The sequence below is a fragment of the Nitratireductor kimnyeongensis genome, from assembly GCF_019891395.1.
Classification (GTDB): Bacteria; Pseudomonadota; Alphaproteobacteria; order Rhizobiales; family Rhizobiaceae; genus Nitratireductor; species Nitratireductor kimnyeongensis.
Genome location: NZ_CP078143.1, coordinates 3,474,660 through 3,530,536 on the forward strand (window position 1 = coordinate 3,474,660; position 55,877 = coordinate 3,530,536).

Consider the following 55,877-nt stretch of genomic DNA (forward strand, 5'->3'; position numbering starts at 1 on the left):
GATCGCAGCCATACCGGGTTCGCAGGAGTTGGGCGAGATCGGACGGGCGCAGTGGCTGCAGGCGCTGGCCTGCGGCGTGGCACCGACCGTGGACATGAACCCGGTGCTGATCAAGCCGGAGAGCGATATGGGGGCGCAGCTCGTGGTGCAGGGGCGTTCACACGGGTCGGCCCGGGCGCGTGACTATCAGCGCAGCAAGGGCGCGCTCATGGCGCCCGTGATGGACTCCTTCGCACGGCTGCGCGAGGAAGCCGAGCTGGTGATCGTTGAGGGGGCGGGATCGCCGGCCGAGATCAATCTGCGCGCACGCGACATCGCCAATATGGGGTTTGCCACAAACGCGGATGTGCCTGTCGTGCTGGTGGGCGATATCGACCGGGGTGGCGTGATCGCGGCGCTGGCAGGCACGCATCTGATTCTCGACGAAGCCGACCGGCGCATGATCGTCGGCTATGTCGTGAACAAGTTTCGCGGAGATCTTACCCTGTTCGATGACGGGCTCGCCGCCATTCACCGCTTCACGGGCTGGCCTTCATTCGGTGTCGTGCCTTGGCTCGCTGAAGCGCACCGCCTTCCGCCGGAGGATTCGGTTTCACTCGCGCGCCGTGTCAGCCCGGTGCCGGCAAAGCTCAGGGTCGCGGTGCCCATGCTGTCGCGCATCGCCAATTTCGACGATCTCGATCCGCTTTCGGCAGAGCCGGAGGTGGAGGTGGTGTTCGTGCCGCCCGGCGAGCGATTGCCGCGCGATGCCGGACTGATCGTGCTGCCGGGATCGAAATCGACCATCGGCGATCTTGCCTTTCTGCGCCGCCAGGGCTGGGACGAGGATATCAAGGCGCACCGGCAACGCGGCGGGCATATCGTGGGGCTGTGTGGCGGTTACCAGATGCTGGGCCGCCACGTGTCGGATCCCGAGGGATTAGAGGGGGCGGCGGGCAGTGTCGAGGGGCTCGGGCTGCTCGATGTGGAAACGGTCATGCAACCGCAGAAGGCACTGCGCGAGATTGAGGCCGTCTCATGCATCTATCAGACGCCGATCAGCGGCTATGAAATTCACATCGGCCGGACATCCGGGGCCGACTGCACCCGCCCCGTCGCGATGATCGGCGACAGGGCGGAAGGGGCGATGAGCGAGGATGGCCAGGTTTTTGGAACCTATCTGCACGGGCTATTCAGCTCCGACCCGTTTCGGTCCCGCTTTCTGAAGGAGTTCGGCATAATAACGGGCACGACGAATTATCGTTTGCAGGTCGAAACGGCTCTCGACGACATCGCGCAGAGACTGGAGGATCATCTTGATTGCGATGCCTTGTTGGCTGCCGCTCGCTAAAGCTATTCTGCGCCCGGATTTTCATGCGCCTTGGGCCAATAGGTGCCAAAACACCAGACATTGCCCTCCGGGTCAGCGCAGATGAAATCACGGCTGCCATAGTCCGTATCGCGGAGGTTCTGGAGAATGGTCGCACCCGCATGCTTCGCCTTGGCAAACACCATGTCCGCATCGTCCACCGCCACATATGTGGATTTCCCTCCCGCCTGGCCAGCGGCTCCGACAAGATCACCATAGGGGTCATCGACCGCTTCGCCGACCATGATCATGGAGGACCCGAGAGCAAGCTCGGCGTGGACAATACGGCCTTTGTGCTCGTGGCTGGCGTGAACGCGGAAGCCGAACGCCTTCGTAAGCCAATCGATCATTGAGACCGCGTCACGGTAGCGAAAAGTGGGATAGATGCGTGGCGGCTCAGTTGAGACGAACTGGTTCATTATGCTCTCCGGTTGTTTGCACGAGATAGCTTGGCACCGGCCCGCAGTTCCGTCTTGAAGAAATGTAACCGCCCGATCAGCTTGTCCGGCGCTTCCACCCGGATGGGGTCTCTCCGGAAAAGGCCAAGAAGTCGCGGCTCATATGGGCTTGATCGGCGAACCCGCATTCCAGCGCGATCTCGGCCCAGGATTGCTGACTGATCATGGCAAGCCGGCGTACGTGGTGGAAACGCACCATGCGTGCATAGGTTTTGGGGGCAATGCCGATACTCTGGCGAAATATATTGTTGAGATGCTTTCGGCTGCAATCGAACTCGGCAGCAATCGTGCTGATGGGCGTGGTTCCATGGCTTGCCGCGATGCGATTAAGGGCCATAGTGGATTTTCGCTCGGCTGCCGGCCGTTCAAGCAAGCGACGATAAACAAATGTTTCGACGAGATCGAGACGACGCTCCCAATCGGCTTCTTCCCCCAGGCGCTCGCGCAGGTGTCGTGCGACCGGACCGAGGATATCGTCGAGCGGGATCATGCGCGCGGCGAGTTCGCTCATTGGAATGCCGAAAAACCGGGATGCACCCATCGGAGTGAAATCGATCTGCACACAGGCGCACTTGCCGCGAGATTCAATAATCGCGGGCCCTGCAAAAAGACCGGAAGTGAAGCAACTGAACCGCTCATGCCGCTCCGGCACCCTGCCCAGCGCGATCGCAAAAGAGGATGAGAAACTGATGATAACCGGAATGGCCAGAGAGGCTGCCTCAATCTGGCGAAAAGACCCTTGCTTTCTTTCTGCATAGCCTGTGAAGCCAAGCACGGTATCTGAAAATGCCGGCTGCGGACGACGGCGGCGCAGGAAAAAAGAGTCCGGATCCGGCGGGAGAGACCCTGTCGCCGTCGTCAGACACGGAAGTCCTGAACCATCGTACATGCGAGCACGATACTGCCGCCCGCCGCATCTGGAAAGATGGTCAGATGCCTTTCATCAGAGTGCCACCGGCAAGAAGAATAAAAGCCAGACTCATGATCCAGAATGATGGAATCGGCACGAAGGAAAGGAGATTCAGGGCCGCGAGAAGCGCAATGATGGCAATCACGAGGCTAAGAAGAAAGACGAGTTTTGAAGGTGCGTTCAGTGTCATGGGTATCCCCAGTCAGGTTTCAGCAGGGGAAGGTTAAAGCTCGGCGCAACTTATAGGCCAATATATCGCAAGAGCGGGTTGTTGCCCTCCATCAAAAGTCTTGCCGCCAATGCGAGACAGGCAAGGACGAGCAGGGGTTTGATAATTCGCGCGCCCTTCTTCATCGCGAAAGCAGCTCCGATCCGCGCTCCCGCAATCTGCGCCACCCCCATGATCAACCCGATCTTCCAGGCAATGGCACCGACAGCGGCGAATGCCGCAAAGCCACCGACATTGGATGCGAAGTTGAGAAACTTGGTGTGAGCCGTCGCCTTGAGCATGCCCTGACCGGCGAGGCCGACAAAGGCGAGCATGAAAAAGGAGCCCGTGCCGGGACCAAAAGCTCCATCATAAAAGCCAAGAAGCGGCACAATGGTAAAACCAAAAACGAAAGGTGTGATGCGCCGGGCGCGGTCGAGGTCGTTCAAATTCGGTTTGAACGAAAAATAAAGCGCGACCGCGATCAGGAGAATGGGAAGCATGCCGGAAAGCAGGTCCGTCGGCATGATCGTGGCGGCCAGCGCACCCGCAATTGACGCGAGAAAGGACAGGAAACCTGGCAGCAACTGCCCGCGAACATTGACATGCCCGGCCCTTGCATAGGTAAAGGTTGCCATGGCGCTCCCGAACATGCCTTGCAATTTGTTGGTGCCGAGAGCCAGAACCGGCGGGAAGCCAGCGAGCAGCAGGGCGGGAATCGTAACGAGCCCACCGCCACCAGCTATGGCGTCCATAAAGCCGGCAAAAAACGCCGCGAGGGTCAGCAGTAGGATAATTTCGAGACTTGCTTCAAGCATGATCAGGGAGTAGCCAGCAGTGAGGGAAGCTTGTTGCATCACAACCGGATGCGCTCCGCAAGGCGGTTTCGACAGTTGTACAGGAAGCTTCGTCCTGTGGCGCAATTGATGAGGTTCGACCATCTTGGTGACACTTGGCCGACATACCGGGAAAGCCGGAATTTGAATTTTTCCCTGGAGCAAACCTTGGCGCTTTTTTAAGGGCCATCGACCGTTGCGGACCGGGGTTTCGATGTTTTTGCGCGGAACGGGAAGCTCGCAAACATGTCTTGTTCTCTGAGCCAGATTCAAGGTCGCGGTGGGAGGTGAAAACCATGTCAGCCGCTTTAAATGCGATGGCTGCCGAGGTGCTTCTGCTCTTACGGCTTGCATTGACAGATGATCCATTAGGCAAGCGTGAAAAGACCGTGTTGAGCCGGATCGCATCCTGCCTCCTTCATCTTTCTCCCAATGAAACCTCCGATATCCTGGTCTCGCTGGAAGATCTGTCGACGGATCGGGATTTAATGCAGGCGCGGGCCGGTCTGCGCCAAGGTAGCCATGAAAGACGCATCATTCTTGCAGAGACCATGTTTGAACTAGCGCAACGTGATCCGGAACTTGCCCCGCGTGCAGACAGACTGACGGCACGAGTATGCGATGTGTTGGGGCTCGGTGCAGATGAAGTGGCGCATCTGTCGGGCTAGTGAGCTCGTTTTGATGCCCAAGAGCTTGGCCGGTCTGCCGAACTTCTTGCGATGCCGGGCGTGACCAGGTCGGCACGGGAATGGTCTTGAAAATTTGGGGTCCGCACCTGCATTGAATGGGGCAAAAGGGCGCTCCCAAAACGGCAGCCGCTCTTTCAGATATGAGCAGTCTTTCACCGCATCGACAAAACGTCAGCCTTGCGCATTTTCCCGGGCAAGGCGGGCCGTGATCGCGCGCTCCAGATCCGGTGCGGCGGAGACTAGGGCCTTCGCTGCTTCCGATCCCGGTCTTGCCAGCACATCAGCCGTTGGCCCGCGCTCCACGATCCGGCCCTCATCCATGACCATGACCTCGTCGGTTATGGCGCGGGCAACCGTGAGATCATGGGTGATAAAAAGATAGGTGAGATCGAGGCGTTGATTCAAATCCGCAAAGAGATCAATGACCTGGGCGCGGATCGACACGTCGAGCGCGGAAACCGGCTCATCAGCCACGATGAGTTTGGGACGGGTGATGATGGCGCGAGCGATGGAGATGCGCTGGCGCTGGCCGCCGGAAAATTCATGCGGGTATTTGTGCATGTCCGCGGGATCGAGGCCCACGGAGCGAAGCGCTTCGGCCACCTGCTCGCGCCGTTCGGTGGCTGAAGGTTTTCGATCAAGCAGATGCAGGGGTTCGGCCACCAGCCGCTCCACCTGATGGCGCGGATTGAAGGAGCCGTAGGGATCCTGAAACACCACCTGCATGTTGCGGCGGGCCTGGCGCAGCTCGTGCTCGCTCTTGCCTGAGAGGGGCTCTCCATCGAGGCGGATCTCACCGGCTGTCGGGCGATCAAGCGCAAGGATCATACGGGCCAGCGTGGATTTTCCGCAGCCAGAACGCCCCACAAGAGCGACGGCATGCCCTGGCAGAAGGGAAAAACTGACATTGTCGACGGCGCGGAAGGGCTCCGGCTTCCCGAAAAGCCCTCTGCGACGTCCGGGATAATCGCGCGTGACGTTGGAAACGGTAAGGAGGGGGACACGCTCCTTGTTTCCGGTTTCCTCGTTTCCGGTGTCCTCGGGCGGACGGGCGCGGGCCGGCACATGGGTTGAGGCTTCCGCCAACTGGCGCGTATAGGGGTGGTTGCGTTCGCTCAGAATCCGTGCCGTGGGGCCACTCTCCATCACTTCGCCGTGACGCATCACGCTCACGCGATCGGCCATCTCGGCGACAACGGCCAGATCGTGCGAGATGAGCAAGAGCCCCATGCGACTTTCTTCCACCAGGTCGCGCAGAAGGTCGAGGATCTGCGCTTGAAGCACCACGTCGAGCGCGGTGGTGGGCTCGTCGGCGATCAGGAGCTTGGGCTTGAGCGCGCAGGCAATGGCGATGACGACGCGCTGGCGCTGACCGCCGGACAGTTCGTGTGGAAAGCGCGAGAGCGGGAACCTGGCCTCGGGCAGGCCGACACGATCGAGAATGGCGCGGGCGCGCGCTTCGGCATCCGGGCGACTGGCTCCCGTGTGCCAGCGAATGCCTTCGGCCACCTGCTCACCGATGGTCTTGACCGGATTGAGCGCGGTCATGGGCTCCTGAAAAACCATGCCGAGATCGTCGCCACGAAGCCGGCACATCGCCTCTTCGGGCGCTGCCAGAATGTCGATCCCGTCAAACGTGACGCGGCCCTTCGCGTGGGCGAGCTCAGGCAGGAGCTGCATGACGGAGAGCGCGGTCATGGATTTTCCCGAGCCCGATTCGCCGACCAGCCCCAGAACCTCGCCGGGACGAATTTCCAGATCGATATCCTTCAGAACCGGATGGCCGGCGATGGTGAGCGACAGGTTTTCGATTTCCAGAAGGTTCATCGCTCGCGCCTCAGTCGCGGATCGAGCAGGTCGCGCAGACCATCGCCCAGAAGGTTGAGACCGAGGACCGTGATGACGATGGCCAGGCCCGGGAAAATGGCAAGATGCGGGGCGATCATCATGCGGGTCTGTGCCTCGAAGAGCATGCGGCCCCATGACGGCATCGGCGGCTGGGCACCAAGGCCGAGATAGGAGAGGCCTGCTTCGGCCAGAATGCCGAGCGCAAACTGGATGGTTCCCTGCACGAGCAGCAGTGCCACGATGTTTGGCAGAATATGCTCGATGGTGATGAGCGCCTTGCTCTTGCCGGCGGCGCGGGCGGCCAGAATGTATTCTCGCGGCCATATCGAGAGTGCGCCGGCGCGCGCCACACGGGCAAAGACCGGCACGTTGAAAATGCCGATGGCGATGATGGCGTTGATCGCTCCGGGGCCGAAAATGGCGGTGATCATGATGGCGGATAGAAGCGCGGGGAAGGCGAAAACGAGATCGTTGAAACGCATCAGGAGTTCGTCGATCACGCCACCACGGGCTGCAGCCCATGTGCCAAGGGGCACGCCGATCCCCATGCCGATGCCGACGGCGACGATGGCAACGGCGATGGAATTGCGCGCGCCGATCATGATCATGGAAAGAATGTCGCGACCGAGGTGATCGGTGCCGAGCGGATGGGCAAGCGACAGGCCCTTCATACGGTCGGCCACGACAAGATGGGTGATGTCGTAGGGTGTCCAAACGAAGGACAGGAGCGCCACGGCGGCGATGAGGACCGTGATGACGACGCCGATCACGAAAGAGCGGTTGGCAAACGCCATTTGCAGGAAATGAGGCTCTGGCGCGGCTTCCGGAGGAGGCGTGTCGAGAGTCATCGGCGCGTTCTCAGGCGTGGGTCGACAATGGCGTAGCCGATGTCGACCAGAATGTTGACGGCGATGACCGTGGCGACGAGCAGCATCACCACGCCCTCGACCACAATGAGATCGCGCTGGGTGATGGCCTGGAAAATCAGGCGTCCGAGACCGGGCAGATAAAACACATTCTCGATGATGATGGTGCCGGCCAGCAGAAAGGCGAATTGCAGGCCGAGAATGGTGAGAACCGGAATGAGCGCGTTGCGCAGCGCGTGGTGCCACAGGACAATGCGGCGCGGCATGCCCTTGGCGCGCGCGGTGCGGATATAGTCTTCGCCGAGCACTTCGAGCATAGCGGATCGGGTGACACGGGCAAGGATGGCAGCCTGGGGAAGGGCGAGCGCGATGGCCGGCAGGAAAAGCGCCCTGAATCCGGTCCACAGCCCAGCATCCCAACCGGGAAAGCCACCAGCCGGAACGAGACGCAGCCAGACGGCGAAGACATAGACCAGAAGCAGTGCAAACCAGAAATTGGGGATGGCAACGCCGATCTGCGCTGCCCCCATGCTGATCGTATCGGCTGGCTTGCCGCGCCGGGATGCGGCGAATATGCCGACCGGCAGGGCAATTGCCGTGGACAGGAAGAGCGAGATGATTGCCAGCGGCAGTGAAACCATGACGCGCTCGCCGATCAATTCGAGCACGGGCGTGGAGTAGGTGTAGGAATTGCCGAAATCACCAAGCGCCATGCCGGCTAACCAGCTGAAATAGCGCAGGAGCACCGGCTGATTGAGCCCCATATCCTCACGCAGGGCAGCCAGCGCTTCGGGTTCCGCATTCATGCCGAGCATCAAGAGGGCGGGATCGCCCGGGACAATTTCAAGAACCAGAAACACCACGGCCGATGCCACAACGAGAGTGACGAGGCCGATGGCGATGCGCTTTGCGAGAAAGGCGAGCATGGTCAGGACCGGACGTCGCGCGGCCTGTATCGGCCGCGCAAATCCTTTCAGCCTTTAATCAGACCATTTCACCTGTGTGAGGTCGTTGGCCTGAATGGGCGAATTTTCCCACATGCCTTCGAGTTTCGCATCCCAGACACCGATCTTCGGAAGCTGGAACATGTAACCGTTGACCGCGTCCTCGGCGATGATTTTCTGGGCTGTCTGATAAAGCTCGATGCGCTTTTCCGGATCCGCCGTCGCATCCAGAGCGTTCATGACTTCCTTGAATGCAGGATTCTTGTAATTGAAGTAGTAGTCGTCGCGCGCATAGATGTTGATGTCGTTCGGCTCCGTGTGGGAGACGATGGTGAGGTCGTAGTCCTTGTTCTTGAAGACCTGCTCCAGCCATTGGGCCCACTCTACAGGGATGATTTCCAGATCGATTCCGACCTGGCGCAGCTGCGAGGCGACCACCTGACCACCATCGCGCGCATAGGCCGGCGGCGGGAGTTTGAGGGTTGCCTTGAAACCGTCGGGATAGCCGGCTTCGGCAAGGAGGGCCTTCGCCTTCGCGGGATCGTAAGGATAGGTGCCGGTCAGATCCACATAGGCTTCGTTTGCCGGTGAGAAATGCGAGCCGATGGGCGTGCCGTAGCCTGAACCATTGCCGGCGATGAGTTCCTCGCGGTTGAGCGCATGGGCGATGGCCTGCCGCACCTTGATGTTGCTGAAGGGTTCCCGGCCGTTGTTGGTGGAGAGGATCGTTTCGCCCTCGGTCACACCGATCGCGACCACAAAACGCGGGTCGCTTTCGATCTGGATGAGCGCATCGCCGGCGGGCATCTGCGGGAAAGCCTGCACATCGCCCGATAAGAGAGCCGGGATCGCAGCTGCGGCATCGGGTACGACGCGGAATTCTGCTTTCTCAAGGGCGACGGGCTCGCCCCAGTAATCCGGATTCTTGACTAGAGTGACGGACGATCCCTTGGCCCATTTGTCGAACTTGAAGGGGCCGGTGCCGATGGGTTTTTCCTTGTTCGTTTCCGCGGATTCGGGCGCAACGACGACCGCATCGCCCCAGCCTAGATTGTAAAGGAACGAGCCCTGGGGAGAAGACAAGGTCACCTGAATGGTGGACGGGTCGATCACCTCGACCGTGTCGATGGCAGCAAAGAGCTGCTTTTGCGCGTTGGTCGAATCTTCCGCACGAGCCCGGTCCAGTGTGAACTTCACGTCTTCGGCATCGAACGTGGTGCCATCGTGGAAGGTGACGCCGGAGCGCAGCTTGAAGGTATAGATCTTGCCGTCGTCGGAAACCTCCCAGCTTTCGGCGAGGGCCGGCAGCACCTCGCCATTACGTCCGATTCGGGTCAGGCCCTGAAAGAGATTGGAGTAAAGAATTTCATCGATTGCGGCGGCAGCACTCGCGGTGGGATCGAGATGCGGCGGTTCCAGAACCACGCCGATCACCAAATCGGTGCGCGCTGCGAGCGCGGCGGAGCCTGCCATCAATAACAGGGTTGCGCCGCCGATAACGGACTTGATCGTCTTCATCTCTCTCTCCCGCAGGCCGTGTGATTTTTGAGGATTGAAGCGTGATTCAGCGCGGCTGTAAATCACGCTTTGAAACGAGATCTAACGTGGCGGCGCCACGCCGCGCAACAGAACGTCGAGGCTCATCGCCATGACGGTGGCAGACTGCACCATATCCTCGATGCCGACCCATTCGTCGGGTTGGTGGGCGAGATCGAGAATACCGGGGCCGTAGGCCACGCAGTCATGCAGGTGACCGATCCGCGAAATGTGCTTCTGGTCGTAGGTGCCGGGCGAAATCACATATTCCGGTTCCTTGCCGAAAACCTCGCGGATGCCGGCGGCAATGGCGCTCGGAACGGGGGCGTCTTCTTCGGTCATCAGCGGCAAGACCTCCATCAGATCGCGCATGGAATAGTCGAATTTCGGCCGCTCGCGCTTCAGGCGTTCCAGGATTGAGACCACTTCGCCCTTCACTTCGGAAATGTCCTCTTCGATGAGGAAACGGCGATCGATCACCATGCGGCAGGAGTGAGCCACGTTTGGCGCGGGGAGCCCCGGGAAAAAATCCTCCGTCTGCCCGCCATGGACCGAGTTTATGTTCATGGTGGAGCGGCGCGCGCCTTCGGGCACGACCGGCATGCGGGTTTCCTTGGCGTCGAGCGCGGGGAAAAGCTTGTCCTCGAAAGCATGGAGGAGGGCGCCCATGTGGCGAATGGCCGAATCGCCCAGGAACGGCATGGCGCCATGGGCTATCGCGCCATGCGTTTCGATCTCCGCCCACCACACACCGCGATGGCCAAGGCAGATGCGGTCCTTGTTGAGCGGCTCGGGAATGATGACGTGATCGACGCGGGGTTTTGAGAAGAAGCCCTTGCTGGCGAGATAGGCGACGCCACCAAACCCGCCGGACTCCTCGTCTGCCGTGCCGGAGATCTCGATGGCTCCGGGAAAATCCGGGTAAATTTCGAGAAACGCCTCGGCGGCGATGATGGAGGCCGCAAGCCCGCCCTTCATGTCGCAGGCCCCGCGTCCGTAAACCTTGCCGTCCTTCACGATGGCGGCATAAGGGTCGACCGTCCAGCCTTCACCGGCTTCCACCACATCGATATGAGAGTTGAAATGCACCGTTGCGCCGGGGCCGCGGCCCTCACGCCGCGCAATGACGTTAGTGCGCGGATAACGATCCGAATCGCCCGGAGCGCCGACGCCCCGGACAAATTGCGTGGCAAAGCCGTTCGCCTTCAGCCGACAGGCGATGTATTCGCAGCACGGCGTATAGGCGTCACCGGGCGGGTTCACCGTGGGATATCGGATCAGATCGGAGGTGAGTGCGACGAGGTCGTCGGTCCTGCGCCGCACAGCCAGGGCAAGCTGTTCGTTCATGAAGGCAATAGAGCGGCATGAAACCGGATTGGCAAGCTCGGCTGCGCACGGAAATGTGAAGAGGGCGAACTTGTCGCGCTCACGGCAGTATAGTTCTATTTACCAAGGACATTTGGGGTTTTGTCATGAATTGACGTTAGTTACGTCAAGACAACGGGTAGAAACTTAACACATGTAGCGGGGGGCGCTCATGAAACGGTTTTTCTTTGTACTGGCCTTGGCGGGCCTGATCCTTTCGGGCGGCGTAGCGCAAGGTTTCGCGGCTCGGCTTGTGGCCAAGGTCAGCGTTTCCAAACAGACCATGACGGTGATGCATGGGGGGCGCGTGTTGCATCGCTGGCGCGTTTCGACAGCGCGTCGCGGCTATGTGACGCCGCGTGGACAGTGGCGGCCAACGCGCATGCACAAGATGTGGCACTCGCGCAAATACGACATGTCGCCGATGCCCTATTCGATCTTCTACTATGGCGGCTACGCGATCCACGGCACCAATGCGGTGTCCAAGCTCGGCCGACCCGCCTCGCACGGATGCGTGCGCCTACACACGGCCAATGCAAAGCGTCTCTATTCGCTGGTGCGGAAGGTCGGACCGGGCAACACCCGGATCGTGGTCACGGACTGATCTTCCAAGGGCGGGCTACATTTCCCAACGCTTGTGGAACCACATCCACTGGCCGGGATCCTCGCGGACCCAACGCTCGACAACATCGTTGAGCAGTTGGGCGCTGGCTTCGATGTCGATCATGCCATCCGCCTGTGTTGGCAGGGTGATCTTGTCTTCAACGATGAGACGATAGCGGCCACCGGGCAGGCGCTTGCAGCGGGCCGGGTAAACATCGCAGCCATATTGTCGAGCGAGTTTCGGGAGCAACGGATTGGTTTTGCATTCACGGCCGAAGAAGTGCGTCTTCACGCCCTTGCGGAATTTCTGATCGACCAGAACGCCGATATTGCCGCCATCGTCCAGAACGCGGGCGAGCTGGAGAGCGGCACCCGCCTGTGACGGCACAAGCCCACCCATCGCGCTGCTGCGGGTTTTGAGGATGTAGTCGGCTACATAGGGATTGTTGGGCGGACGGAAGAGCGAGGTGGTGGCGAGCTCGAAGCGGGCGGCCGCGATGGGCAGAAACTCGAAATTGCCCAGATGGCCGGTGAAGAAAATGTGCGGGACATCTTTTTCGTCGCGCAGGCGTTTGAATATCTCCACACCTTCCACCTCGACACGGCCAGGGGTCTCGGCCTCCGGGTCGAAATCGAACAGCTTGTCGAGAAACACATATTCAGCTGCAAGGCGCGCCATGTTTCCCCACATATCGAGGGCGATGGTCTGGAGTTCGGCTTCGCTCTTTTCGGGATAGGCGTGGCGCAGATTGTCGACCGCGAGGCGATGGCGGCCCACCTTGGGCCCAAGTTTGCGGGCGACCTTTTCCGCCAGATCGAGCGCCTTTTCAGGCGGCAGCTTGCGCAGGAGCGTGAGAATACCGATCACCATGCGCGCGGTGAGCCAGTATTCCAGCGTCTTGAGGCGTTTGCCGGTTGTGTAGAGAAGGCGCTTCATGGGCGCGGGTCAGTCCACGCGCAGGATGATCTTGCCGAACACGTCGCGGCCTTCCATGCGGGCAAGCGCCTTGTCGATGTCGGCGAAGCTGACTTCGGTGTCGATGGCCGGAGAGCAAAGACCGCGTGCCATCTTCTGCATGGCATCTGCCATGTTTTCCATGCGGCAGCCGAAAGATCCGAAAATCTTGAGCTGCTGCTGGAAGAGCTGCATCAGGTTCATGTTGGTCGAGACACCGGAGGTGGAGCCGCAGGTGACAAGCCGCCCGCCGCGCTTCATGGAAAGGAGCGAGCCTGCCCATGTGTCAGCACCCACATGCTCAAACACGACATCGACGCCGCGCTTCTTCGTGATCTTGCGCACGACGCCCTCAAACCGGTCTTCGCGGTAGTTGATGACGTGATCGGCGCCAAGCGCCTTGGCCTTTTCCATCTTGTCATCGGAGCCCACCGTGGTGATGACGGTGCAGCCCATGCTTTTGGCGAGCTGGATGGCGGCGGTGCCGATGCCGGAGCCACCGGCCTGGATGAGAATGGTTTCTCCCGGCTCGAGCTTCGCATTGTCGAACAGCATGTGCTCGACCGTGCCGAAGGTGACGGGCGCAACGGCAGCGCCGATTTCGTCCACACCGGGCGGTGCGGGAACGAGCAGGCGCGCCGGCAGATTGATCTTTTCCTGCGCAAAGCCATCAAGATGGAAACCATGTACGCCGGAGACGTGTTCGCAAAGATTGTCGCGGCCCTCGCGGCAGGGACGGCACAGGCCGCAGGTGCGTGCGCCGTAGATGGAGACCAACTGGCCGGGAAGCAGATTGCTGACGCCGGGGCCGACCGTCTCGACCACGCCGGACGCCTCTGCGCCGACAACCAATGGCATCTTGCGTTTGGCGAATGCCATGCCGCGCCAGCCCCATACATCAATGTGGTTGAGGGCGACGGCGCGGATCTTCAGCGTCACTTCGCCCTGTCCGGGGGCTGGGGGCGGCGCAAGATCGACGGTTTCAAGCTTGCGGTCGGCGACGAGTTGAAGTGCGCGCATAATGAATTCCGATGGTTTCGGGCAATCTGAACCGGTCGATTAGACCGGTTCGCGGGCCATGACAAGGCAGGTGTTCTGTCCGCCGAAGCCGAAGGAGTTCGACAAAACGGTCGAAACCTGCGCCTCGCGCTTCACATTCGGCACCACGTCGAGCTCGATTGCCGGGTCCGGCGTGTCGTAATTGATGGTGGGCGGAATGACGCCTTCACGCATCGTCATGATCGAGAACACGGCCTCGATGGCACCGGCTGCAGAAAGCGTGTGGCCGATCATCGACTTGTTGGAGGAGATAGGGGTGGTCTTCATGCGCTCGCCAAAGACGGTCGAGAGCGACAGATGCTCCATCTTGTCGTTCTCCGGCGTCGAGGTGCCGTGCGCGTTGACATATTCGATCTCGTCCTCGGCCATGCCGGCATCGGCAAGGGCAGCGCGGACCGCGCCAATGGCAGGAGAGCCGTCGGGCTTGGAGCGGGTGCGATGGAAATCATCGGCCTTCTCGCCGCAGCCGCGCATGATGCCGAGGATTTCGGCGCCGCGCGCAAGCGCGCTTTCGAGCGATTCCAGGACGAGTGCGCCGGCACCTTCGGCAAGGACAAAGCCGTTGCGATCCTTGGAAAAAGGCCGCGAAGCCTTTTCCGGGTTGTCATTCTGGGTCGTCAGTGCGGACAGAAGCGAGAAGCGGATCAACGCTTCGGCGGTCGCCGACCCGTCCGCGCCAATGGCGAGCGCACGATCGCATTCGCCCCGGCGGATCGCTTCCGTGCCAAGCTGGATGGCAGTGGCGCCCGATGCGCAGGCCGTCGACATGGTGATCGGCAGACCGCGTGTGCCGTAGCGCTCGGCAAGCCTGTCGGCGATGGTGCCGAACTGGCTTTCCTCGAAAAGCTCCATGGCACGCGCTTCCCTTGCCGCTTCGATGAGCGAGGGATTGCCATTGTGGCTGCGGGCCTTGGCATAAAGCGCAAGGCGATGATGCCAGTCGAGCTCGACGGGAGGCGCTGCCAGAAAGAGCGGTCCGCCGAAATCGGAGGCAGGCAGACCGGACTGTTCGATGGCTTCCGCCGCGACGAGATCGGCAAGGTGGTGGGTGTGAACGCTTGCGCCCTTCGTGCTCGATGGCAGGAAGTCGACCATCCCGGAAATCGTGGTGGCGAGATGATCAATGGGAAAGCGCGTGATGGGGTGGATTCCGGAACGCCCGTTTATCAACGCATCCCAGTTCTCTGCACGGCCCTGGCCGAGAGAGGTGACGACACCCATTCCGGTGACGGCGATAACGGGTCTTCCAAAGCTGTCGGTCGTTTTCACGGGATCGCTTTCTCCAAAATCCTCCGGGAAGGAAGGATCAGGCTCTTTTGATGAGGCCCATGCCTTCGTAGCAATGATAGCCGATCGCAGTCGCCAGAACGGTCTCGGGCCTGCCATCGAATGCAGTCTCGTTTTTATCGTCGAAAGCCGGGTAGGGGCTGCCATGGTGCACGGCAAGTGCGGCAAGCGCGACTGCGAAGGGAAACTGCGCCTCCTTCATGTGGCCGGTGAGCGAGGAGAAGCCGCGCAGCGCAACATTGTCGTGCCGCGAAAGCGCCTCGCGTTCGGCTGCCGTTGCCGCATGGGCCCCGGACGCCCCTGAGAGCGCGAGAACAGGCGTCTCGGGAAGGGGGAGCTGATCGAGCATCCCTGCGATGCCGTCTGCCAACGGCTCGTTTTTGCGGCGGGTCCGGCGAGAGACGACCGGGCCGATTGATGCGTAGGCCTGGCGTCCGCGATTTTCCGCATGCGCGCGCGATTCCAGAACGAGAAACGCGCCGCCGGAACCGGTGATGACACCGCCGCCCTCTGCCTCGCTGCGCTGCCATACCGGCTTCCAGTCTTCACGATGCAGAAAACCGGCCAGCTCATAGGCAAGCAGCATGTCGGAATGCCCGGTCTGGAAGGACGCGCCGACCAGCACGTGCGAGGACTGGCCGGAGCGAATGCGCGCAGCTGCTGTCTCGATGGCCGAAACCCCGGCACCTTCCTCGCCCATGAAGGTGCGCGACGAACCGGTCACCTTGTGGACAATGGAGATATTGCCGGCAAGAAGATTGGAGAGCTGAGCCAGGAAAAGCGTCGGGCGCAGCTCCGTGGTGAGTTTCTCGTTGAGCAGGATATCGTGGTCGTCACGCTCGAGCGACGCGGCGAGAATGGCCTCGTCCACCGTCTCGTCACGCTCGCCCCCACCGGCCGCAACCACCATATCCATGGACGCGCAAAGCGCCTCGTCGTCCTTCATGCCCGCATCGTCGAGCGCCAGACCCGCCGCATAGGTGCCAAGGCGTTGCCAGGTTTCCATCTGGCGTTGATCGCCACGGCGCGGGATCTGCTGGCCCCAATCGATCTCGGGCAGGGGATGGATGCTGTAAGGTGCAAACCGTTCCGTATCGAGGACGGGAGACGGCGACTTTGCCGTCAGCGCCTGCCAGTGGGCATCTGCGCCCTCGCCAAGCGAGGAAACGATTCCCATGCCGGTGATAACTACGTCGCGCGGGCTCATGCCGCTCCCTTCAACGAACTACTGTCAGGAAAACTCAGCCGGCCTTGGCGGCCACCAGATCGTCGATCTTGGCGCAAAGGTTCTTCATGACGAAATACTCTTCCGTCGAAACCTTGCCGTCATTGACTTCCTGGGTCCACTTTTCCAGCGGAACCTTGATGCCGAATTCCTTGTCGATGGCAAAGACGATGTCGAGAAAGTCGAGGCTGTCGATGCCCAGATCGTCAATGGTGTGGCTTTCGGGGGTGATTTTCTCGCGGTCGATCTCGCTGGTTTCAGCGATGATGTCGGCAACCTTGTCGAATGTCGTCACGTGCAGCCCTCAGTCTGGGGAGATTCTCTTACAATAGGATGATCGTGGGGTCTCTAATCGGTTTTTGCCGGCAGGAAAAGGGGCAATAGGCAGCGCTGATCCCACGATCAGTTGAATTTGATCCGCGCGGCGACCGCGAGACTGTCGGCTCCGCGTGACAAAATGATGGCTTCGCCCTCACGAGCCGAAGCACCGATCAAGGCTTCGATGACTTCGAGATGGGTGACCAGAAACAGGTTTCCCGAACCGGTGTAGTCGTTGATTCGCTCCATGATCTCAGCCGTCTGCGCTTCCATTGTGCTCTCATTCAATGGCAGGTCGAGCGCAGGGAAGGCCTCGACGAGGCCTGCCCCGAACGCCTGGGTGGCCGTGTCGCGGGTGCGGCAGTAGCGGCTGGCTAGAACCTTTTCCACCGGCGCCGCGCGCGCCTCGACCAACGCGCCGATGCGTCGCGCCTGCAGACGTCCGCGCTCTGAGAGATTGCGCTGGGTCCCGCATTTCTCAATATCGAAATTGGCTGGATCTCCGTTTCCCGGTGCGATCGCGTGCCGCATCAGAACAACCTGACCGCCATTGCGCAGGAGCGCCCACCCAGCCTCGGTTGCCTGCGCCGGGAGGACGCCGAATAGAAAAGTGATGGCAACAAGCAGGCGAAGCATAGGCAATCCTCAAATCAATGTTCCTAGCATATAGGCACCGGGACCGGAGTTGAAAGCCGCCTCTCGCTCCAAAGCTGCCGCTCGCGCCTGAGTGGATTTGTCTGACGGATGGTTTCTCTTGGCAATCATTGCGGCTAAACACGTTGCATGTCTCCGCTTGTCGAAACCGTTTCCTTCGTTTTTGGGCTTGTTGCATTCGGCTATGTGGCCGGCTGGACCGGCTTGCTGAAGCCGCAGACGGGGGATGCATTGAGCGATTTTGCCGTGACCGTCGCGGTGCCTCTTCTGCTTTTCCGCACTATGGCGGGGGCCGCATTTGGCAGCAGTCTGCCATGGGCACTGTGGATCACCTATTTCACAGCGGTGGCTGTCGCCTGGGTGGTGGGACATCTGACAATTGTCCACCTGTTCGGGCGCGATGCGCGCGCCGGCGTGGTGGCGGGCCTCTCGACGAGTTTTTCCAATCTGGTCCTGCTCGGCATCCCCTTCATGCTCGGCGTGTTCGGACAGGACGGGTTCGAGATCCTCTCGCTGATCGTGTCGATCCATCTGCCGATCATGATGGGAATGTCGATTCTCTTGTTTGCTCTCGTCGGGCGCAAGGGTGGCAAAGCGCTTTCAATCATCCGCGAGTTTCTCACGAGGCTTTTTTCGAGCCCACTGATCATCGGCATTATTGCCGGCCTGCTCTGGCGCTTCTCGGGGCTCGAGATGCCGGCTCTCGGCGCCCGGTTTGTTGACGCGCTTGCCAATGTCGCCGGACCTGTCGCGCTTTTCGCCATGGGCCTTGGATTGCGCCGCTTTGGCATTTCGGGCGATGTGCGCCCGGCAATCGTGATCGCAGGGCTGAAACTTTTCCTGATGCCTGCCGTTGCCCTTGGTATGGCGCTGGCGATCGGTCTTCCGGTCTTCAGCGCCCAGATCGCCGTCGTCGCGGCCGGCCTGCCTTCCGGGGTCAATCCTTATCTGATTGCCTCACGTTTCGGTACGGGACAGGCGCTGGCTTCCAACGCGATGACCATCGCCACGGCTCTGGCGGTGCTCTCGACCGCGTTCTGGCTATCGGTGCTTCACTGGACCTATCAATGAGGCCAGTCAGCCCCTAGCCGCGGCGGTTCTCGGCAGTACGGTGCCGCCCAACAGAGGAGAAGACCCAAATGCTTCACAAGACAAGTCATTTCATGCGTCAGGCCAATTTCATCGATGGAGCCTGGGTCGAGGCGGATTCGGGTCAGACCATTGATGTCGTCAATCCCGCCAGCGGCCAGACGATCGGCACTGTGCCAAAGGCGGGCACGGCCGAAACCCGGCGCGCCATCCAGGCTGCCGAGGCCGCTTTTCATTCATGGAAAAAGACTTCCGCCGACCATCGTGCCAAGCTTCTGCGCAAGCTGCATGACGCGATCATGGACAATCAGGACGCACTCGCCGAACTTCTGGTCATGGAGCAGGGCAAGTCGTTTGCCGAGGCGAAGGGCGAGGTCGGCATGTCGGCCGCCTATATCCTCTGGTATGCCGAAGAAGGACGCCGGGTCTATGGCGATGTGGTGCCTTCGCCCTGGGCCGACCGGCGCATCCTGGTGACCAAGGAACCCGTCGGTGTCATCGGTGCGATCACACCGTGGAATTTTCCCTCCTCCATGCTGGCGCGCAAGCTCGGCCCAGCACTCGCCTCCGGCTGCACTGCAGTGGCCAAACCGGCTTCGCAGACCCCTTATTCCGGGCTCGCCTGGGGTGTGTTGTGCGAAGAGGCAGGGTTTCCAAAAGGTGTCGTGAACATTGTCACCGGCGCGGCATCCGAAATCGGCGATGAACTTTGCCAGAACCCGCTTGTCCGCAAGATCACGTTTACCGGCTCCACCGAGGTCGGAAAGACGCTGATCGAAAAGACGGCGGGCACGGTGAAAAAAGTGTCCATGGAACTGGGCGGAAACGCACCTTTCCTCGTCTTCGATGACGCGGATATCGATCGCGCGGTGGAAGGTGCGATTGCGGCCAAATACCGCAACTCCGGCCAGACCTGCGTCTGCACAAACCGGTTCTTCGTGCAGGCGGGCATTTACGACACGTTTGTAGAGAAGCTCTCGGCCGCTGCCGTGAAGCTCAAAGTGGGGTCGGGCCTTGAGGAAGGAACCCAGCAGGGCCCGTTGATCGATGAGAAGGCGGTCGAGAAGGTTGAGGAACTGATCGCCGATGCCACGGGCAAGGGGGGCAAACTGGCTGCCGGCGGCGCGCGCCATGCGCTGGGCGGGACGTTCTTTCAGCCGACCGTCATTTCCAATGCCACGCCCGACATGCGTTTCATGAAGGAAGAGATTTTCGGCCCCGTTGCGCCGGTGTTCCGGTTCGAGACGGAAGAAGAGGCCGTCAATCTCGCCAACGATACCGTGTTCGGTCTTGCCTGCTATTTCTACACCGGCGATCTGGGCCGGGCCTTCCGTGTTATGGAAGGGCTGAAATACGGGCTTGTCGGGGTGAATGAAGGCATCATCACCACGGTCGAGGCGCCGTTTGGCGGCCTCAAGGAATCGGGCCTCGGCAAGGAAGGCGGACATCAGGGCATCGAAGACTATCTCGATACAAAATATGTCTGCATCGGCGGATTGGGGCTCTAGGGACAGGGTGCGGATTTCTCCGGAAGATCACGCATTGATGCGATGAAGACCGCTGGCACGGGTGTCTGTGCGCAGCGGTCATGACCGCCTGCAATGCGCCGCCAATCCTGCAGCTTGGCGAACGTCATCCCGATCCTCGCACGTTGCGCGCAGGGGACATGTGCGAAGGGGACGTGTGTCTGCCCCCACTTCTGTCGTTGCCTGTGTCTTCGATGCGAATGGTCGATCTGCGGATCAACCGCCGTGCATCTCGATGATTTGTCTTTCCGCTTCCGGTATAAAGGCGTCAGGTATCTTCGGCAGATCGCGCCTTTAGCCACGACATGACCTCACTCACGGGCCCGCTGTTCTTTGCGGTTCGAGGAATGAGGACATAGAAGTCATTTCCGCTGGCCTCCCACATCTCACCAACCTCGACCAGACGACCGGCTTGAAGGTCTTGCGCCACCAGAAACCGGCTAACCAGGGCCACACCCTGACCGGCGATGGCTGCATCCACTGCGAGCGATGTCTGACTGAGGCGAAGGCCGCGAGGTGATCGGTCTTGCACGCCCAAGAACGCAAGGTAACTTGGCCACAGGTCGTGCGTATCGTGGATCTTCGACCGTTTGGACAGGGTTTCCGGATCGAGCGGATGGCCGCCGAGGCCAGCGAGCTTTGGTGAAGCTACCGCTATCAGTGTCTGTTTGAAAAGCAATGTCACGTCCAACGATGCGCCAAATGGCGGCGATCCCTGCCGCACCGCAAGGTCGATCCCGTCGCTATGAAAGCTTGAAACTTTGTCGGTGGCCAGGATCCGTAGATCGATATCCGGGTGCGCTGCAGTGAAGTCCGGCAGGTTTGGTATCAGCCATTTTGCGGCGAAGGTTGGGGTTACGCTGACGACGACTTTATTGGGCTCCGGCTTCAACTCGGCGGTAGCCGCGCGAAGATCCGCGAAGACGCCTGCAATCCGGCTGTGAAAGCTGCGTCCGACCGAGGTGAACGCCAGGCCCTTCGGCACACGTTCGAACAGGATGACATCCAGATGAGCCTCGAGTTGGCGCACCTGTTGCGCAACGGCCCCTTGTGTGACGCCCAACTCATCGGCAGCGGCGCGGAAACTGAGGCGACGGCCTGCCGCATCAAATGCGCGCAAGCTGTTGAGAGGAGGAAGGTCAGTCATTGAGCAATAGTAATTCTACAGGAACAAAACAGCAAACCTGAATCGAAATCGCCCCAAATCCGTGCGATCTCATTCGAAACCATTGAGGAGCTCAATCATGGCAGTAGAAAAAGTGGCGTTGATAACGGCTGGGGGCAGCGGCATGGGTGCAGATGCAGCGCGAAGGTTGGCTGCAGATGGGTTCAAGGTCGGCATTCTCTCATCGTCAGGCAAGGGTGAAGCGCTCGGTGCAGAGTTGGGCGGTTTCGGGGTGACCGGTTCAAATCTTGATGGCGAAGCCCTGTCCGCGTTGATCGAGGGTGCGAAGGATCGCTGGGGCCGTGTTGACGTATTGGTGAACTCAGCGGGCCATGGGCCGAAGGGCCCGGTTCTGGAGATCAGTGATGAGGATTGGCATCACGGCATGGAAGTCTACCTGATGAATGTGATCCGTCCGACGCGGCTGGTCACATCCCTGATGCAGGCGCAGGGTGGCGGAGCGATCATCAACATCTCGACCTTTGCAGCGTTCGAGCCCGACCCGCTCTTTCCAACATCGGGCGTCTTTCGAGCGGGGCTGGCAGCCTTCACAAAGCTCTACTCAGATAAGTATGCGTCACAGAACATCCGCATCAACAACGTGCTTCCCGGCTTCATAGACAGTCTGCCCGAAACAGAAGATCGCAAGGCGCGTATTCCAATGGGCCGTTACGGCTACGCATCGGAAGTGTCTTCGCTGATTTCATGGCTAGCCTCTGAAGAAGGAGGCTATATGACAGGGCAGAACCTGCGCATAGACGGGGGGCTGACGCGTGCCGTCTGAAACCATCGCCTGCGGGGCATCGCGTGATCGCCTTGTTTTTGCGGTCAAATGGGGCGCATCCGCCGTTCAGATCATGGGTTACACCGCGACGGGGTTTGGTTGGACACCCTGGAACCTTTATCTTTTTCTTGTCGGTGTTGTGGGATGGTTCGCCGTCGGAGCACTATGGGATGACAAGGCGTTGATGCTTGTCCATCTGGTGGCGCTTGGCGCGATGATCGCTGGAATGACGAGCAACTGACACGCGAGAATAGTCATTCGAGGAGCGCGCAGTATTGTGTGGATTTGGGGGCGGAGCCATCATGCGGCATCGTTGAGATCAAGGGGCTTGACCTCGATCCTCAATCACGAGCACGCAGAAGCGGCATCAACATGCCGGTTTTCCTTGACTTTTTTTTAGATGGGACAGAGTTCCTATGGCACCGGGGTGCGGCTGCGGGTTAAGTAGTGCACCTGACGAGTCGGAGGGACCAGATGCCGTTTCAGGACAAAACCGGGTCGAGGCGTTTCGTGCTTGCGAGTGTCGGGCTTTTCATGGCGGTTGCCGCAATCTATGCGGCGTACCGGCTCTTCACGCCACCCGCACCCGAGATCGACGTCGCCTACAACACGGTGAGCAGGGATGGCATTTATCAGGTCATGTTCGAGACCGAAGCCCAGCCCATCCCTGTCAACGAAACCCATGATTGGGTGGTGACGATCACCACGCCTGACGGCACGCCGGTCACCGACGCCTCCCTGTCCATCGATGGCGGGATGCCGGCCCATGGCCACGGCCTGCCGACCGAACCGCAGATGGCGGAAAATCTGGGAGATGGGCAGTACCGGGTGGAAGGACTACGCTTCAATATGGGCGGGCATTGGGAAATCCGCATCGGAATCTCGGCCGATCCGGGGCTCGACGAGGCGGTCTTCAATCTGGAACTCTGAAATGAAGACGGCGCGCCGCCATGTTGCAATGGGCGCGCTGTGCGGACTGCTTGCGCTATCGGCCTGCGATGCGGGTAAGCTGAGCGAAGACGAGAAGGCGAAGATCGCATCGCTTTCCATCGATGCGCTGGCTCCCGTTCCACCTGCACCGGGAAATCGCTTTTCAGACGATCCTCAGGCAGCGGATTTCGGCCGCCTGCTTTTTTTCGATGAGGGGTTGAGCGGGACCGGAACCATCTCCTGCGCCACATGCCACATTCCCGATCAGCAGTTTCAGGACGGCCGCCCGCGCGGTGTCGGATCCGATGAAACAGATCGACGCACCATGCCGCTTGAGGGGGTTGCATGGAATATCTGGCAATTCTGGGACGGCAGGCGTGACAGTCTATGGGCGCAGGCGCTCACCCCCCTCGAGGACCCGCGCGAACACGGAGGCGACCGGACGGCATATGCGCGCCACATCGCCGAGGCGTATGCCGGAACGTATCAGCAGATTTTCGGGTCCTTGCCAGACTTTTCGCAAATGCCGGAGAATGCCAGCCCGCTTGGTACAGAGGCCGAGCGCGCAGAGTGGTCTGCGATGAAACCGGGGCAGCAGGAAGCGGTCAACCGGGTGTTTTCCAATATCGGCAAGGCGATTGAGGCCTTCGAGCGTACGCTGGTGCCATCCGAAACCCGTTTCGACCGTTTTGCACGGGCCATTATGGCGGGGAACGAGCCAGAAGGGGACGCGGCTTTCAGCGATCTGGAGCTCGAGGGGCTGCGGCTCTTCATCGGCAAGGCCAATTGTCTCGAATGCCACAACGGCCCGCGTTTCACGGACGACCATTTTCACAACACGGGTGTCCCGCCTGTCGCAGGGTTGCCGGAGGATCTGGGGCGGGCGTTGGGTGTCTCTGCAGTACAAGCCGACCCGTTCAACTGTCTGGGGCGCTACAGCGACGCAGCTCCGGATGCATGTGAAGCCCTGCGCTTCATGAAGCGCGACGCGGCGGCGATGGAACGGGCCTACAAGACGCCCTCCCTGCGTGGTGTGGCGGGCCGTCCGCCCTATATGCATGCCGGGCAGATCGCCACCTTGGATGCCGTGATCGACCACTACAGCAGCGCTCCCGATGCGGCCTCGGGGCAAAGTGAAATTCGCGGTGTGGTGTTCACGGATCGCGGGCGGCAGGCGCTGATTGCCTTCCTCAAGACACTGGATGCAACGCCCGCTAGCGATCCTTGACCGTTTCCATCGTCACGAAGGTGGAGGTGCGGGCGACGTGTGGCAGGGCGGAGATACGCTCGCCCAGCACCTTGCGATAGCTCGAAATATCGCGCGTCCGCACCTTGAGCAGGTAGTCGAAGCCGGCCGCCGTCATGTGACACTGCTCGATCTCGGGCACGGCAAGAACCGCCTTGTTGAAGGCGGCGAGGGCGGATGAGCGGGTGTCCTCCAACTCCACCTGGACAAAGGCTATGTGGCCTTCGCCGATGCGCGCACGGTCGATGATTGCCGAATAACCGCGAATATAACCTTCCTTCTCCAGACGGCGCAGACGTGCCTGAACCGGGGTTTTGGAGAGCCCCACCCGACGCGCGAGCTCGGAGATGGAAAGCCGCCCATCCTTGGTCAGGGCATCGAGAATATTGCGGTCGATACGGTCAACACGTTCTGTTGTCATGTAAAATGAAGCTCTCAAAACACCATTTTAGATGGAAGGATAGTCCATATGATCTGAGAAGGGCAATAGATTAGCCCGAACGGCCATAACCGCTGTGATATGATCGCTTCGTTGCGGCGGCAGGGACGCCGGGAGCACCAATCCACATCGAGGACATCATGCAGAAGAATGCGCCGCACAACCTTCGGGAAGAAATCAGGGCTCACTACCTGGTCGATGAAGCGGAGGCGCTGCAGCGGCTGGTTGCTCTGGCAGATCTGACTTGGGAAGACAGAGACCGGATATCTGCCAACGCAGCCGAATTGGTGCGGGCGGTGCGTTCGTCGAGCGATATGCACATGATGGAGGCGTTTCTTTCCGAATATGGCCTTTCGACCCAGGAAGGTGTGGCGCTGATGTGTCTTGCCGAGGCGCTTCTGCGCGTGCCTGACGCCGAAACCATGGACGATCTGATCCGCGACAAGATCGCGCCGCATGACTGGTCCGCTCATTCGGGTGAATCGGCATCGATCTTCGTGAATGCTTCGACCTGGGCGCTGATGCTGACGGGGCGTGTTCTCGACGATGAGGGCGACGGAGTGGAAGCGATCCTGCGCGGGCTGGTGCGCCGCATGGGCGAACCCGTGATCCGCACTGCCGTGTCGCGCGCGATGCGTGAGATGGGCGAGCAGTTCGTGCTTGGCCGAACCATCGAGGAAGCGCTGAAGCGCGGCCGCTCCATGGTGGAAAAGGGCTATACATATTCCTATGACATGCTCGGTGAGGCGGCCCGAACGGAAGCGGACGCGCAGCGCTACCACAAGGCCTACGCGGATGCCATTGCTGCACTGAAACGATATTCCAACCGCGACGATATTCGCGAGAATCCGGGCATTTCCGTCAAGCTGTCAGCGCTTCACCCACGCTATGAAGCAACGCAGAAAACGCAGATGCTGCCGGTGATGACCGAGCGGCTTAAGAGCCTCGCCCTGGCAGCGCGGGACGCACGCATGGGCCTCAACATCGATGCAGAGGAGGCGGACCGTCTCGACCTTTCGCTCGACGTGATCGAAGCGGTTCTGGCCGATGAGGACCTTGCCGGCTGGGACGGGTTCGGTGTGGTGGTGCAGGCCTATGGTCCCCGAGCGCCATTCGTACTCGACTGGCTTTACGCACTTGCAACGCGGCTTGACCGGCGCATCATGGTGCGGCTCGTGAAAGGTGCTTACTGGGATACGGAAATCAAGCGCGCCCAGGTGATGGGGCTCGACGGTTTCCCCGTCTTTACCCGCAAGGTCAACACGGATGTGAGCTACATTGCCTGCGCTCGCAAGCTCTTGGGGATGACGGATCGCATCTACCCGCAATTCGCCACGCACAATGCTCATACGGCGGCGGCTATTCTGGCCATGGCGCCGGACAAGTCGCTGTTCGAGTTTCAGCGTCTGCACGGGATGGGCGAAGCGTTGCACGAGACCGTGCGCAAGCGGGAAGGGACACGCTGCCGTATCTATGCGCCGGTGGGCGCACACCAGGATCTGCTCGCCTATCTGGTGCGTCGGCTTCTTGAGAATGGCGCGAATTCGTCCTTCGTGCATCAGATCGTTGACGAGGATGTGAGCGCGGAAGAAATCGCCGCCGATCCGTTCACTGGCGTGGAAGCGGCGGGACGTGCGGCCAATCCGGCCATCGAGCGCCCTTCGGAGATTTTCGGCCCGAGCCGGAAGAACGCTAGGGGCTGGGACATCACGGACCCGGTGACCATGCACAAGCTTGATGCAGCCCGCGGGGCATATGCCGCACCGTTCCAGTGGGAGGCCCGCTCCATCACCCCTGCGAAGGGAGATGGGGGCGTGCGGAAGGTGATCAATCCGGCGCGGCTTTCCGAGACCGTGGGCACGGTGCGCGATGCCACGCGGGAACAGGCGGGGGAGGCGGTGGCCGTTGCACTGCAGGCGCAGCCCGGCTGGGCAAACACGCCGGTTTCCGAACGGGGCAGAATTTTGCGTGATGTTGCCGATCTCTACGAAAAGCACGCGGCGGAATTCTTTGCGCTCGCCACGCGCGAGGCCGGCAAATCACTTGCCGACGGCATCGCGGAGGTGCGTGAGGCAGTGGATTTTCTGCGCTACTACGCTCGCGAGGCGGCACAGGTGGAGAAAGACACGCAGGCGCGCGGTGTTATCGTCTGCATTTCGCCGTGGAATTTTCCGCTCGCCATCTTCACCGGCCAGATCGCAGCGGCACTCGTGACGGGCAATGCGGTCATTGCCAAGCCGGCCGAGCAGACATCGCTGATCGCGGCCCGCGCCGTCGCTATGATGCATGAGGCGGGCGTGCCGGCTAAGGTGCTGCAACTTCTCATCGGCGATGGTCCGACGGTGGGTGGCCCCCTGACCGCAGATCCGCGCATTGCCGGCGTGTGTTTCACCGGTTCGACCGAAGTGGCGCGGCTGATCGAGCGGCAGCTTGCCGACAATGCCGGCCCTGAAGCCATGCTGATCGCGGAGACAGGCGGGCTCAACGCGATGATTGTCGATTCCACCGCGCTCCCGGAGCAAGCCGTGCGCGACATTGTCGCTTCCGCCTTCCAGAGTGCGGGACAGCGCTGCTCTGCCCTTCGCATGCTCTACGTGCAGAAGGATGTGGAACGTCGGGTTCTCGAAATGCTGAAGGGAGCCATGCAGGCGCTTGGCATTGGTGATCCGTGGGAGGTCTCGACCGATGTCGGTCCGGTGATCGACGATGAAGCGCGCGAGACGATCAGTACCTATGCTCAGGAGATGTCGGACAAGGGGCGCTTGATTGCGGCGCTTGATGTGCCGGAGGGCGGGCGTTTCGCGGCTCCATCCGCCTTCAAGGTATCCGGGATCAGCGAACTCGAGCGCGAAATCTTCGGGCCAATACTGCATGTGGCGACATTTGAGGCAGACGACATCGACAGGGTTATTTCCGATGTTAATGCAAAAGGTTACGGCCTGACGTTTGGGCTTCACACACGCATCGATGCCCGCGCACAGCACGTGATCGACCGCGTGCACGCCGGCAATATCTACGTGAACCGAAATCAGATCGGCGCTGTCGTCGGTTCGCAGCCCTTCGGCGGAGAAGGGCTTTCAGGAACGGGGCCGAAGGCGGGTGGCCCGCATTATCTGCGCCGTTTTCGGCGCGGTGCGGAGATTGCACAGGCGACACCTTCAGGGGCCGCGCTCGGCGCGGATGCCGTGAAACCTCTTCTGCCTGCGATAGACAAAAACTGGACGGTGCGCGCGGACAGGCTGCCGATCCTGCGCAAGCTCCTGCGCGGCAAGGCACAGGAAGCGATGGCTGCGTCAGCCGCGCTGGATCAGGGGCCGCTCGACCTGCCGGGGCCAACCGGCGAGGCCAACACGCTGATGCTTACGCCGCGTGGCCGTGCGCTCTGTCTCGGCGTGGATGATGAGGTCTTGCTGGCGCAGGTCGTGCAGGCGCTGTCGGGCGGAAACGTAGTGCTTGCAGTGCATCCGGAAGCACGACGCATTCTCAAGCCGCTGCTCGGGCAGGGACTTCCGCTGGAGGCCGCTGACGGCACGGTTTCTCCCGACGTCCTGACCGCTCTTGCCGTTGATCTGGTGGCCGCAAATGGCGGCGCTGATTGGCTCAGGACCCTGCGCCGGGCGCTCGCCATGCGGGAAGGGGCGATTGTCCCGTTGATCGTGGAGCCGATCTACCCGGCAGCCTATGCACACGAACGCGCGATCTGTGTCGACACGACGGCAGCCGGCGGCAATGCGAGCCTTTTGGCTTCGGTATAGTCTGAAAATTCACCGCGCAGCCCGGCGGCTGCGCGGACCGTGCGGGATCAGCGGCGAAAGGCCAATGGCACAGTGAAGCCCCAGCTTGAGCGGCCCGCTTCATCCGGAATCCGCGGGAAGGGCGCGGCGCGGCGCACCGTGTCGAGGGCGGCCTGATCGAGGACGCCCGATCCGGAACTGCGGACGATACGGACGCCGCTGACCGACCCGTTGCGCGCGATCGTGAAGCGCACGTGGACCTCGCCCTTGAGCCGCTGGCGTTTTGCCGCGCTCGGATAACGAAGGGAACGCCGCAGCTTCGAGACAACCTTGCCTGGATAGTTGGAGACGCGCGCATTGCCACTCTGCGTGGCGCGCGCCTCTTGCCGGCCCTTGGAGGCCTTTCCGGCGTTCTTCTTCCCCGAAGCCGTTCCACGGCGGGCATCCTGCGTGTCGCGGCCCTTTGAGCCGGCGCTGCGCTTTTTGGGCGGTGCCGTTTTGGCCTCGCGGACCTGCTTCTTCTCGGCCTTTGGCTTGGGGGGCGGTGTGTAGGCGGGGCGGGGCGTTGGAACCGGTGCTTCCGAGAGCGCTGCCACAATCTGCGCGTTCTCGACCGGCTCGACAGCCTCTGCGGTCTCTGCCTCTGTCATTTCGACAACGGGTTGCTCGGCTTCAACGACCTGGGGAGAGGTTTCGTCGACCACGGTTTCGACGGGTGTTTCGGGCGGCGCCTCGCTCGCCGTTTCGGGCTGAACCGGTTCCGTTTCCGGCTGCACCTCGGGCAGGACTTTCTCGGTCGTTTCACCGGCGGCGACCATATCGGCAAAGGCGTTGCCAGCGATAGCGATCTCCGTCGCGCCGCCACCGGCGATCTCGATATCTGTCGAGCGGTTCATCACATAGACCGCTGCCCCCGCGTGAAGGCTTAACGACAAGGCCAGCGCTACGGCCCATTTCCATGCCCGCATTTTCATTCCGCCGCACGTTCCGTGATGATGCTGATCCTGCTGGCACCGGCTGCCTTGAGGGCGCCGACGATGTCGACGAGTTTGGCGGCCGGCAGGTCGCGGTCTGCTGCCACCTTGATCTCGAGTTGTCTTGCAGCCTCTTCACCAAGGGTTTCTGCGCGCGCGAGCATGAAACCCTGCGCATCTGTCGCCGTACCGCGCAGGCGCATCTCACCCTCCTGGGTGACGAACAGCGCATTCGGCGGTTCCGACGGATCGGCCTCGACGGTGGAGATCAGGCTGACATCATTGTCGAGCGGCGGGGTCAGCGTGCCGGCAACGAGGAAAAAGATCAGCATCAGGAACACGATGTTAATCAGTGCGATCGTGCTTTCCCGCTGGCGGGGCTGCTTGGGACGGGCAAGGCGGAGCATGGGGATTACCTCGCGACGGAAAGGTTGAGTTCGGTGTTGCGACGAATGTTTTCCACCGCCTCGACCAGCTGCTGGGATGTAAGATCGCCGCGCACCAGGAGAACGGCGGTCTCTGCGCCGGCTTCCTTCAAACGTCCGAGTTCGGCGATGGCGGCCTCTTCGGCGAGCGTCTGGCCGTTGACGCGCCAGCCCGCCGGGTCATCGACGCGGATCAGCACGTCCGGCGGATTGCCGGCAGCGGAACTCGAGGCCGGGCCACCGGAAATCTCGACCTTTGCGAAGCGGGTGAAGGTCGAACTCAGCATGAAGAAAAGCAGCAGAAGGAAGATCACATCGATCAGCGATGTCAGCGAAAGGGGCCTTCTCTTCCTGATTGCAGCCGCATCAATGCGCATAGCTCTCACCTGTCACAAGCCGTGGCGCGCCGGCATCTGCCGACGTTGCCTGTTCTTCCGCTTTTTCGATTGATGCGTGGGACAGCACGGTTGCGGTCATGGTCTCGATGGCGACGCGCTCGTTTTCGATGCGTGTCTCGAACCAGGTAAGAAGAAGCGAAACCGGCATGGCGACAGCGAGGCCGCAGGCGGTGGTCAGCAAGGCCACCCAGATGCCGCCAGCAAGCAGCGACGGATCCACAGAGTTCCCTGCCTCCTGAAGTCTTTGAAAGGCTTCGATCATGCCGAGAACGGTGCCGAACAGGCCAAGCAGAGGCGCGACCTGGGCGATCGCGTCCAGCGCACGGAACCCCCGTTGCAGATCATGCAGACGACCAAGAGCCAGGCGGCTGATTTCGTCTTCGATCGCGCCTTTGTCCGCTTTTGCTGCGGCGAGCCGCATGGTGGTGGCGAGTGTTTCTTCCAACGGAGAACGGGCATTGGCGAGCATGGAGCGCGCTTCGCCCTGATTGTGGTGGAACCAGGCATGAAGTGCGCGGTTGGAACGCCCATGCCGTCCCACGCGCTCGCGCTGAAACTGCATGAATTTCAAAAGGATCAGCGCCACGGCAAAGACAGACAGCACGAGCAGGATTGCTACGACCGGGCCGCCGAGCTGGAGAAAGGAGCCTATTGAAGAGATGAGGCCATCGAACATTGGGGCATTCCTGTCGGGTTTGATTTCCAAAGATTACTTGCCGAACGTGACCGCGCCGCGGCTGGTTGCCTCCAGCCGCGCGATACAGTCTTCAGGCTCTATTCCCTCGCCTTCGCAGGCCGAGGCATCGTTGATGAGGACCCGGCCGATCTCATCGCAACTTGCGTCGACCAGATCGAAGCGGCGTACCTTGGTTTTCTCGTTGGGCAGGTCCTGAAAGTCGAGAACCAACAGGCGGTCCACGAGCCCTTCCTTGGTGAAAAGGGCGATCTCGTAGGCTGCCTTGGCGATGTCCTTACCTGTGGCATTCTTGACCACGAATGCGATGCGGCAGCCTTTTTCGCTTTTCTGAAGAGCATTGAGCTCGAGCTTGATCGAATGCTCCACGGCAGAAAGCTCCTGCGCCGTCCCCGGCACGATCAAAGCCAGCGTACCGGCCATCGCCGCCAGAACACGGGCGGCGATGGGCGCATGGGCCAGAAGCGGTAATCGAGATGGCATCTTATCCTCCAAAACGCACGGTTGCACCGAGCTTTACGGTCAGGCCTGGCTGTGCATGAATACCGTCGGAGATGTCGGCGATCGGCAGCACGTACCGCTTATCGAAAAGGTTGTCGACGCGGAAATCAAACCGGAGATTCTCGTTGGGCTGATAATTGGCGTAGAGATTCACCAGGGTGTAGTCCTCTGCGAAGGTCGACCCGCTGGGTGCCTTGTTGAACTGGACTTCACCACCTAGGGTCAGACGGCGTTCGAGGAAACGCATGCCGCCATCCAGCGTCAGGCTGGCCGAGGGGATGGTCGTAAGGTCCGAGCGCACGCCGTCCCGGTCAACTTGGTGGCCGTCAATAACCGAAATCCCAAGGCCCGCAAAGTAGCGCCCAGCATCGTAGCGGCTTTCGAGCTCGAACCCCTGAATCTCTGCCGCATAGACGTTCTGATATTGCGCGCACATCGTGTGCCCGAGACTGGCACACTCACTGCCCGGAATGGCCGGGAAGGTGGGGATCGTGATGTAGTCGTCGACATCGTTGTGGAAATACGCTGCCTTGATCCGAAGCGTGTCCTCGGCATTGAAGAGGCCGTCAGCCTTGTAGTTCACACCGGCTTCCCAGGTCTTTCCGGTTTCGGGTTTGAGGTCCGGGTTCGGCAGGAACGCGAAGCTGAAGCCGGGGAAGGAATGGCCGCCGGTGATATAGGCTTCCGACGTGTTGGGCGCCCGATAGCCTTCGGAGTAGGAACCGTAGATCTGAAGGCCGGACAGGAGCCCTTCGTTGAAGGGAGAAACGCCCACGCTGAGACGAGGTGAGAAACGATCGCCTGAACTCTTTTCGGAAGCTTCAAGCTCGTAGGAATCGTATCTCACGCCAGCGACAACTTCCAGCCAATCATAGGAAAGCTTGTCCTGAACATAGGCACCCCAGACGCGGCGTGTGCCGGTCGGGTTGTAGCTGTCCGATCCCCCGGATGCTGCAGTGGAGGCGAAGTCATCATAGACCCAGTCTCCACCAACGGTCAGTTCATGGGCGATCATGCCCGTGTCGAAACGGGACGTGTTCCAGATGTCGAAACTGGTGGTTCGCAGGTCGTAGCCGGATGTGCCGGGGCGAGAACCCGTATCCGTCTGGGTCAGATCTATATTGTTTACGGCGGCCTTGATGTTGAGGTTCAGCCACTTCTCTTCGGCGTCCGAGAGCTTGAATTCTCCCGTGAAGGTGTCGCTGTCGAGCCGGTAGTCCCGCGTATCTGTTGAGGACCAGTCATCGCCAGAGCCGGTCCAGCCCAGCGTCAATTCGCTGTTCTCGCTCGGTTTGATGGTTCCCTTCAGGTGGCCACTCAGCACATCAAAGCCTGAACTGTCGACGCGCGTGCCGTCGCCATCCTTGTAGTCGCCATAATCGCGCCAAACGATGTTGCCGAGAATGGAGGCGGCTTCGTTGAAGCGATAGGCGCCGATCGCGCTGGTGGTCCAACCGGAACCATTGGATTCATAGCGACCGGTGAGTGACAATGCGTAGTTCTCGTCGTCACGCAGGAAGTCATCCGGTTTCTTGGTCTCGAAATAGACAACGCCGCCAATCGCACCCGATCCGAATGTGTTTGCACTCGGGCCGCGAATGACGTCCACCTGCTGGACCAGCATCGGGTCGAGCCAGAACATACGGGAGACATCATGGCCGGCCTTGTGGAAATTCTGACGGGCTCCATCCACGATCACGGAGACGCGGCCGGCATCCTGAAGCCCGCGGATGTTGATATTGCTCACTGCCGGGCGTCCATCCGAGTAGACCTTGATTCCCGGAACGCCGAAAAAGATGTCATTGGCGCTGGTGGCCATACGGCGCTCCAGTTCCTCGCCGCTGATCTGACTGACCGAAGCCATTGCTTCAAGGGCGCTTTCTCCGGTCCGGCTCACCACCGTTATACGGTCGAGAAGCGTAACGTCGCCTGAAGGTTCTGACATGACGATTGGCGCTTCCTGCGCCATCGCGGTCATCGATAGCGCTAATGTCGCGATCGACGTACCGCACAGCAAACCAAATGTCGTGTGTCGCGTGTAGTTCCGCATACTCCAAATTCTCCAGCAATCAAACACAGCTATTGGCCGGCTGGCGCTGGCTTGCCGACGATGATCCGGCCAGGAAATTTATCTTGATAATTTCACTCCGGTATTGCGGTGGCTATAAAATATGATAATAAAAGTCAAGAAAGCGAATGACAGAAAACATGCTGTCGATGTGAGCCCAAGCCAGTGAATTGGCCAGTGACTTGAAAATGGAGGTTCTTTCCAATGAAGACCTATTTGTCGATCGACCCGCACGGACAGGCAGACATACAGCATCTGGCCGTCAGGCAAGGCGGCGTTACGCCTGATCGGACGATTTCGAGCACGGATCTGTTCGGTGGTCGTCGCGAGATCGGGATCGAGCATCATGGCGCGTATTACCGCCTGAAAATCACCCGTCAGGGAAAGCTGATTCTCAACAAATAGGTTTGTGGAATGAATGTTCAGACAAGACGCACGCCTGAAGCGATCAGGCGTGCCCGTGATGAAAACCCGAAAATGCGCGAGCGCGACCTGGCGGCAATGCTGGGCATTTCGGAAGCAGAATTGCTCGCCGCATATGTGGGGCATGGCGTGACCCGCATCGAGCCGCGCGTCGCTGATCTTCTTCCGGCGCTTGAAAGCGTGGGTGAGGTCATGGCCCTGACCCGCAATGAGAGCGCCGTTCATGAGAAGGTCGGGGTCTACGAGAAAATCACGGTGGGCGCGCAGCATGCTCTTGTTCTGGGGCGCGACATCGATCTGCGAGTGTTTCCCTCTCGCTGGGCGATTGGCTTTGCGCTGGAAAAGCACGATGGCGACGGTGTGCGGCGCAGTCTGCAGTTCTTCGATAAGTCCGGAGATGCCGTGCACAAGGTGCATTTGAGGCCAAGCTCGAATCTGTATGCGTACCAGAAACTGGTCGAAGATCTTCTTCATCCCGATCAGCAGGCTCCGCTCGATCTCCAGGCTGGGGAGACCGACGAGGAAACCGGCAACGAGGAACTGCCGGCGGCCGATGACCTGCGCGAACGCTGGAGTGCGATGACGGACGTGCATCAGCTTTTCAACATTCTGCGCAAGCTGAACCTCACGCGCCATCAGGCCGTCCACCTGATCGGCGAGGACTACGCCTGGCGGCTGCAGGAGGATGCACTGACGCAGATGCTGTATCAGGCGGTCGACGAAGCTGTGCCGATCATGTGCTTCGTCGGCAGCAGCGGGTGCATCCAGATCCATACCGGCACGATCGAGACGGTGAAGCCGATGGGGCCATGGATCAACATTCTTGATCCGGGTTTCAACCTCCATCTGCGGACGGACCACGTGAAGGAACTGTGGGCCGTGCGCAAGCCAACCAAGGATGGCCATGTCACCTCCATGGAGGCCTATAGCGCCGGAGGTCAGCTGATCGCCCAGTTCTTCGGAGAGCGACTGGAGGGGCATGCAGAGCGGACCGACTGGCGTTCCATGGTCGAGGGCTTGCCGCGACTGGAAAGCCGGCAGGTGGCCTGACGCTTTCACGGCAGGGGGCGCTCTTCGGCGCCCAGGTCAACGAAAACACATGTCTGGATCGTCCGGGTGCCGGACGATGGCCAAGGATGCAGGGAGATTGTCGGATGACGTGTGAAGCGTTCGGATCGATGACGCGCAGGGTGGTGGCGCGATTGTTCGTGGGGTTGGTTGCGTCCTTGGGTGCCGCGCTTGGCCCCGTCACCGCGCAGGAGGCCGCGCAATCCTTTCCTGACGCCTCCAAGCTGGTGACAATTGGCGGTGCCATCACCGAGATCGTTTACAGCCTTGGTGAGGAAAGCCGGCTCGTCGCACGTGACACGACGAGCACCTTCCCGCCGGAGGCCGAGGACCTGCCCGATATCGGCTATATGCGCGCACTTTCGCCTGAAGGTGTGCTCTCAGTCGGGCCAAGCGCAATTCTGGCGATGGAAGGAAGTGGTCCCGTAGAGACGATGGATGCACTCAAGGCATCGCGTGTGTCGGTCGTCACAGTGCCTGAGGGCTTTGATCGCGAGGCGATCCTGCGCAAGATTCGCGTCGTTGGAGCGGCGTTGAACGTGGAATCAAAAGCTGACGCACTAGCGCGGGAGGTCGAAGCGGAGCTCGACGCTGCCGAGGCTGAGGCGCGAATGCAAGTCGATGGAAAACGTGTGCTCTTCGTGCTCAGCATGCAGGGCGGTCGGGTCATGGCGGCAGGCAAGAACACGGCTGCCGACGGGATCATCCGCATGGCGGGGGCGGAGAACGCAATGGACGGGTTCTCCGGCTACCGCCAGGTTTCGGCGGAGGCAGTGATTTCGGCGGCGCCTGACGTTGTCCTGATGATGACCCGGGGGGGGCCAGATCAACTTTCCCCTGACGATGTTCTTACTCATCCTGCGATAGCCACCACGCCAGCGGGAGAAGCTGGTGCGCTGGTGCGAATGGACGGATCCTACCTGCTGGGTTTTGGGCCGCGAACGGCAGGAGCGGTGCGGGACCTTGCCAGCGCACTGACGGGCGCGGAAACGGTGACCGATTGAAATGGCTTTAGGTGACAATGTCGCATCCGCGCCAGAATGGCGCCTGCGGGCCGAGGTTGACGGAGACCGTTCGGCCCGCGCGCGTGCGGTCATTTTGGGGCTTGTCCTGCTTTATCTTTTCCTGTTTCTGACCAGCCTCGGTTCGGGCGCATCCGATACATCGTTCTGGAGCGTGTTTTCTGGATGGCTGGGCGGAGGGGCGGATAGCCTTCCGCTGCGCGACCGCGTGGTGATCTGGGATATCCGTCTGCCGCGCGTGGTTCTGGGAAGCCTGATCGGCGCCTCGCTGGCCGTGTCCGGCGCAGTCATGCAGGGCCTGTTTCGCAATCCATTGGCCGATCCGGGCATCGTCGGTGTAGGCTCCGGTGCGGGGCTTGGCGCGATAACCGTAATCGTTCTTGGCAACACGGTGCTGGCACCGGTGATTGGCATTTTCGGAATCTACGCACTTCCGCTTGCCGCGTTCTTCGGCGGGGTCGTGTCAACGCTGCTTCTTTATCGGGTTGCGACGCGCCGTGGCCAGACCTCGATTGCCACCATGCTTTTGGCGGGTATCGCGCTCGGCGCCTTGGCCGGTGCCCTATCGGGCATCCTTGTCTATCTCGCTGACGACCAGGAATTGCGAGACCTGACCTTCTGGGGGCTCGGCTCGCTGGCGGGCGCAAGCTGGGCAAAAATATGGGCGTCCGGACCGATCATCCTCGCAGCTCTGGCGGCTGCGCCGTTTCTGGCGCGTGGCCTCGATGCCATGGTTTTGGGTGAGGCGACGGCGAACCATCTTGGCGTGCGCGTCCAACGGGTGAAGAACTGCGCTGTCTTGACGGTTGCGGCAGCCACAGGCGCCTCCGTTGCAGTGGCAGGCGGCATCGGGTTCGTGGGGATCGTCGTGCCGCATCTCCTGCGCCTGACCATCGGTCCCGAACATCGCTACCTGTTGCCGGCCTCGGCGCTTTTGGGAGCCTGCCTTCTTCTGTTGGCTGACGCGGCAAGCCGCATGGTTGTCGCACCCGCCGAACTGCCGATCGGCATTGTCACCGCAACGCTCGGTGCGCCATTTTTTCTATGGATATTGCTTCGCCAGAGGGGGCTTCTTGATCTGTAATGGCGATCGATATCGATAATCTTTCAGTGTGGCTCGGCCGCACACAGGTTGTTCGCAATGTAAGCCTGTCGGTCAAACCGGGAGCCGTTACCGCTATTGTCGGCCCCAACGGGTCGGGCAAAACCACGTTATTGAGGGCGGTGTCCGGCGATCTGCCGTTTCGAGGCGATGTGCGGATAAACGGCGAGACCTTGCAGGACATGCAGCCATGGCACGCCGCCGCGCATCGGGCCGTGCTGCCTCAGGCAAGTTCGCTGTCATTCCCCTATACGGTGCGCGAGGTGGTGAAGCTTGGCCTCCTGGGCGGTCGCTCCGGAGCCAGTCCGGCGGAAGAAAAGCGGTTGCCGGAAAAGGCGCTCGAACGTGTGGACCTGGCGGGGTTTGCCGGGCGGTTTTATCAAGAGCTTTCTGGCGGTGAACAACAGCGTGTCCAACTCGCGCGCGTCCTGTGCCAGGTCTGGAAGCCGGTGCTCGACGGCCAACCACGCTATCTTCTGCTCGATGAGCCGGTTTCAAGCCTTGATATCAAACATCAGCTGATCATCATGGGCATCGCCGAACAGTTCGCCGCCTCCGGCGGTGGTGTGCTTGCGGTTCTGCACGACCTTAATCTCACGGCGCGCTTTGCCGATCAGGTGGCCATGATGCATCGCGGAACGCTTGTCGCTTCCGGTGCGCCGAACGAGGTGTTCAACGACGAACTCGTTTCCGATGTCTTTGATTGCCGGATTCAGGTGGGTGTTCCGCCTGCCGAGAATCGGCCCTATGTGTTGCCGCAATCCGCCCAGATCACATTCAAATCGTCATTCTGACGAAGAATGATGATTGTGGAGGGCAACCCCTCCTAAATCAACGTGCGGTAGCACGTTCGGGTAAATCATCGAGGCCAAGTCGTAATCGCATATCCGGTCTGGCGACCGCGAGATCGCTGATCGTGTAGCCGGCCAGTACTTCGAAAAAGGCGTTCAGAGCCTTGCGCAGCGCTTCATTCAGGCCGCAGCTTTCAACCAGCGGGCAATCGGTTTCGTCATTCTCGAAACACTCTGCCATTGCGAAATTGTCTTCGGTGACCCGAACCACGTCGAACAGCGTGATTTCCTCGGCGGGTTTTGCCAGACGAACACCGCCATGGCGTCCGCGAACAGTCTCGACAAAGCCGTTCTCGACAAGTGGCTGCAGGATCTTGAACAGGAAAAGGTCGGACAGGGAGTATGCTTCGGCAATGTCGGAGATGCGGCTGAGCTTGCCTTCATTGGCAGCGCAATACATCAAAATCCGGATTGCATAATTGGTTTGTCGCGTCAGGCGCATAACAGTCCTCTCACATATCGTTCCCGCAATATGGCTTATTGTTTAGAATAATTCCAGAGTGAGTCTGGTGAAATCTGATAAAATTAATCAACTTTATAGTGATCGAAGCTCCCGCCGAGATTTCTGGTGTGAGCGCGCCTGCCTTGTTATTCGTGTTGCGATGCACAATATTCGGTCGTTTGCGGCAATCGGTCGAGGGTGAAGCCAGCGTAGGAGCTTTCTCCCAGCGACCGTAGGCACTGGCAGAAGAATGATTTCAGAAAGGCGAAGTCCATGAACGCGCATGTGTTGGAAGCAGAGATCGGCGGGGGTCCCATGGTCTCCGACTGGGTGGTCGTGGATCAGTCCATGATCGACCGTTTTGCTGACTGCACCAATGATCACCAGTGGATCCATGTGGATCGGGAGCGCACGGAGCGGGAAAGCCCTTTCGGCAAGCCCGTGGCGCACGGGTTTCTCACGCTGTCGCTCTTATCGAGCTTGTCTTACGAGTGCGGCGCATGGCCGGTGCATCTCGGCACCATCATCAATTACGGGCTCGACAAGCTGCGCTTTCTGTCACCCGTCAAGGCGGGCAGCCGGGTGCGTCTGCGCACGACGCTGAAGAGCGTGGATGAAAAAGCGCCGGGCCGGTATCTCGTTCGTCATCATGGCGAGGTGGAGATCGAGGGTGAGGAAACGCCAGCCCTCGTCGCCGAAACGATCATCATGCTTATTCTCGAAGAAAAGGCCGCCTGAGCGGCCCATTCTCTAAATCCTATTCGGCGTCGGGCTGATTCATGGGAGCGGCTTGCTGGAATGGCTCCAGCGCCATGCAGGCATCGTTGATGCGCTGGATGGTGGGGTAGGGCGTCATGTCAACGGCGAAGCGCTTGTTGTTGGTGACCTGTCCGACCAGGCATATGTCGGCCATGCCCGGCGTGTCACCATGACAGAACCTGCCGGTCTCGGCGCTTTCGGCCAGCATCTTCTCCAGCGGCTCGAATGTCGCGTTCACCCAGTGGCGGAACCAGGAGCCGATGTCCCCATCGTCTGCGCCATAGCGCTCTCTCAATGCGTTCAGAATGCGCAGATTGTTCACGGGATGAATATCGCAGGCGATCATTTGAGAAAGCATGCGCACCCGTGCGCGCCCGGACGGATCTGAGGGCAGGAGCGGGGGCTCCGGCACCATCTCGTCGAGAAATTCCATGATGGCCATGGATTGCGCGATCATCGCGCCGTCGCTCCACACGAGTGCGGGCACGAGGCCCTGGGGATTGACCGAGAGATAGGCTTCGCCGTGATGTTCACCATGCCGCAGATGATGGGCGGTATAGCGATAATCGATGTCCTTCATCGCAAGCGCGATGCGCACCCGGTAGGAGGTGGAGGACCGGAAATAGCTGTGCAGGATGATCTCGCTCATCTCACGCCTCGCCGATGGTGATGGCGATCTCACCGATACCGTCGACGCCGCCTTCGAGCTGATCTCCCGGCTGGATAGCACCGACGCCGGCAGGCGTTCCGGTGTAGATTAGATCACCGGCCTTCAGTTCCATGGCCTGGCTGCACAGTGCAATCACATCGGCGACCGGCCAGATCAGCTCGTCGAGATTGCCTTCCTGCCGGATCTCGCCATTGACCGCAAGCCACACGCGGCCCTCGGATGGGTGGCCGATCTCGGAGACTGGCGCGATGGGACCGCAGGGGGACGAGCGGTCGAACGCCTTGCCCCAGTCCCATGGCCGGCCTTTTTTCTTGGCTTCTCCCTGAAGATCACGGCGTGTGAGATCGAGGCCGACAGCATAGCCGTAGACGTGGTCGAGCGAATTGGCCGGATCAATGTCGCTGCCGCCTTTGCCGATGGCGACGACCATTTCGATCTCATGGTGAAGATCTCTTGTCAGGCTGGGATAGGGAACGACCGTTTCGGAATCGACCACCGCGTCAGCGGGTTTGGTGAAGAAGAAGGGCGGCTCGCGGTCCGGCTCATGGCCCATTTCCCGGGCATGGGCGGCATAGTTGCGCCCCACGCAGAAGATGCGCCGCACGGGAAAGCGTGCCTCGGTGCCTGCAATGGCAACGGAAGGCTGGCTGGCGGGCGGAAAAACGAAATCGGCCATGAAATTCTCCCAGGTGACTGCGAAGAAGAGATGGCCGAATTGACGCTCCGGGGCAAGGCCCCGAAGCGCCAGAGTCTAGGGTCAGGACCTACTAATATGGCCACAATGGCGTTCGATAGACCAAGAGATGCAAGGAAAAGCCCGCAGAGCGGGGCCTTTCCCCGGTAAAGGGGGTGACGCGGCAGGCCGCCGGTCTATCGAGCGTCCTTCGGATCGGCCTGATCAGCACGGGCTACTTTGTCACAAGGCCTTGAAAGACATGAAGTCTACCTGCGGCCTTGCTTCGCTTATCCGCACAGATCAGGCCGACCATTGCGGCCATATTAGTAGGTCCTGACCCTCGAGATCAGCCCTTGAAGACGCTCTTCACGGCTTGGGCGGTGGCATCGACGATCGTGTCTGCCTCTTCGCGCGTCAGGCAGAGGGGGGGCGCGAAGCCCAGAATGTCGCCCTGCGGCATGGCGCGGCCGATGACGCCCTGTTCAAGAAGGGCTGCGGCCATCTGCGGGCCAATCTTGTCGGACGCGTCGAAGAACTGGCGGCTCTCACGCTCCTTCACGAACTCGACGGCGCACAGCAGGCCTTCGCCGCGCACTTCGCCGACATGGGCATGGTCGCCGATGGCGTCACGCATGGCGTTGACGAAATATGCGCCCGTCTCGCCGGCGTTCTTGACGAGGCCGAGCTTGTCGACCAGTTCGAGATTGGCAATGCCGGCAGCCGCACCGATGGGATGGGCCGAATAGGTCCAGCCATGGCCGATGGGGCCGTTTTCATCCGTGCCGCGCTCGAGCACGTCCCACATCTTCTTGCCAACGATGGAGCCGGAAAGCGGCGCATAGGCAGAGGTGAGGCCCTTGGCGATGGTGATGAGGTCGGGTTCCATGTCGTAGTGAATGGAGCCGAACATGGAGCCGAGGCGACCAAAGCCGGTCACCACCTCGTCTGCGACGAGCAGGATGTCGTGCTTACGCAGAACCTTCTGGATCGCGACCCAGTATCCGGCCGGTGGCGGCACGATGCCGCCCGTGCCAAGCACAGGCTCACCGATGAAGGCGGCGATCGTGTCCGCGCCTTCGCGCTCGATCAGCGCTTCGAGTTCGGCCACGCAATGGGCGGTGAACTGCTCCTCGCTCATGGCGAGGTCGGGGCGGCGATAGTAATAGGGCGCTTCGGTGTGGACCACCTGGGCAAGCGGCAGGTCGAACTTTTTGTGGAACAGCTCAAGCCCGGTGAGCGAGCCCGTCATCAGGCCGGAGCCATGATAACCGCGCCAGCGCGAGATGATCTTTTTCTTCTCGGGGCGGCCGAGAATGTTGTTGTAGTACCAGATCAGCTTGACGTTGGTTTCGTTGGCGTCGGAACCACCAAGGCCGAAATAGACCTTGGACATGTTTTCCGGTGCACGGTCGACGATCATCTTGGCAAGCTTGATGGAGGCCTCCGTGCCATGGCCCACATAGGCGTGGTAATAGGCAAGCTCCTTGGCCTGCTCGGCAATGGCGTCTGCAATTTCGGTGCGGCCATAGCCGACATTGACGCAATAAAGGCCGGCAAAGGCATCGAGCAGCTTCTTGCCGTCACGGTCCTCGATATAGACGCCTTTGCCGCCGGTCACGATGCGGTTTGCGCTTTCGCCGCGCGCATGCTGGGCCAGATGGGTCGAGGGATGGAAGAAGGCCTCGCGGTCCCACTGGTCGAGTTGGTCGTTCTTCAACAGCATGTCGCTCTCCTGTTCGTCTTGAATTTTGTGTCTTTCAGCGCCGCTCAACCGATGTTGCGGCAGACATATTTGATGTTGGTGAAGGCTTCCAGCCCGTGGCGGGAGCCCTCGCGCTCAAGGCCGGCCTGCTTGACCCCGCCAAAGGGGATGGGCGCGCCGGTGATCTTGGTGCGGTTCACGGCGACCATGCCGAATTCGAGACCGCGTGACAGGCGGGCGATGCGGTCCGGGTCCCGCGTGTGCAGATAGGCGGCGAGGCCGGTTTCGGTGTCGTTTGCCCTTTCGAGTACGTCAGCTTCGTCGTCGAAGGGGGTGAAGGCGGCAATCGGCCCAAATGTCTCTTCGCGGAAGATGAGTGCCGTTTCGGGCACATCGGCCAGAACCGTGGGTTGGAAAAAGGTGGGGCCGTGCCGCGACACGTTTCCGCCTGTTACGAGCCGCGCACCTTTTTCAAGCGCATCGGCGACCTGTTCTTTCTGCTTCGCGACCGCGCGCTTATGGATGAGCGGGCCGATATCGGGATCGGTGAGGCCGTTCCCGACCGTCAGTTCCTCGACCTTGCGGGCAAAGGCTGCGACGAAGGCGTCATAGATGGAGCGCTCGATATAGAAGCGGTTGGCGGCAAGGCAGTCCTGCCCGGACGTAGCGAACTTGGCCGAAAGGGCGCTCTCGACCGCGTGGTCGAGGTCGCAATCGGCATAGGCGATGAAGGGCGCATGGCCGCCAAGTTCCATGACAAGGCGTTTCACGGTCGGTGCGGACTGTGCGTAGAGCAGGCGGCCGATCTCGGTGGAGCCGGTAAATGAGACGGCGCGCACACGGGTTGAGGCGGTCATCGCACCGACCACTTCGGCGGCCTTGCCGGTGAGCACGTTGAAGACGCCAGCCGGCACGCCGGCGCGCTCGGCAAGTTCTGCAAGGGCGAGTGCGGAGAAGGGCGTCTCGGATGACGGGTGTGCGACCACGGTGCAACCGGCAGCAAGGGCGGCTGCCGCCTTGCGGGTGAGCATGGCGGAGGGGAAGTTCCACGGCGTGACGAGCGCTGCGACACCCACCGGCTCGCGCGAAACCTGCATGTCCGCGCCCGGTAGGTGCGAAGCGACGCTCTCGACCGAAACGCGCTTGGCTTCCTCGGCGTAGAAGGAGACGAAGGAGGCGGCGTAGTCGATTTCACCGCGTGCCTCCGACAGGGGCTTGCCCTGTTCGAGAACCATGAGATGGGCGAGGTCCTCTTTTGCTGCGACGATCAGATCGTGCCAGCGCATGAGGATCTGCGCGCGCTCCTGCGGCAGAAGCGTGGCCCATGCCGGAAAGGCTGCGTGAGCCGCTTCAATGGTTTCATCAACCTGCTCTGCGGTGAGTGCCGGAACGCAGCCGAGCCGCGCGCCATCGGCCGGGTTGAAGACATCCACGACCGGGTCGCCGGGGGCGGCGATCCAGTGGCCGTTCGCATAGGCGTATTCGCGGAAAAGACGCGGATCGGCGAGGTCGGAAAGGGCGGTTTTCTGAAGAGCTGCAATAGCGGACATCGGCTCACTCCCAAGCGGATTTCCAGTTTATGGATCGACTGGGATTATGCCGTTCGGGCCACCAAATTTTCTGACGATCTTGGCAGGGCGCACCAAGGTTTCTTCTGAACTTCGTGGCCTGCGCCCACTATTCCTTCTGCGCCGTCTCGTCGGTGTTCACCAGAACGCCGAGCGGAAACGCGCCCGGCTGTTTCACCGGCTTGGTGACGATGTAGGTGAAATAGCGCGCAAGACCCACATTCATCTCAAGAAGCCGGTCGACCAGCCGCTGATAGGTGTCGATATCGCGGGCGATGATCTGCAGGATATAGTCGAAACCGCCGCCGACGGCCCAGCAGCCAGTAATTTCTTCGATGTCCTGCACGCTGCGCTCGAATCGCTGAAAATCTTCCGCGCGGTGGCCAGAAAGCTCCGCGGCCATGAAAACGGCGATGTGCGGGGCGAGCTTCGCCAGCGCCACTTCGGCGCGGTAGCCGGTGATGATGCCCGCCTTTTCGAGGCGTTTCAGCCGCTCCCAGCAGGGGGCAGGCGTGAGGTTCACGCGTTCGGCCAGCGCCGCCTTGGAGATGCGGCCTTCCCTTTGAAGGATACCGAGAATCTTGAGATCGCGATCGTCGAGCTTGAGCATGGTCAGCTCTGGATCGTCGTCCCGGCCCCCGCTGTCAAGACCCGCGCGTGCGCAAAGGTGGCGATGGCCGTGTCCTGCGCGCCCGTTCCGGTGAGATCGCATATGGTGATCTGGTCATCGCTGGTGCGGCTGGTTCTGGCGCCAGAAACGATGTCTCCGAGTTCGGGTGGCGTACCGCCATGCCATACGCCGGCGCGGATGGCGGCTGCCAGTTCACCGAGTTTTTCGCACTGGCTCACGCGGTCGGCGACATAGAGATCGGCGCGGGCAAGGGCTTTTGGCTCGATCTCGTTCTTGCCTTCCTGATCGGAGCCCATGGCGGTGATGTGGAGGCCCGGATGCAGCCAGTCGGCCTTGAGAACAGGTTCTCGGGCCGGCGTGGTGGTGACAACAAGCTGGCTTTCGGCGACGAGGCGGGCCGGGTCCGTTTCAGCTCTCACGTCGATGCCAAGGCTCTCGGCCAGTTCGGCGGCGCAGGCCTCTGCCTTATCCGCATCGCGTCCCCAGACGAGAAGGCGGGAGAAGGGGCGCACCTGATGCGCGGCGATCATTTGCAGGCGGGCCTGAACGCCGGTTCCCATGACGCCGGCGGTCTCGACCGTCGACGGTGCCAGGTGGCGGGCTGCGACCGCGCCGGCGGCGGCCGTGCGCACATCGGTCAGGAATCCGTTGTCGAGAAGTAGCGCTTCCACAAGCCCGGTTTTTGCCGAGAACAGGATCATCAGGCCGTTGAGGCTCGGCAGGCCGATTTTCGGATTGTCGAAAAAACCGGGGCTGACCTTGATGGCGAACCCGTCAAAGCCGGGAATATAGGCCGTCTTCACATCCACCTCGCCATGAACCTGCGGAATGTCCATGGAGAGGATGGGCGGCATGATGACGGAGCCCGAGGCAAGCGCGCGGAAGGCTTCTTCCACCACGTCGATGGCTTCGAGGTCGAGCCGAACGGCCTTGCGCAGATCGGTTTCGGTCAAGACAAGAATATCATGCGGCATGGGGCGCTCCCTTGATGATCGTGTCGCCGAGCGCGATGTCGCGGCCACAGACAATGTCGGTGAAGACCCGCATGTCGACATTGCGGCCGGTGATGAGCGTGGCGGTGGGGCCGATGCTTTTGGAGACCTTGCCGGCCATCAGGGCGGCGGCACCGACCGCGCTTGCCCCTTCGCACACCAGCCGATCTTCGAAGTAATGCGCCTGCATGGCGCGATAAATCTCTTCTTCAGAGACAAGCACGACATCATCGAGATGATTACGGCACAGTTCGAAGGAATGGTGGTTTTCGAGCCCGATGCCGCCGCCGAGCGAATCGGCAAGGCTTGCCACTTCGGTGACAGCGGTGGGTTTTCCCGCTGCGAGCGAGGCGTGCATGGCTGCACCCCGCTCCATGGTTATGCCTATGACGCGGATGGAAGGTTTGATCGTCTTCAGCGCGAAGGCGATGCCGCCGGCGAGCCCGCCGCCCGAAAGCGGGATAAGCACGGTCTCAAGATCCGGCCTCTGTTCCAGAAGTTCAAGTCCGATCGTGCCCTGGCCAGCGATCACGGCCAGATCGTCAAAGGGCGAGATTTCGCAAAAACCCTCTTCATCGACGAGGCGGCGGCTTTCGACCTGCGCTTCATCCTGGCTCGCGCCGATGATGCGGGCCTCGGCCCCGAGCGCCCTGATGCCGGCGATTTTCGCCTCCGGCACGAGATTAGACATGCAGATGACGGCGCGCAGGCCGCGGGCGCGAGCGGCATAGGCGACGGCGCGCCCATGATTGCCGGTCGAGCAGCAGGCGACCCCGGTGGCATCGTCCGGCAGGGCGAGCACAGCATTGGCGGCTCCGCGCAGCTTGAACGCGCCGCTGGCCTGACCGATTTCCAGCTTGAGAAGGACATCGTCACCGGTAAGCCGGCTGAGAAAAGGAGATGGCGGGAGAGGCGTGTCGAGCGTGGCAGTGCCTTTGATGCGCAGGCGAGCGGCCAGAATGTCTGCCAGCGCGAGTGTGGCCCTGATGCTCATAAGAAACTCCCGAAGTGTATGCGAGGCAGTACGAGTGATTGAATTTGTACACAACAACAATTGAGCTGGATTAGAAACAACGACATTCAATGTCGTAATCGTGCGATTCCAGCGCTTCAAAATGTGATGATGGATTAGTTGTACACAAGGTTGCGAACACCTTTCCGGTGTACGGTTTCGCCGGGTGCGGAAACATCCGGCCTTACGTTTTTTGGAGGCCCCATGCCAGCAACCGAAATGCCCTTCAGCGCGCAGGAATATGCCGCTCGTCTCGACAAGACCCGCAACGCCATGGAGGCGCAGGGTATTGACGTCCTGTTCGTGGAAGATCCATCCAACATGGCCTGGCTGACGGGCTATGACGGGTGGTCGTTCTACGTTCATCAGGGGGTGATCGTCTTCAAGGATGCCGATCCGATCTGGTGGGGCCGGTCGATGGACGGGAACGGCGCCGTACGCACAGTCTATATGGATGACGACCGGGTGCTGCGCTATCCCGACCACTATGTGCAGGCCAACACGCTGCATCCGATGCAGCATCTGGCCGAAATTCTGCGTGCCCATGGCTTTGGCAACAAGCGGATCGGCGTGGAGCTGGAGAACTATTATTTTTCCGCCAAGGCTTATCTGGTCCTGAAGGAAGAACTGCCCAACGCCACCTTTGTGGACGCGACGGCACTGGTGAACTGGCAGCGGGCGGTGAAATCCGAAGAGGAAATCGTCTTCATGCGCCGTGCGGCGCGAATTTCGGAAAAGATGATCGACGGCATTGTCGAACGCATCGAGCCGGGCCTGAAGAAAAACGATCTGGTGGCCGAGATCTATGCCGACGCGATCCGCGGCGTCGATGATGACTGGGGCGAATATCCGGCCATCGTGCCGCTACTGCCGACGGGCTCCGATGCCGCCGCACCGCATCTGACCTGGGATGGGCGCCGCTTCGAGCAGGGGCACGCGACCTTCTTCGAGATCGCCGGCTGCTATCGCCGCTATCACGCTCCGCTATGCCGCACCGTGTTTCTCGGCACGCCGCCGCAGCACATGCTGGATGCGGAAAAGGCGCTGGTGGAAGGCATTGAGGCGGGGCTTGAGATCGCACGTCCGGGCAATCGCGCAGGCCAGATCGCCGATGCGCTCTATGGCGCGCTGGAGCGGGCCGGTATCACGCGGGACGGGCGCTGCGGTTATCCGATTGGCATTTCCTACCCGCCCGACTGGGGCGAGCGCACAATCTCGCTGCGCCGCGAGGACGAGACAATTCTGGAAGCGGGCATGACGTTCCATTTCATGCCGGGCCTGTGGATGGCCGACTGGGGGCTGGAAATCACTGAAAGCATCCTGATCACGGAAGATGGCCCGGCCGAGGCGCTCTGCCGCCGCCCGCGCGAACTGATCGTGAAGACCTGATCGATGCGATCCGAAACGCTGGAACACACGACGCGCATCCTGTCCGATCTGGTGGGGTTTCCCACCATTTCGGCAGACAGCAATCTGGAAATGATCGCCTATGCCAGCGAGCTTTTGAGCGCGCTCGGTGCAAGGCTTTCAATGACGCTCGACGACACCGGACACAAGGCAAACCTGTTCGCCACGCTTGGGCCGGAGGGGGATGGCGGCATCGTGCTTTCGGGCCATTCCGATGTGGTGCCGGTGGAAGGGCAGGACTGGGCGAGCGATCCGTTCGCCGTGCGTGAGGCCGATGGAAAGCTCTTTGGACGTGGCACATGCGACATGAAGGGCTTCATCGCCTGTACGCTTGCCATGGCGCCGCATTTTGCCGAACTGGATCTCAAGCGACCGCTCCATTTCGCCTTCACCTATGATGAGGAGGTGGGGTGTTTTGGCGCGCGCGCGCTGGTGGAAGAGCTGGAGAGAGCCGAAATCCGGCCCTCCGTCGCCATCATAGGCGAGCCGACCATGATGCGCATCATCGAAGGGCACAAGGGCTGCTTTGAATACACGACCGAGTTTCGCGGGCTCGCCGGCCATGCCTCTTCGCCTGAACGCGGCGTCAATGCGGTTGAATATGCGGTGCGCTATATTTCGCGGCTCATGGCGCTGGCCGAGGAGCTGAAGACGCGCGCGCACAAGGGCAACCGGTTCGATCCGCCCTGGACGACACTGCAGGTGGGCACGATTGCCGGTGGTGCGGCGCGCAACGTGATCGCCGACCACTGTTCCGTGGAATGGGAAATGCGTCCGGTGCGCAATGAGGATGCGGATTTCGTGAAAGACAGCATCCGCGCTTTTGTGGAAGCCGAGCTGAAACCGGCCATGCAGGCGGTGTTCGAGGGTGCCGACATCGTGACCCATGTGATCGGCGAGGTGGACGGACTGGAGCCGGTGAGTGAATCGGAGGCACGCCAGATCGTGTCGGAGCTGACCGGCCTCACCGAGGCGGAAGTGGTGGCGTTCGGCACGGAAGCGGGGCTCTTCCAGAAAGCCGGGATTTCCTCCGTCATCTGTGGGCCGGGCTCCATCGAACAGGCGCACAAGGCAGATGAGTTCGTCTCGCTGGAACAGCTCGATGAATGCCTTGGCATGCTTGAACGGCTGTGCAGGAAGGTGAGCTGACGGCGATGGAGCCAGAGCGATGACAGGCGACGCACGCGCGAGGTTTGAGCGGATCTACACGCTTTTGCGCGAACGCATCTGTCTGCTCGACTATCCGCCGGGCATGCGGTTGCGCGAAGAGGACCTCGCCGAGGAATTCGACACCAGCCGTACACCGATCCGCCGGGTTCTGGCGCGGCTTGAAGACGAAGGCTATCTGCGCTCTGTTCACGGCGTGGGCACCATCGTCACGGATATCGACATAGCCTCGCTGGAACAGGTCTACCGGCTGCGGGTAGAGCTTTCCGAATTGCTCGGCAAGCTCTCGCCAGTGCCACCTGATGAAGACGCCAAACGCGCCTTCGCTGCCATGAAGACGCGCTGCGAGGCTTTGGTCGGAACCCCAAGCCAGCGCGCCTTCGCGCAGCTCAACATGGATTTTTTCCATCTTTTGATGACGCTGACGGAAAACGAGCCGCTGCAGGAGTTTTCCGAGCGGCTCTATTATCAGACCACGCGGATCTGGCTGAAACGTGCGGCCGGCGAGGACGGCACGGAAGAAACGCTTGCCAGCGAGATCGGATTTTTCCTGCGCGAGGTTTCCGACATTGCCGCAGCCGTGGCCTGCGGGGCGCTGGAAAGCGTCGGGCAAATCCGCCGCGCCCATGTCGCCATGAGTTTTGCCCGGCTGAAGGCCAGGGCGGGAGAAGAGGCGGAGGCTGACCCGGTTTAGGAGGCCTCCTTTGCCAGCGCGCTCAGATCGGGCAGGTCGGTCGCGCCGCCAACCCGCATGACGGCTTCCGCCCCGCAGCGATTGCCAGCTGCAAGGCATTGTTCGAGCGACTTGCCGGAAAGCCAGGCATCGATAAAACCGGCATTGAACGCGTCTCCGGCTCCCGTGGAATCGATTACATTGACGGGCTGTGTCGGCATAGAGACGGTGGTTTCGGCGGTGATTGCAATGGAGCCTTCCGGCCCGCGCTTGACGATTGTAAGCGGTGCGGGCGGTTTCTTGCCGGGGGAAATGGCAAGCCGCTGCGCTTCGGTTTCATTCGGCAGGAATATGTCCACGGCTCCGATCAGCGCGGCGAGATCGTCGCGGGCAAGAACCGCATCGTCCCAGGAACAGTCGAGCGAGATGGAAAGCCCCGCACCGCGTGCCTGTTCGATCAGGAAAGGGGCTTCCACCAGCGTGGCGAGCTCGCCGATATGGAGATGGGCGAAGTCACCGCTGGCGATGGCTTGCGCAAATGTTTCCGGCACGGCGGGACCGGCGCGCCGGGTGAGGAAGGCGCGTTCGGTGCCCGAAGTCATGGCAACGGTGATCTGCGGATCGAGCGTGTCGGGCATGGGCTGCGAGGCCGAAAGATCGACGCCGCTTGCCTCAAGCTCTTTCATCAATGCGGCGGCGAACGGTCCGGAGGGGAGTGCGGAAGCCAGCGAGACCGGACGACCGAGGGCTGCGACATACGCAGCCGTGATGAACGCGCCGCCGCCCGGCTTGATCGACAGACCACCGGCGAAGACCTCTTCGCCAAGTGTCGGCATCTTCGGCAGTTCCGTGAAGATGAGATCGCAATAAAGGCGTCCCACGCTCAGGACGCGGCCCGACCGTCCGGCCCGCATCACGGAAGAGCCTCCCCGGATTTCGCGTCAAACAGATGCATTTCGCCGGCCTTTGCCGTGAGCTTGACCGTTTCGCCAGCCTTTGGCGGTTTGCGGCCCGATGCCTTTGCAATCACCTCATGACCATTGACACCGACATAGACGAGCGTGTCGGCACCGAGCGGCTCGACAATGTTGACCGTTCCCGAGAACAGCCCCTTACCGCCGGTGACAACGAGATCGTCTGGCCGGATGCCGAGGATCACGTCGGCCCCTTCCGAGGCGTTGCGTTCGGGCAGATCGATGCCAAGCCCATCGCCGAGTTTCACGCCCTTTCCGGCCCAATTGCCCGGCAGCATGTTCATGGATGGTGCGCCGATGAACTGGGCGACGAAGGTGTTTGCCGGCTTGTGATAGACCTCGAGCGGCGTGCCGACCTGCTGGATGTAGCCATCCTTCATGATCACGATCCGGTCGGCCATGGTCATGGCTTCCACCTGGTCGTGAGTCACGAAAATGATCGTGTTTCCAACGCGTTGGTGCAGCTTCTTGATTTCAAGCCGCATCTGCGTGCGCAGTTGGGCATCGAGATTGGAGAGCGGCTCGTCAAACAGGAAGACGGCCGGATCGCGCACCATGGCGCGGCCGATGGCGACGCGCTGGCGCTGCCCGCCCGACAGCTGGTTGGGGCGGCGCTCCAAGAGGTCGGTCATGCCAAGAATGGCGGCTACCTCATCGATGCGCCTGTCTTTGGCCTCCTTCGAAAGCTTGGACGTGCGCAGGCCGAAGCCAATGTTCTTGCGCACCGACATGTGCGGATAGATGGCGTAGTTCTGGAACACCATGGCGATGTCGCGCTCCTTGGGCTCCAGATTGTTGACGAGGCGCTCGCCGATGTGGATTTCGCCGCCGCTGATTTCCTCAAGGCCGGCGATCATGCGCAGGGTCGTGGACTTTCCGCAGCCAGACGGGCCGACGAAGACGACGAATTCACCATCGGCCACGTCGAGATCGATGCCGTGAAGCACCTCGACCTTGCCGTAAGATTTGACGAGATTGCGAAGGGACAAGGTGGCCAAGGGTCTACTCCTGCAAGAGAGCGCCGAAGGCGGCATCAAGCGCGGCTCCGGCTTTTTCGGCGCGGGCAAGGTCCGCTGCCTGTTGTTCTGAAAGGCGGGTGAGGGTCGCGCGATAGGATTGAAGCGCCTCGTTCATGGGTTTGGGTGCGGGGCCTCCGAAACGCTCGCGCACCGCAACGAAATGGCGCGCGCTGACGGCTTCGCCATAGGCTGCAGGGTCGAGTGTGCTGTCGCGGCCAGAAAGCTCATTGAAGGCCTTGGAGAAAGCCTGGAACCCTTTTCCGAGGGGTTTGCCATCGGCGATGACGGCGCGGGCCGTGGCGGCGGCGATCTCATGCGCCTGCCGGAAGGACAGGTTTTCGCGGCGCACCAGCGTATCGGCGAGTTCCGTCACGGTGATGCAGGCGGCGTCGATGTTTCTGGCCACGCGGTCACTATTGATGGAAACGGCGCTGATCAGGGCTGCCAGAAGGTCGAGCACGCGCGCGCCGCTCTGGAAGGCTGAATAGCCAGCCACTTGAACCTCGCCCTCGCTGTCATTCATGTCGGTGAAGGGCGTGTTGTGCATCGTGTTGATGACCGCATCGGCGCGCCCGCAGGTCATCGACGCGAGATGGCGCAGATGCTCGATGGGCACCGGATTGCGCTTTTGCGGCATGATGGACGAAATCTGCACGAGGCTGCCGGGCACATGAAGCTGTCCCACCTCGAAGGCCGACCAGAACTGCATGTCCTGAATGAGGCGCCCGAGATGGAGGAAGGTTAGCTTGATCGCGCTATAAAGGCCGGTGACATAGTCGACCGAGGCGATGCAGCCATAGGAATTGCGCAGCGGCTCGGAAAAGCCCAAAAGATCGGCCATGCGGGCGCGGTCGATGGGAAAGCCGCTGGTGGTGATGGCGGCAGCGCCCATCGGGCAATGGTCGATATTGGCGCGGGCCGCCTGAAGGCGCTCGATGTCGCGCAGAAGCACCTCGACGGCGGCCGACAGGTAGTGGCCGAAGGTCGAGGGCTGGGCCGGCTGACCGTGCGTATAGGCAACGATCAGCGTGTCGCGCTCGGCTTCAGCCTTGGCGATCAGGGCGGAGGCCAACGCATGCGCCTTGCCGATCAGCGTGTCGGCATGGTGCTTCAAGGTCAGCTTGAAAACCGTGTGGTCCATGTCATTGCGCGAACGGGCCGTGTGCAACATGCCGGCGAGGTCTGGACCAAGCCGCGTTTTGAGCTCCGCCTCGACGAGGAAGAAATAGTCTTCCACCTCGCCGGTATAGGTGAGGGCATCGACATCGACCGTTTCGTCAATGTCGGCGAGGGCTGCGGCGATGCGGGCGGCATCGTCGTGGGAAAGGATGCCGGTCTCCGTCAGCATCACCAGATGCGCCCGGTTGATGGCGCGGAACGCGCCGACATAATTGGCCTTCACGCCTTCAAAGAGCGGTGCCAGCACCGTGTCCTTGTAGACGGGGTGAGGGAATTTTTCGTTGAAGCTCATCGTGCGCTTATCCCTTGAGGCCGGCCATGACAACGCCGCGAATAATGAAGCGCTGGAAGATGAGGAAGACGACCAGTGTCGGCAGCGTGGAGATGGCCGCACCTGTCATGATCAGTTCCCAGGCCACATCCACCTCGTCGCCGAAGCTCGAAAGCCCGACTGGCAACGTGTACATCTCCACCGAATTGGTGACGATCAACGGCCATATGAAGGCGGTCCAGTTCCCGAGGAAGACGAAGATCGCAAGGGCGGCAAGGGCCGGGCGCACGAGCGGCATGGCCACCTGCCACCAGATCTGGAACTCGTTCAGCCCGTCAATGCGCGCGGCCTCGAGGAAATCGTCGGGAACGGTCTCGAAAAACTGTTTCATGAGGAAAGTGCCGAAGGCGGTCATGACACCCGGGAACATGATGCCCCAATAGGTGTCGAGCCAGCCAAAGCTCTTGCTCATGAGATACCACGGTATGACGAGCATTTCGGTCGGGATCATCAGCGTCGACAGGATGGCGATGAAGACCAGATAGCGGCCGGGAAACTTGAACTTGCACAGCGCATAGCCCACCAGCGCGTCGAAGAAGACGGCGGATGCGGTGGTGATAATGGAGATCACCAGCGAGTTGACGAACCAGCGGTAGAAGCGTCCGTCTTCGAGCACATAGGTGTAGTTCTCGATCGTCGGCTCTTCGGGGATCAGGTTCAGATTGTAGACCTCGAAGGGGAATTTCAACGAGGTGGAGACCATGAACACGATGGGCATGATCATGAGAATGCCGCCACCGAACAGGAGCGCCCAGCGAATGAACTGGCCCATATTGCGCCTGGAATTGCGCGAGGATCCGGAGAAAAGCGCGTCGGTGAAAGGCTTTACGGCGATGTCCTGACTGGCCATGTCAGCTATCCTTCAAAAGTCGAAGCTGGATCAGGCTGACGACCAGCAGAATGGTGAAGAGCACGACGGTCTGCGCTGCCGCATAGCCCATATTGAAGCCGTTGAAGGCGGTGTCGTAGATCAAAAGCACCAGCGGCTTGGTGGAGTTCAGCGGACCGCCGGGATTGTTGGTGGTCATGTTGAAGACCTGATCGAAGATCCGCAGGAAACCGATCGAGGAAAAGACCACGAGAAACACGATTGTCGGCTTCAGAAGCGGGATGGTGATCTCGCTCAGTACCGTCCATGTGGACACGCCATCGATGCGCGCGGCCTCGTAATAGCTTTGCGGAATGGCGCGCAGGCCGGCCATGAAGATGATGACCTGAAAGCCGAGGCCAGCCCAGACGGCGCAGGCCAGAACCGAGGGCAGGGCATTGGTTGTCGAGCTTAGAAACTCGATCTGGCCGATGCCGAAACTTGCCAGAAAATTGTTGAACACGCCGATGGGGACCGGCTGGTAGAACCAGCGCCACACCCAGGCCATGGCCACCGCACTTGTCATGAAGGGCAGGAAATAGAGCGCACGGATGGTGCCGTGCATGAAGCGCACCTTGTCGAGGTGATAGGCGATGATGAAGGACAGGACGAGGCTGACCGGCGTGCCCAGGATCAGATACAGGAAAGTGTTCTTGAACACTTTCCAGAAGACCGGATCGCTGAACAGCTTTGCGTAGTTTTCAAGGCCCACATATTTCCGATCGCCGAGCAGGTTCCATTCCTGAAAGGACAGAACGAAGGCATTGGCTGTCGGATAAAACCGGATGACGACGTAGAAGAGAACCGGCAGGGCGAGGAAAATCCAGGCCCAGACGATCTGCTTCTGCGAGATGGTGAGATTGTTGTAAAAGCGCATGGCCCCTTCCCGAAATTTCGTTGGGCGCCCGGCAAGCCGGACGCCCCAAAGGGCTTATTTCTTGTAGTATTCGTCGAGGACTTTCTGCTCTTCCTCGGCGGCCTGCGACACGCTTTCTTCAAGCGCCTGACCCTGCAGCTCGATGCGCTGCATCATGTCCACCATGGCCTGACGCTGGGCGCTTTCATTGGCGAAGACGGTGGTCTTTGCGTATTCCAGACCCTTGATGAAGGGGCCGTAGACCGGGTGATTGACGTTTTCATCGGTCATGGCCGCTGACGGTTTGGCTGGCAGTTCGCCAACGGTCTCAAGCCAGATCTGCATGGCCTCGTCGGAGGTGAGATACTCCATGAACTTGACGGCAGCGTCGAATTTCTCGCCTTCTGCCTTGGAGGTGATCGCGTTCACCCAGTAGGAGGAATAGTTCGATTTGGTGCCGTCAGGGCCGGCGGGAAGCTCGGCCACACCCCATTTGAGGCCGCGCACGCTTTCCAGCGCGCCGATGCGGAAGGAGCCGTCAATGTGCATGCCGGCGCGACCGGCCTTGAAGGCGGCCTGCGGCTCGTCCATGAAGGCGGCCTTGGTCACGCCATGCTTGGCCTGCAAATCATTATAAAAACCAAAGGCTTTCAGCCCGGCCTCATTGTTGTAGTTGACCGTCTTGTAGTCATCCAGATAGGGCTCGCCGCCAAACTGGCGGATGAGCACTTCGCGGATCCAGTGGTGATCCTGCGCGGTCATGCCGGTGGTCAGGCCGACGGCGGTCAGATTGCCGGCACCATCTTTCTTGGTAAGTTTCTTGGCGGATTCGACAAGCTCGTCAAGATTGGCCGGCGGGTTCTCGATGCCGGCTTCCTCGAACATGCGCTCATTGTAGAACAGCGCCAGCGAGCGCACGGCGGTGGGAAGGGCCCAGTAGCTGTCGCCCATCCGCATCGCCTTCACCATGGGGAAGAACTCTTCCTCGATCTTTTCCGGCGGGAAGGTGTCGGCGGGCAGCGGCTGGATGAGCTCGGCTTCCACATAATCGTTGAGCCAGCCATAGAAGAGCTGGACGACATCGGGACCCTGACCGGCGGGAATGGCCGCGGCGACCTTGGTGCGATAGCTGTCATAGGGGAAATGCGTCATCTTGACGGTGATGTCGGGATTGGCCGCTTCGAAATTCTCGATCAGCTTGTCCATCGCATCGACGCGGGCTTCGAAGAAATACTGCCAGTACTCGATTTCGACCGCTGATGCGCCACCCGTGCCAGCCGCCATGGTCATGGCTGCCGTGGCGGCACCCAGCATGAAAGTGCGTAGTCTGTTGCGTTTCATTCTGCTTGCTCCCTTTGATTGCTGCCCGGAATGTAGCCAGCCAGCCTGTCACCCTCTGATCA

56 protein-coding genes (1 of these 56 only partly in view) are annotated in these 55,877 nt (G+C 60.8%); 19 read left to right on the forward strand and 37 right to left on the reverse strand.

The genetic code is table 11. The features are described from left to right. Positions 1-1,330, forward strand: the 3' portion of a protein-coding gene (locus tag KW403_RS16490) for a cobyric acid synthase (RefSeq protein ID WP_223022614.1). 140 nt of this gene lie to the left of the window's left edge; 1,330 of the gene's 1,470 nt are visible here — the last part of the coding sequence; the start codon falls outside the window, past its left edge; it ends in the stop codon at positions 1,328-1,330. 2 nt (positions 1,331-1,332) lie between these two features. On the opposite strand, the gene KW403_RS16495 is transcribed toward KW403_RS16490, so the two are convergent. From KW403_RS16495 to KW403_RS16510, 4 genes are all read right to left on the reverse strand, one after another. Further along, entirely contained in the window at positions 1,333-1,767 is a 435-nt protein-coding gene (locus KW403_RS16495) for a VOC family protein (RefSeq protein ID WP_223020506.1), read from the reverse strand. 76 nt (positions 1,768-1,843) lie between these two features. Beyond that, positions 1,844-2,317: a helix-turn-helix domain-containing protein gene (locus KW403_RS19395; RefSeq protein WP_246637820.1), complete on the reverse strand. Its 474-nt coding sequence runs from the start codon at positions 2,315-2,317 to the stop codon at positions 1,844-1,846. Positions 2,318-2,735: 418 nt separating this feature from the next. Then, positions 2,736-2,906 carry a hypothetical protein gene (locus tag KW403_RS16505; protein ID WP_223020508.1) on the reverse strand — a complete coding sequence of 57 codons (171 nt, stop codon included), beginning with the start codon at positions 2,904-2,906 and terminating at the stop codon, positions 2,736-2,738. Between the two features lie 50 nt (positions 2,907-2,956). Further along, positions 2,957-3,742, reverse strand: a complete 786-nt coding sequence (locus KW403_RS16510; RefSeq protein WP_223022615.1) for a TSUP family transporter — start codon at positions 3,740-3,742, stop codon at positions 2,957-2,959. A gap of 335 nt (positions 3,743-4,077) precedes the next feature. Between KW403_RS16510 and KW403_RS16515 the strand changes: the two genes are divergently transcribed. Continuing rightward, positions 4,078-4,428, forward strand: coding sequence for a TerB family tellurite resistance protein (locus KW403_RS16515; protein WP_246637977.1), 351 nt, complete (start codon positions 4,078-4,080; stop codon positions 4,426-4,428). A gap of 192 nt (positions 4,429-4,620) precedes the next feature. Here KW403_RS16515 and KW403_RS16520 read toward each other — a convergent pair whose 3' ends face one another. From KW403_RS16520 to KW403_RS16540, 5 genes are all read right to left on the reverse strand, one after another. Next, positions 4,621-6,276 (reverse strand): ABC transporter ATP-binding protein, encoded by a 1,656-nt coding sequence (locus KW403_RS16520; RefSeq protein ID WP_223020510.1) that lies wholly within the window; start codon positions 6,274-6,276, stop codon positions 4,621-4,623. Next, positions 6,273-7,145 (reverse strand): ABC transporter permease, encoded by an 873-nt coding sequence (locus KW403_RS16525; RefSeq protein WP_223020511.1) that lies wholly within the window; start codon positions 7,143-7,145, stop codon positions 6,273-6,275. The genes KW403_RS16520 and KW403_RS16525 overlap by 4 nt, the downstream gene beginning before the upstream one ends. Continuing rightward, the gene (locus KW403_RS16530) at positions 7,142-8,089 is read right to left on the reverse strand and encodes an ABC transporter permease (RefSeq protein WP_223020512.1); all 948 of its coding nucleotides are present in this window, start codon (positions 8,087-8,089) and stop codon (positions 7,142-7,144) included. The genes KW403_RS16525 and KW403_RS16530 overlap by 4 nt, the downstream gene beginning before the upstream one ends. Positions 8,090-8,143: 54 nt before the next feature. Next, entirely contained in the window at positions 8,144-9,625 is a 1,482-nt protein-coding gene (locus KW403_RS16535; protein WP_223020513.1) for an ABC transporter substrate-binding protein, read from the reverse strand. Positions 9,626-9,706: 81 nt separating this feature from the next. After that, positions 9,707-10,990, reverse strand: coding sequence for an acetylornithine deacetylase/succinyl-diaminopimelate desuccinylase family protein (locus tag KW403_RS16540; protein WP_223020514.1), 1,284 nt, complete (start codon positions 10,988-10,990; stop codon positions 9,707-9,709). Positions 10,991-11,180: 190 nt separating this feature from the next. On the opposite strand from KW403_RS16540, the gene KW403_RS16545 reads away from it, so the two are divergent. Beyond that, entirely contained in the window at positions 11,181-11,612 is a 432-nt protein-coding gene (locus tag KW403_RS16545) for a L,D-transpeptidase (RefSeq protein WP_223020515.1), read from the forward strand. Between the two features lie 15 nt (positions 11,613-11,627). On the opposite strand, the gene KW403_RS16550 is transcribed toward KW403_RS16545, so the two are convergent. The 6 genes from KW403_RS16550 to KW403_RS16575 all read right to left on the reverse strand — a co-directional run bounded on the left by KW403_RS16550 (position 11,628) and on the right by KW403_RS16575 (position 17,091). Beyond that, on the reverse strand, positions 11,628-12,548 hold the full coding sequence (locus KW403_RS16550; RefSeq protein WP_223020516.1) for a lipid A biosynthesis lauroyl acyltransferase: 921 nt from the start codon (positions 12,546-12,548) through the stop codon (positions 11,628-11,630). Positions 12,549-12,557: 9 nt separating this feature from the next. Next, on the reverse strand, positions 12,558-13,586 hold the full coding sequence (locus KW403_RS16555) for a zinc-binding dehydrogenase (protein WP_223020517.1): 1,029 nt from the start codon (positions 13,584-13,586) through the stop codon (positions 12,558-12,560). A 39-nt stretch (positions 13,587-13,625) separates the two neighbouring features. Then, positions 13,626-14,846, reverse strand: coding sequence for a beta-ketoacyl-ACP synthase (locus KW403_RS16560; protein ID WP_246637978.1), 1,221 nt, complete (start codon positions 14,844-14,846; stop codon positions 13,626-13,628). Positions 14,847-14,931: 85 nt separating this feature from the next. Further along, complete coding sequence (locus tag KW403_RS16565; protein ID WP_223020519.1) at positions 14,932-16,119, reverse strand: beta-ketoacyl-ACP synthase; 1,188 nt, start codon at positions 16,117-16,119, stop codon at positions 14,932-14,934. A gap of 34 nt (positions 16,120-16,153) precedes the next feature. Continuing rightward, the gene (locus KW403_RS16570) at positions 16,154-16,438 is read right to left on the reverse strand and encodes an acyl carrier protein (protein ID WP_223022616.1); all 285 of its coding nucleotides are present in this window, start codon (positions 16,436-16,438) and stop codon (positions 16,154-16,156) included. Positions 16,439-16,539: 101 nt separating this feature from the next. After that, positions 16,540-17,091 (reverse strand): histidine phosphatase family protein, encoded by a 552-nt coding sequence (locus KW403_RS16575; protein ID WP_223020520.1) that lies wholly within the window; start codon positions 17,089-17,091, stop codon positions 16,540-16,542. Between the two features lie 147 nt (positions 17,092-17,238). Between KW403_RS16575 and KW403_RS16580 the strand changes: the two genes are divergently transcribed. Together KW403_RS16580 and KW403_RS16585 are read left to right on the forward strand one after the other, a co-directional pair. Further along, positions 17,239-18,180, forward strand: a complete 942-nt coding sequence (locus tag KW403_RS16580; RefSeq protein WP_223020521.1) for an AEC family transporter — start codon at positions 17,239-17,241, stop codon at positions 18,178-18,180. A 68-nt stretch (positions 18,181-18,248) separates the two neighbouring features. Continuing rightward, positions 18,249-19,706, forward strand: a complete 1,458-nt coding sequence (locus tag KW403_RS16585) for an NAD-dependent succinate-semialdehyde dehydrogenase (protein WP_223020522.1) — start codon at positions 18,249-18,251, stop codon at positions 19,704-19,706. Positions 19,707-19,992: 286 nt separating this feature from the next. Here the strand turns inward: KW403_RS16585 and KW403_RS16590 are convergent, their stop codons facing one another. After that, positions 19,993-20,871, reverse strand: a complete 879-nt coding sequence (locus tag KW403_RS16590) for a LysR substrate-binding domain-containing protein (RefSeq protein WP_223020523.1) — start codon at positions 20,869-20,871, stop codon at positions 19,993-19,995. Positions 20,872-20,968: 97 nt separating this feature from the next. On the opposite strand from KW403_RS16590, the gene KW403_RS16595 reads away from it, so the two are divergent. The 4 genes from KW403_RS16595 (at position 20,969) to KW403_RS16610 (ending at position 23,831) form a co-directional block, all read left to right on the forward strand. Then, positions 20,969-21,673, forward strand: coding sequence for an SDR family oxidoreductase (locus tag KW403_RS16595; protein ID WP_223020524.1), 705 nt, complete (start codon positions 20,969-20,971; stop codon positions 21,671-21,673). Beyond that, a complete protein-coding gene (locus tag KW403_RS16600; RefSeq protein ID WP_223020525.1) occupies positions 21,663-21,914 on the forward strand; it encodes a DUF6552 family protein in 252 nt (83 codons plus the stop codon). Before KW403_RS16595 ends, KW403_RS16600 begins: the two co-directional genes overlap by 11 nt. A 233-nt stretch (positions 21,915-22,147) precedes the next feature. After that, positions 22,148-22,603 (forward strand): FixH family protein, encoded by a 456-nt coding sequence (locus KW403_RS16605; RefSeq protein WP_246637821.1) that lies wholly within the window; start codon positions 22,148-22,150, stop codon positions 22,601-22,603. 1 nt (position 22,604) lies between these two features. After that, positions 22,605-23,831: a cytochrome-c peroxidase gene (locus KW403_RS16610; protein WP_223020526.1), complete on the forward strand. Its 1,227-nt coding sequence runs from the start codon at positions 22,605-22,607 to the stop codon at positions 23,829-23,831. Here KW403_RS16610 and KW403_RS16615 read toward each other — a convergent pair. Then, the gene (locus tag KW403_RS16615; protein ID WP_223020527.1) at positions 23,818-24,270 is read right to left on the reverse strand and encodes an Lrp/AsnC family transcriptional regulator; all 453 of its coding nucleotides are present in this window, start codon (positions 24,268-24,270) and stop codon (positions 23,818-23,820) included. The genes KW403_RS16610 and KW403_RS16615 overlap by 14 nt on opposite strands. Before the next feature lie 158 nt (positions 24,271-24,428). On the opposite strand from KW403_RS16615, the gene putA reads away from it, so the two are divergent. Further along, a complete protein-coding gene (gene putA / locus KW403_RS16620; RefSeq protein WP_223020528.1) occupies positions 24,429-28,043 on the forward strand; it encodes a bifunctional proline dehydrogenase/L-glutamate gamma-semialdehyde dehydrogenase PutA in 3,615 nt (1,204 codons plus the stop codon). A gap of 47 nt (positions 28,044-28,090) precedes the next feature. Here putA and tolA read toward each other — a convergent pair whose 3' ends face one another. The 6 genes from tolA to KW403_RS16650 are packed head-to-tail and all read right to left on the reverse strand — an operon-like array spanning position 28,091 to position 33,064. After that, positions 28,091-28,990: a cell envelope integrity protein TolA gene (tolA, locus tag KW403_RS16625; protein WP_246637822.1), complete on the reverse strand. Its 900-nt coding sequence runs from the start codon at positions 28,988-28,990 to the stop codon at positions 28,091-28,093. Positions 28,991-28,992: 2 nt separating this feature from the next. Continuing rightward, on the reverse strand, positions 28,993-29,403 hold the full coding sequence (locus KW403_RS16630) for an ExbD/TolR family protein (RefSeq protein WP_223020530.1): 411 nt from the start codon (positions 29,401-29,403) through the stop codon (positions 28,993-28,995). A gap of 5 nt (positions 29,404-29,408) precedes the next feature. Next, positions 29,409-29,798, reverse strand: coding sequence for a biopolymer transporter ExbD (locus KW403_RS16635; protein ID WP_223020531.1), 390 nt, complete (start codon positions 29,796-29,798; stop codon positions 29,409-29,411). Then, the gene (locus KW403_RS16640) at positions 29,788-30,495 is read right to left on the reverse strand and encodes a MotA/TolQ/ExbB proton channel family protein (RefSeq protein WP_223020532.1); all 708 of its coding nucleotides are present in this window, start codon (positions 30,493-30,495) and stop codon (positions 29,788-29,790) included. The genes KW403_RS16635 and KW403_RS16640 overlap by 11 nt, the downstream gene beginning before the upstream one ends. A gap of 33 nt (positions 30,496-30,528) precedes the next feature. Beyond that, on the reverse strand, positions 30,529-30,996 hold the full coding sequence (locus KW403_RS16645) for a hypothetical protein (protein WP_223020533.1): 468 nt from the start codon (positions 30,994-30,996) through the stop codon (positions 30,529-30,531). A 1-nt stretch (position 30,997) separates the two neighbouring features. Then, positions 30,998-33,064 (reverse strand): TonB-dependent receptor domain-containing protein, encoded by a 2,067-nt coding sequence (locus KW403_RS16650; protein WP_223020534.1) that lies wholly within the window; start codon positions 33,062-33,064, stop codon positions 30,998-31,000. Between the two features lie 222 nt (positions 33,065-33,286). On the opposite strand from KW403_RS16650, the gene hemP reads away from it, so the two are divergent. The 5 genes from hemP to KW403_RS16675 all read left to right on the forward strand — a co-directional run bounded on the left by hemP (position 33,287) and on the right by KW403_RS16675 (position 37,491). Further along, positions 33,287-33,487, forward strand: a complete 201-nt coding sequence (hemP, locus tag KW403_RS16655) for a hemin uptake protein HemP (protein WP_223020535.1) — start codon at positions 33,287-33,289, stop codon at positions 33,485-33,487. A gap of 9 nt (positions 33,488-33,496) precedes the next feature. Next, complete coding sequence (locus tag KW403_RS16660; RefSeq protein ID WP_223020536.1) at positions 33,497-34,555, forward strand: hemin-degrading factor; 1,059 nt, start codon at positions 33,497-33,499, stop codon at positions 34,553-34,555. 104 nt (positions 34,556-34,659) lie between these two features. Then, entirely contained in the window at positions 34,660-35,577 is a 918-nt protein-coding gene (locus KW403_RS16665) for a heme/hemin ABC transporter substrate-binding protein (protein ID WP_246637823.1), read from the forward strand. A 1-nt stretch (position 35,578) separates the two neighbouring features. Beyond that, a complete protein-coding gene (locus tag KW403_RS16670; protein ID WP_223020537.1) occupies positions 35,579-36,679 on the forward strand; it encodes a FecCD family ABC transporter permease in 1,101 nt (366 codons plus the stop codon). Further along, the gene (locus KW403_RS16675; RefSeq protein WP_223020538.1) at positions 36,679-37,491 is read left to right on the forward strand and encodes a heme ABC transporter ATP-binding protein; all 813 of its coding nucleotides are present in this window, start codon (positions 36,679-36,681) and stop codon (positions 37,489-37,491) included. Before KW403_RS16670 ends, KW403_RS16675 begins: the two co-directional genes overlap by 1 nt. A gap of 37 nt (positions 37,492-37,528) precedes the next feature. Here the strand turns inward: KW403_RS16675 and rirA are convergent, their stop codons facing one another. After that, positions 37,529-37,990 (reverse strand): iron-responsive transcriptional regulator RirA, encoded by a 462-nt coding sequence (rirA, locus tag KW403_RS16680; RefSeq protein ID WP_223020539.1) that lies wholly within the window; start codon positions 37,988-37,990, stop codon positions 37,529-37,531. A 273-nt stretch (positions 37,991-38,263) separates the two neighbouring features. On the opposite strand from rirA, the gene KW403_RS16685 reads away from it, so the two are divergent. Next, on the forward strand, positions 38,264-38,728 hold the full coding sequence (locus KW403_RS16685; RefSeq protein WP_223020540.1) for a MaoC family dehydratase: 465 nt from the start codon (positions 38,264-38,266) through the stop codon (positions 38,726-38,728). Positions 38,729-38,747: 19 nt separating this feature from the next. On the opposite strand, the gene maiA is transcribed toward KW403_RS16685, so the two are convergent. The 7 genes from maiA to eutB form a co-directional block, all read right to left on the reverse strand. Next, a complete protein-coding gene (gene maiA, locus KW403_RS16690; RefSeq protein WP_223020541.1) occupies positions 38,748-39,398 on the reverse strand; it encodes a maleylacetoacetate isomerase in 651 nt (216 codons plus the stop codon). A 1-nt stretch (position 39,399) separates the two neighbouring features. After that, complete coding sequence (locus KW403_RS16695; protein WP_223020542.1) at positions 39,400-40,095, reverse strand: fumarylacetoacetate hydrolase family protein; 696 nt, start codon at positions 40,093-40,095, stop codon at positions 39,400-39,402. 346 nt (positions 40,096-40,441) lie between these two features. Beyond that, positions 40,442-41,815, reverse strand: coding sequence for an aspartate aminotransferase family protein (locus KW403_RS16700; protein ID WP_223022619.1), 1,374 nt, complete (start codon positions 41,813-41,815; stop codon positions 40,442-40,444). Between the two features lie 47 nt (positions 41,816-41,862). Continuing rightward, positions 41,863-43,347 carry an NAD-dependent succinate-semialdehyde dehydrogenase gene (locus KW403_RS16705; RefSeq protein WP_223020543.1) on the reverse strand — a complete coding sequence of 495 codons (1,485 nt, stop codon included), beginning with the start codon at positions 43,345-43,347 and terminating at the stop codon, positions 41,863-41,865. A 127-nt stretch (positions 43,348-43,474) separates the two neighbouring features. After that, positions 43,475-43,975 (reverse strand): Lrp/AsnC family transcriptional regulator, encoded by a 501-nt coding sequence (locus KW403_RS16710; RefSeq protein ID WP_223020544.1) that lies wholly within the window; start codon positions 43,973-43,975, stop codon positions 43,475-43,477. 2 nt (positions 43,976-43,977) lie between these two features. Next, entirely contained in the window at positions 43,978-44,970 is a 993-nt protein-coding gene (locus tag KW403_RS16715) for a cyclodeaminase (RefSeq protein WP_223020545.1), read from the reverse strand. After that, the gene (gene eutB / locus KW403_RS16720; RefSeq protein WP_223020546.1) at positions 44,960-45,982 is read right to left on the reverse strand and encodes a hydroxyectoine utilization dehydratase EutB; all 1,023 of its coding nucleotides are present in this window, start codon (positions 45,980-45,982) and stop codon (positions 44,960-44,962) included. The genes KW403_RS16715 and eutB overlap by 11 nt, the downstream gene beginning before the upstream one ends. A gap of 222 nt (positions 45,983-46,204) precedes the next feature. Here eutB and doeA point away from each other — a divergent pair, with 222 nt between their 5' ends. From doeA to KW403_RS16735, 3 genes are read left to right on the forward strand one after another with little or no spacing between them, the layout of a single operon-like run. After that, the gene (gene doeA / locus KW403_RS16725; RefSeq protein ID WP_223020547.1) at positions 46,205-47,389 is read left to right on the forward strand and encodes an ectoine hydrolase DoeA; all 1,185 of its coding nucleotides are present in this window, start codon (positions 46,205-46,207) and stop codon (positions 47,387-47,389) included. A 3-nt stretch (positions 47,390-47,392) separates the two neighbouring features. Further along, positions 47,393-48,556, forward strand: a complete 1,164-nt coding sequence (argE, locus tag KW403_RS16730; RefSeq protein ID WP_223020548.1) for an acetylornithine deacetylase — start codon at positions 47,393-47,395, stop codon at positions 48,554-48,556. 19 nt (positions 48,557-48,575) lie between these two features. Then, a complete protein-coding gene (locus tag KW403_RS16735; RefSeq protein WP_223020549.1) occupies positions 48,576-49,268 on the forward strand; it encodes a GntR family transcriptional regulator in 693 nt (230 codons plus the stop codon). On the opposite strand, the gene KW403_RS16740 is transcribed toward KW403_RS16735, so the two are convergent. Genes KW403_RS16740 through KW403_RS16765 form a run of 6 tightly spaced genes read right to left on the reverse strand, consistent with a single transcriptional unit; the run spans position 49,265 to position 55,815 of the window. Further along, positions 49,265-50,161, reverse strand: coding sequence for a carbohydrate kinase family protein (locus KW403_RS16740; RefSeq protein WP_246637824.1), 897 nt, complete (start codon positions 50,159-50,161; stop codon positions 49,265-49,267). The genes KW403_RS16735 and KW403_RS16740 overlap by 4 nt on opposite strands. Next, positions 50,161-51,219 (reverse strand): ABC transporter ATP-binding protein, encoded by a 1,059-nt coding sequence (locus KW403_RS16745; RefSeq protein ID WP_223020551.1) that lies wholly within the window; start codon positions 51,217-51,219, stop codon positions 50,161-50,163. Before KW403_RS16745 ends, KW403_RS16740 begins: the two co-directional genes overlap by 1 nt. 4 nt (positions 51,220-51,223) lie before the next feature. Continuing rightward, complete coding sequence (argH, locus tag KW403_RS16750) at positions 51,224-52,711, reverse strand: argininosuccinate lyase (protein ID WP_223020552.1); 1,488 nt, start codon at positions 52,709-52,711, stop codon at positions 51,224-51,226. 7 nt (positions 52,712-52,718) lie between these two features. Further along, positions 52,719-53,600 (reverse strand): carbohydrate ABC transporter permease, encoded by an 882-nt coding sequence (locus KW403_RS16755; RefSeq protein ID WP_223020553.1) that lies wholly within the window; start codon positions 53,598-53,600, stop codon positions 52,719-52,721. A 1-nt stretch (position 53,601) separates the two neighbouring features. Then, positions 53,602-54,495, reverse strand: a complete 894-nt coding sequence (locus tag KW403_RS16760) for a carbohydrate ABC transporter permease (RefSeq protein ID WP_223020554.1) — start codon at positions 54,493-54,495, stop codon at positions 53,602-53,604. Between the two features lie 54 nt (positions 54,496-54,549). After that, the gene (locus KW403_RS16765; protein ID WP_223020555.1) at positions 54,550-55,815 is read right to left on the reverse strand and encodes a sugar ABC transporter substrate-binding protein; all 1,266 of its coding nucleotides are present in this window, start codon (positions 55,813-55,815) and stop codon (positions 54,550-54,552) included. Positions 55,816-55,877 lie beyond the last annotated feature (62 nt).

Coding starts and splice junctions, on each gene's coding strand:
- KW403_RS16525 (WP_223020511.1), bottom strand. CDS start 7,145: ATGACTCTCGACACGCCTCCTCCGGAAGCCGCGCCAGAGCCTCATTTC.
- KW403_RS16505 (WP_223020508.1), bottom strand. CDS start 2,906: ATGACACTGAACGCACCTTCAAAACTCGTCTTTCTTCTTAGCCTCGTG.
- KW403_RS16765 (WP_223020555.1), bottom strand. CDS start 55,815: ATGAAACGCAACAGACTACGCACTTTCATGCTGGGTGCCGCCACGGCA.
- KW403_RS16645 (WP_223020533.1), bottom strand. CDS start 30,996: ATGCCATCTCGATTACCGCTTCTGGCCCATGCGCCCATCGCCGCCCGT.
- KW403_RS16610 (WP_223020526.1), top strand. CDS start 22,605: ATGAAGACGGCGCGCCGCCATGTTGCAATGGGCGCGCTGTGCGGACTG.
- tolA (WP_246637822.1), bottom strand. CDS start 28,990: ATGCGGGCATGGAAATGGGCCGTAGCGCTGGCCTTGTCGTTAAGCCTT.
- KW403_RS16705 (WP_223020543.1), bottom strand. CDS start 43,347: ATGTCCGCTATTGCAGCTCTTCAGAAAACCGCCCTTTCCGACCTCGCC.
- KW403_RS16740 (WP_246637824.1), bottom strand. CDS start 50,161: ATGCGGGCCGGACGGTCGGGCCGCGTCCTGAGCGTGGGACGCCTTTAT.
- KW403_RS16630 (WP_223020530.1), bottom strand. CDS start 29,403: ATGCTCCGCCTTGCCCGTCCCAAGCAGCCCCGCCAGCGGGAAAGCACG.
- KW403_RS16575 (WP_223020520.1), bottom strand. CDS start 17,091: ATGCTTCGCCTGCTTGTTGCCATCACTTTTCTATTCGGCGTCCTCCCG.
- KW403_RS16590 (WP_223020523.1), bottom strand. CDS start 20,871: ATGACTGACCTTCCTCCTCTCAACAGCTTGCGCGCATTTGATGCGGCA.
- KW403_RS16675 (WP_223020538.1), top strand. CDS start 36,679: ATGGCGATCGATATCGATAATCTTTCAGTGTGGCTCGGCCGCACACAG.
- KW403_RS16755 (WP_223020553.1), bottom strand. CDS start 53,600: ATGGCCAGTCAGGACATCGCCGTAAAGCCTTTCACCGACGCGCTTTTC.
- KW403_RS16760 (WP_223020554.1), bottom strand. CDS start 54,495: ATGCGCTTTTACAACAATCTCACCATCTCGCAGAAGCAGATCGTCTGG.
- putA (WP_223020528.1), top strand. CDS start 24,429: ATGCAGAAGAATGCGCCGCACAACCTTCGGGAAGAAATCAGGGCTCAC.
- KW403_RS16595 (WP_223020524.1), top strand. CDS start 20,969: ATGGCAGTAGAAAAAGTGGCGTTGATAACGGCTGGGGGCAGCGGCATG.
- KW403_RS16555 (WP_223020517.1), bottom strand. CDS start 13,586: ATGCGCGCACTTCAACTCGTCGCCGACCGCAAGCTTGAAACCGTCGAT.
- KW403_RS16710 (WP_223020544.1), bottom strand. CDS start 43,975: ATGCTCAAGCTCGACGATCGCGATCTCAAGATTCTCGGTATCCTTCAA.
- KW403_RS16685 (WP_223020540.1), top strand. CDS start 38,264: ATGAACGCGCATGTGTTGGAAGCAGAGATCGGCGGGGGTCCCATGGTC.
- KW403_RS16560 (WP_246637978.1), bottom strand. CDS start 14,846: ATGGGTGTCGTCACCTCTCTCGGCCAGGGCCGTGCAGAGAACTGGGAT.
- KW403_RS19395 (WP_246637820.1), bottom strand. CDS start 2,317: ATGAGCGAACTCGCCGCGCGCATGATCCCGCTCGACGATATCCTCGGT.
- eutB (WP_223020546.1), bottom strand. CDS start 45,982: ATGAGCATCAGGGCCACACTCGCGCTGGCAGACATTCTGGCCGCTCGC.
- KW403_RS16585 (WP_223020522.1), top strand. CDS start 18,249: ATGCTTCACAAGACAAGTCATTTCATGCGTCAGGCCAATTTCATCGAT.
- KW403_RS16515 (WP_246637977.1), top strand. CDS start 4,078: ATGGCTGCCGAGGTGCTTCTGCTCTTACGGCTTGCATTGACAGATGAT.
- KW403_RS16715 (WP_223020545.1), bottom strand. CDS start 44,970: ATGCCGCATGATATTCTTGTCTTGACCGAAACCGATCTGCGCAAGGCC.
- KW403_RS16495 (WP_223020506.1), bottom strand. CDS start 1,767: ATGAACCAGTTCGTCTCAACTGAGCCGCCACGCATCTATCCCACTTTT.
- KW403_RS16520 (WP_223020510.1), bottom strand. CDS start 6,276: ATGAACCTTCTGGAAATCGAAAACCTGTCGCTCACCATCGCCGGCCAT.
- KW403_RS16605 (WP_246637821.1), top strand. CDS start 22,148: ATGCCGTTTCAGGACAAAACCGGGTCGAGGCGTTTCGTGCTTGCGAGT.
- KW403_RS16695 (WP_223020542.1), bottom strand. CDS start 40,095: ATGGCCGATTTCGTTTTTCCGCCCGCCAGCCAGCCTTCCGTTGCCATT.
- KW403_RS16635 (WP_223020531.1), bottom strand. CDS start 29,798: ATGCGCATTGATGCGGCTGCAATCAGGAAGAGAAGGCCCCTTTCGCTG.
- KW403_RS16670 (WP_223020537.1), top strand. CDS start 35,579: ATGGCTTTAGGTGACAATGTCGCATCCGCGCCAGAATGGCGCCTGCGG.
- KW403_RS16550 (WP_223020516.1), bottom strand. CDS start 12,548: ATGAAGCGCCTTCTCTACACAACCGGCAAACGCCTCAAGACGCTGGAA.
- KW403_RS16660 (WP_223020536.1), top strand. CDS start 33,497: ATGAATGTTCAGACAAGACGCACGCCTGAAGCGATCAGGCGTGCCCGT.
- maiA (WP_223020541.1), bottom strand. CDS start 39,398: ATGAGCGAGATCATCCTGCACAGCTATTTCCGGTCCTCCACCTCCTAC.
- KW403_RS16640 (WP_223020532.1), bottom strand. CDS start 30,495: ATGTTCGATGGCCTCATCTCTTCAATAGGCTCCTTTCTCCAGCTCGGC.
- argE (WP_223020548.1), top strand. CDS start 47,393: ATGCGATCCGAAACGCTGGAACACACGACGCGCATCCTGTCCGATCTG.
- KW403_RS16540 (WP_223020514.1), bottom strand. CDS start 10,990: ATGAACGAACAGCTTGCCCTGGCTGTGCGGCGCAGGACCGACGACCTC.
- KW403_RS16615 (WP_223020527.1), bottom strand. CDS start 24,270: ATGACAACAGAACGTGTTGACCGTATCGACCGCAATATTCTCGATGCC.
- rirA (WP_223020539.1), bottom strand. CDS start 37,990: ATGCGCCTGACGCGACAAACCAATTATGCAATCCGGATTTTGATGTAT.
- KW403_RS16650 (WP_223020534.1), bottom strand. CDS start 33,064: ATGCGGAACTACACGCGACACACGACATTTGGTTTGCTGTGCGGTACG.
- KW403_RS16565 (WP_223020519.1), bottom strand. CDS start 16,119: ATGAGCCCGCGCGACGTAGTTATCACCGGCATGGGAATCGTTTCCTCG.
- doeA (WP_223020547.1), top strand. CDS start 46,205: ATGCCAGCAACCGAAATGCCCTTCAGCGCGCAGGAATATGCCGCTCGT.
- KW403_RS16580 (WP_223020521.1), top strand. CDS start 17,239: ATGTCTCCGCTTGTCGAAACCGTTTCCTTCGTTTTTGGGCTTGTTGCA.
- hemP (WP_223020535.1), top strand. CDS start 33,287: ATGAAGACCTATTTGTCGATCGACCCGCACGGACAGGCAGACATACAG.
- KW403_RS16735 (WP_223020549.1), top strand. CDS start 48,576: ATGACAGGCGACGCACGCGCGAGGTTTGAGCGGATCTACACGCTTTTG.
- KW403_RS16545 (WP_223020515.1), top strand. CDS start 11,181: ATGAAACGGTTTTTCTTTGTACTGGCCTTGGCGGGCCTGATCCTTTCG.
- KW403_RS16510 (WP_223022615.1), bottom strand. CDS start 3,742: ATGCTTGAAGCAAGTCTCGAAATTATCCTACTGCTGACCCTCGCGGCG.
- argH (WP_223020552.1), bottom strand. CDS start 52,711: ATGAGCTTCAACGAAAAATTCCCTCACCCCGTCTACAAGGACACGGTG.
- KW403_RS16535 (WP_223020513.1), bottom strand. CDS start 9,625: ATGAAGACGATCAAGTCCGTTATCGGCGGCGCAACCCTGTTATTGATG.
- KW403_RS16665 (WP_246637823.1), top strand. CDS start 34,660: ATGACGTGTGAAGCGTTCGGATCGATGACGCGCAGGGTGGTGGCGCGA.
- KW403_RS16530 (WP_223020512.1), bottom strand. CDS start 8,089: ATGCTCGCCTTTCTCGCAAAGCGCATCGCCATCGGCCTCGTCACTCTC.